The organism is Streptomyces sp. AC627_RSS907 (assembly GCF_019049165.1).
The window spans coordinates 1-57517 of sequence record NZ_JAGMUE010000017.1 but is presented as its reverse complement, the minus strand read 5'-3'; the positions used below and the strand labels follow the sequence as shown (position 1 = coordinate 57517).

General features: G+C 71.2%; 52 protein-coding genes. 34 read left to right on the top strand and 18 right to left on the bottom strand.

Annotation, left to right across the window (positions count from 1 at the left end; all coding sequences use genetic code 11):
* Nucleotides 1-40: 40 nt before the first annotated feature.
* Together KUM32_RS05445 and KUM32_RS05440 are read right to left on the bottom strand one after the other, a co-directional pair.
* The gene (locus KUM32_RS05445; protein WP_217140644.1) at nucleotides 41-793 is read right to left on the bottom strand and encodes a hypothetical protein; all 753 of its coding nucleotides are present in this window, start codon (nucleotides 791-793) and stop codon (nucleotides 41-43) included.
* Nucleotides 794-865: 72 nt separating this feature from the next.
* Nucleotides 866-1852 (bottom strand): hypothetical protein, encoded by a 987-nt coding sequence (locus KUM32_RS05440; protein ID WP_217140643.1) that lies wholly within the window; start codon nucleotides 1850-1852, stop codon nucleotides 866-868.
* Nucleotides 1853-2353: 501 nt separating this feature from the next.
* Here KUM32_RS05440 and KUM32_RS05435 point away from each other — a divergent pair.
* From KUM32_RS05435 to KUM32_RS05385, 11 genes are all read left to right on the top strand, one after another.
* The gene (locus tag KUM32_RS05435) at nucleotides 2354-3073 is read left to right on the top strand and encodes a hypothetical protein (protein ID WP_217140642.1); all 720 of its coding nucleotides are present in this window, start codon (nucleotides 2354-2356) and stop codon (nucleotides 3071-3073) included.
* A gap of 18 nt (nucleotides 3074-3091) precedes the next feature.
* A complete protein-coding gene (locus KUM32_RS05430; protein ID WP_217140641.1) occupies nucleotides 3092-3949 on the top strand; it encodes a hypothetical protein in 858 nt (285 codons plus the stop codon).
* Nucleotides 3946-5253 (top strand): CpaF family protein, encoded by a 1308-nt coding sequence (locus KUM32_RS05425; RefSeq protein ID WP_217140640.1) that lies wholly within the window; start codon nucleotides 3946-3948, stop codon nucleotides 5251-5253. The genes KUM32_RS05430 and KUM32_RS05425 overlap by 4 nt, the downstream gene beginning before the upstream one ends.
* A gap of 4 nt (nucleotides 5254-5257) precedes the next feature.
* Nucleotides 5258-6298, top strand: a complete 1041-nt coding sequence (locus KUM32_RS05420) for a type II secretion system F family protein (protein WP_254405065.1) — start codon at nucleotides 5258-5260, stop codon at nucleotides 6296-6298.
* Complete coding sequence (locus tag KUM32_RS05415; RefSeq protein WP_217140639.1) at nucleotides 6295-7218, top strand: type II secretion system F family protein; 924 nt, start codon at nucleotides 6295-6297, stop codon at nucleotides 7216-7218. The genes KUM32_RS05420 and KUM32_RS05415 overlap by 4 nt, the downstream gene beginning before the upstream one ends.
* 57 nt (nucleotides 7219-7275) lie before the next feature.
* Nucleotides 7276-7536 carry a hypothetical protein gene (locus KUM32_RS05410; protein WP_217140638.1) on the top strand — a complete coding sequence of 87 codons (261 nt, stop codon included), beginning with the start codon at nucleotides 7276-7278 and terminating at the stop codon, nucleotides 7534-7536.
* Between the two features lie 49 nt (nucleotides 7537-7585).
* Nucleotides 7586-8047, top strand: coding sequence for a TadE family protein (locus KUM32_RS05405; protein ID WP_374227484.1), 462 nt, complete (start codon nucleotides 7586-7588; stop codon nucleotides 8045-8047).
* The gene (locus KUM32_RS05400; RefSeq protein ID WP_217140636.1) at nucleotides 8048-8488 is read left to right on the top strand and encodes a TadE/TadG family type IV pilus assembly protein; all 441 of its coding nucleotides are present in this window, start codon (nucleotides 8048-8050) and stop codon (nucleotides 8486-8488) included.
* Nucleotides 8485-8946, top strand: a complete 462-nt coding sequence (locus tag KUM32_RS05395; RefSeq protein ID WP_217140635.1) for a pilus assembly protein TadG-related protein — start codon at nucleotides 8485-8487, stop codon at nucleotides 8944-8946. The genes KUM32_RS05400 and KUM32_RS05395 overlap by 4 nt, the downstream gene beginning before the upstream one ends.
* 63 nt (nucleotides 8947-9009) lie before the next feature.
* Complete coding sequence (locus KUM32_RS05390) at nucleotides 9010-9672, top strand: hypothetical protein (protein WP_217140634.1); 663 nt, start codon at nucleotides 9010-9012, stop codon at nucleotides 9670-9672.
* On the top strand, nucleotides 9672-10721 hold the full coding sequence (locus KUM32_RS05385) for a hypothetical protein (protein ID WP_217140633.1): 1050 nt from the start codon (nucleotides 9672-9674) through the stop codon (nucleotides 10719-10721). Before KUM32_RS05390 ends, KUM32_RS05385 begins: the two co-directional genes overlap by 1 nt.
* Before the next feature lie 55 nt (nucleotides 10722-10776).
* Here KUM32_RS05385 and KUM32_RS05380 read toward each other — a convergent pair whose 3' ends face one another.
* From KUM32_RS05380 to KUM32_RS05365, 4 genes are all read right to left on the bottom strand, one after another.
* Nucleotides 10777-11118 (bottom strand): hypothetical protein, encoded by a 342-nt coding sequence (locus KUM32_RS05380; RefSeq protein ID WP_217140632.1) that lies wholly within the window; start codon nucleotides 11116-11118, stop codon nucleotides 10777-10779.
* 20 nt (nucleotides 11119-11138) lie between these two features.
* Nucleotides 11139-11597, bottom strand: coding sequence for a hypothetical protein (locus KUM32_RS05375; RefSeq protein ID WP_254405086.1), 459 nt, complete (start codon nucleotides 11595-11597; stop codon nucleotides 11139-11141).
* Nucleotides 11598-11961: 364 nt separating this feature from the next.
* Nucleotides 11962-13077: a hypothetical protein gene (locus tag KUM32_RS05370; protein ID WP_217140631.1), complete on the bottom strand. Its 1116-nt coding sequence runs from the start codon at nucleotides 13075-13077 to the stop codon at nucleotides 11962-11964.
* Entirely contained in the window at nucleotides 13065-13739 is a 675-nt protein-coding gene (locus tag KUM32_RS05365; protein WP_217140630.1) for a hypothetical protein, read from the bottom strand. Before KUM32_RS05365 ends, KUM32_RS05370 begins: the two co-directional genes overlap by 13 nt.
* A 300-nt stretch (nucleotides 13740-14039) precedes the next feature.
* Between KUM32_RS05365 and KUM32_RS05360 the strand changes: the two genes are divergently transcribed.
* From KUM32_RS05360 to KUM32_RS05340, 5 genes are all read left to right on the top strand, one after another.
* Nucleotides 14040-17009 (top strand): BTAD domain-containing putative transcriptional regulator, encoded by a 2970-nt coding sequence (locus KUM32_RS05360; RefSeq protein ID WP_217140629.1) that lies wholly within the window; start codon nucleotides 14040-14042, stop codon nucleotides 17007-17009.
* Entirely contained in the window at nucleotides 17006-17767 is a 762-nt protein-coding gene (locus KUM32_RS05355; RefSeq protein ID WP_217140628.1) for an A24 family peptidase, read from the top strand. Before KUM32_RS05360 ends, KUM32_RS05355 begins: the two co-directional genes overlap by 4 nt.
* A gap of 78 nt (nucleotides 17768-17845) precedes the next feature.
* The gene (gene mqnC, locus KUM32_RS05350; RefSeq protein ID WP_217140627.1) at nucleotides 17846-19045 is read left to right on the top strand and encodes a cyclic dehypoxanthinyl futalosine synthase; all 1200 of its coding nucleotides are present in this window, start codon (nucleotides 17846-17848) and stop codon (nucleotides 19043-19045) included.
* A 17-nt stretch (nucleotides 19046-19062) separates the two neighbouring features.
* On the top strand, nucleotides 19063-19521 hold the full coding sequence (locus tag KUM32_RS05345) for a hypothetical protein (RefSeq protein WP_217140626.1): 459 nt from the start codon (nucleotides 19063-19065) through the stop codon (nucleotides 19519-19521).
* Nucleotides 19522-19657: 136 nt separating this feature from the next.
* On the top strand, nucleotides 19658-20353 hold the full coding sequence (locus tag KUM32_RS05340; protein ID WP_217140625.1) for a demethylmenaquinone methyltransferase: 696 nt from the start codon (nucleotides 19658-19660) through the stop codon (nucleotides 20351-20353).
* Between the two features lie 191 nt (nucleotides 20354-20544).
* On the opposite strand, the gene KUM32_RS05335 is transcribed toward KUM32_RS05340, so the two are convergent.
* Nucleotides 20545-21051 carry a GNAT family N-acetyltransferase gene (locus KUM32_RS05335; RefSeq protein ID WP_217140624.1) on the bottom strand — a complete coding sequence of 169 codons (507 nt, stop codon included), beginning with the start codon at nucleotides 21049-21051 and terminating at the stop codon, nucleotides 20545-20547.
* 97 nt (nucleotides 21052-21148) lie between these two features.
* On the opposite strand from KUM32_RS05335, the gene KUM32_RS05330 reads away from it, so the two are divergent.
* Nucleotides 21149-22432, top strand: a complete 1284-nt coding sequence (locus KUM32_RS05330; protein ID WP_217140623.1) for a geranylgeranyl reductase family protein — start codon at nucleotides 21149-21151, stop codon at nucleotides 22430-22432.
* Here KUM32_RS05330 and def read toward each other — a convergent pair whose 3' ends face one another.
* Nucleotides 22433-23098: a peptide deformylase gene (def, locus tag KUM32_RS05325; protein WP_217140622.1), complete on the bottom strand. Its 666-nt coding sequence runs from the start codon at nucleotides 23096-23098 to the stop codon at nucleotides 22433-22435.
* 142 nt (nucleotides 23099-23240) lie between these two features.
* Entirely contained in the window at nucleotides 23241-24101 is an 861-nt protein-coding gene (locus tag KUM32_RS05320) for a C40 family peptidase (protein WP_217140621.1), read from the bottom strand.
* 765 nt (nucleotides 24102-24866) lie between these two features.
* Here KUM32_RS05320 and KUM32_RS05315 point away from each other — a divergent pair.
* From KUM32_RS05315 to nuoN, 14 genes are read left to right on the top strand one after another with little or no spacing between them, the layout of a single operon-like run.
* Complete coding sequence (locus KUM32_RS05315; protein WP_003974383.1) at nucleotides 24867-25226, top strand: NADH-quinone oxidoreductase subunit A; 360 nt, start codon at nucleotides 24867-24869, stop codon at nucleotides 25224-25226.
* Nucleotides 25227-25238: 12 nt separating this feature from the next.
* Nucleotides 25239-25793 carry an NADH-quinone oxidoreductase subunit B family protein gene (locus tag KUM32_RS05310; protein WP_018528252.1) on the top strand — a complete coding sequence of 185 codons (555 nt, stop codon included), beginning with the start codon at nucleotides 25239-25241 and terminating at the stop codon, nucleotides 25791-25793.
* The gene (locus KUM32_RS05305) at nucleotides 25790-26569 is read left to right on the top strand and encodes an NADH-quinone oxidoreductase subunit C (protein ID WP_217140620.1); all 780 of its coding nucleotides are present in this window, start codon (nucleotides 25790-25792) and stop codon (nucleotides 26567-26569) included. The genes KUM32_RS05310 and KUM32_RS05305 overlap by 4 nt, the downstream gene beginning before the upstream one ends.
* Nucleotides 26566-27900: an NADH-quinone oxidoreductase subunit D gene (locus KUM32_RS05300; RefSeq protein ID WP_217140619.1), complete on the top strand. Its 1335-nt coding sequence runs from the start codon at nucleotides 26566-26568 to the stop codon at nucleotides 27898-27900. The genes KUM32_RS05305 and KUM32_RS05300 overlap by 4 nt, the downstream gene beginning before the upstream one ends.
* On the top strand, nucleotides 27897-28769 hold the full coding sequence (gene nuoE, locus KUM32_RS05295; RefSeq protein ID WP_217140618.1) for an NADH-quinone oxidoreductase subunit NuoE: 873 nt from the start codon (nucleotides 27897-27899) through the stop codon (nucleotides 28767-28769). The genes KUM32_RS05300 and nuoE overlap by 4 nt, the downstream gene beginning before the upstream one ends.
* A complete protein-coding gene (gene nuoF, locus KUM32_RS05290) occupies nucleotides 28766-30115 on the top strand; it encodes an NADH-quinone oxidoreductase subunit NuoF (RefSeq protein WP_217140617.1) in 1350 nt (449 codons plus the stop codon). The genes nuoE and nuoF overlap by 4 nt, the downstream gene beginning before the upstream one ends.
* Entirely contained in the window at nucleotides 30112-32616 is a 2505-nt protein-coding gene (locus tag KUM32_RS05285) for an NADH-quinone oxidoreductase subunit G (RefSeq protein WP_217140616.1), read from the top strand. Before nuoF ends, KUM32_RS05285 begins: the two co-directional genes overlap by 4 nt.
* Nucleotides 32613-33986, top strand: coding sequence for an NADH-quinone oxidoreductase subunit NuoH (gene nuoH / locus KUM32_RS05280; RefSeq protein ID WP_217140615.1), 1374 nt, complete (start codon nucleotides 32613-32615; stop codon nucleotides 33984-33986). Before KUM32_RS05285 ends, nuoH begins: the two co-directional genes overlap by 4 nt.
* Nucleotides 33979-34620, top strand: a complete 642-nt coding sequence (gene nuoI, locus KUM32_RS05275) for an NADH-quinone oxidoreductase subunit NuoI (RefSeq protein ID WP_217140614.1) — start codon at nucleotides 33979-33981, stop codon at nucleotides 34618-34620. The genes nuoH and nuoI overlap by 8 nt, the downstream gene beginning before the upstream one ends.
* On the top strand, nucleotides 34617-35474 hold the full coding sequence (locus KUM32_RS05270) for an NADH-quinone oxidoreductase subunit J (protein ID WP_217140613.1): 858 nt from the start codon (nucleotides 34617-34619) through the stop codon (nucleotides 35472-35474). Before nuoI ends, KUM32_RS05270 begins: the two co-directional genes overlap by 4 nt.
* Complete coding sequence (gene nuoK / locus KUM32_RS05265) at nucleotides 35471-35770, top strand: NADH-quinone oxidoreductase subunit NuoK (protein ID WP_003974374.1); 300 nt, start codon at nucleotides 35471-35473, stop codon at nucleotides 35768-35770. The genes KUM32_RS05270 and nuoK overlap by 4 nt, the downstream gene beginning before the upstream one ends.
* A gap of 11 nt (nucleotides 35771-35781) precedes the next feature.
* A complete protein-coding gene (gene nuoL, locus KUM32_RS05260; RefSeq protein ID WP_217140612.1) occupies nucleotides 35782-37755 on the top strand; it encodes an NADH-quinone oxidoreductase subunit L in 1974 nt (657 codons plus the stop codon).
* Nucleotides 37756-37760: 5 nt separating this feature from the next.
* The gene (locus KUM32_RS05255) at nucleotides 37761-39332 is read left to right on the top strand and encodes an NADH-quinone oxidoreductase subunit M (RefSeq protein WP_217140611.1); all 1572 of its coding nucleotides are present in this window, start codon (nucleotides 37761-37763) and stop codon (nucleotides 39330-39332) included.
* A complete protein-coding gene (gene nuoN / locus KUM32_RS05250) occupies nucleotides 39329-40987 on the top strand; it encodes an NADH-quinone oxidoreductase subunit NuoN (RefSeq protein ID WP_217140610.1) in 1659 nt (552 codons plus the stop codon). The genes KUM32_RS05255 and nuoN overlap by 4 nt, the downstream gene beginning before the upstream one ends.
* A 75-nt stretch (nucleotides 40988-41062) precedes the next feature.
* Here nuoN and KUM32_RS05245 read toward each other — a convergent pair whose 3' ends face one another.
* On the bottom strand, nucleotides 41063-41662 hold the full coding sequence (locus tag KUM32_RS05245; RefSeq protein ID WP_217140609.1) for a Uma2 family endonuclease: 600 nt from the start codon (nucleotides 41660-41662) through the stop codon (nucleotides 41063-41065).
* Nucleotides 41663-41893: 231 nt separating this feature from the next.
* On the opposite strand from KUM32_RS05245, the gene recQ reads away from it, so the two are divergent.
* Nucleotides 41894-43882 (top strand): DNA helicase RecQ, encoded by a 1989-nt coding sequence (gene recQ / locus KUM32_RS05240; protein WP_217140608.1) that lies wholly within the window; start codon nucleotides 41894-41896, stop codon nucleotides 43880-43882.
* 73 nt (nucleotides 43883-43955) lie between these two features.
* Here the strand turns inward: recQ and KUM32_RS05235 are convergent, their stop codons facing one another.
* From KUM32_RS05235 to fahA, 8 genes are all read right to left on the bottom strand, one after another.
* Nucleotides 43956-46688, bottom strand: a complete 2733-nt coding sequence (locus KUM32_RS05235; protein ID WP_217140607.1) for a fumarate reductase/succinate dehydrogenase flavoprotein subunit — start codon at nucleotides 46686-46688, stop codon at nucleotides 43956-43958.
* Between the two features lie 11 nt (nucleotides 46689-46699).
* Nucleotides 46700-47566: an ABC transporter ATP-binding protein gene (locus KUM32_RS05230; protein ID WP_217140606.1), complete on the bottom strand. Its 867-nt coding sequence runs from the start codon at nucleotides 47564-47566 to the stop codon at nucleotides 46700-46702.
* Complete coding sequence (locus tag KUM32_RS05225; RefSeq protein WP_217140605.1) at nucleotides 47544-48422, bottom strand: ABC transporter permease; 879 nt, start codon at nucleotides 48420-48422, stop codon at nucleotides 47544-47546. The genes KUM32_RS05230 and KUM32_RS05225 overlap by 23 nt, the downstream gene beginning before the upstream one ends.
* Complete coding sequence (locus tag KUM32_RS05220) at nucleotides 48419-49780, bottom strand: ABC transporter substrate-binding protein (RefSeq protein WP_217140604.1); 1362 nt, start codon at nucleotides 49778-49780, stop codon at nucleotides 48419-48421. The genes KUM32_RS05225 and KUM32_RS05220 overlap by 4 nt, the downstream gene beginning before the upstream one ends.
* A 14-nt stretch (nucleotides 49781-49794) precedes the next feature.
* Nucleotides 49795-50022, bottom strand: a complete 228-nt coding sequence (locus tag KUM32_RS05215; protein ID WP_217140603.1) for a ferredoxin family protein — start codon at nucleotides 50020-50022, stop codon at nucleotides 49795-49797.
* Between the two features lie 37 nt (nucleotides 50023-50059).
* Nucleotides 50060-50848, bottom strand: coding sequence for a GntR family transcriptional regulator (locus KUM32_RS05210; RefSeq protein ID WP_217140602.1), 789 nt, complete (start codon nucleotides 50846-50848; stop codon nucleotides 50060-50062).
* A gap of 317 nt (nucleotides 50849-51165) precedes the next feature.
* The gene (locus KUM32_RS05205; RefSeq protein ID WP_217140601.1) at nucleotides 51166-52104 is read right to left on the bottom strand and encodes a M56 family metallopeptidase; all 939 of its coding nucleotides are present in this window, start codon (nucleotides 52102-52104) and stop codon (nucleotides 51166-51168) included.
* Between the two features lie 356 nt (nucleotides 52105-52460).
* Complete coding sequence (gene fahA / locus KUM32_RS05200) at nucleotides 52461-53693, bottom strand: fumarylacetoacetase (protein ID WP_217140600.1); 1233 nt, start codon at nucleotides 53691-53693, stop codon at nucleotides 52461-52463.
* Nucleotides 53694-54095: 402 nt separating this feature from the next.
* On the opposite strand from fahA, the gene KUM32_RS05195 reads away from it, so the two are divergent.
* Both KUM32_RS05195 and KUM32_RS05190 read left to right on the top strand, forming a co-directional pair.
* Entirely contained in the window at nucleotides 54096-55352 is a 1257-nt protein-coding gene (locus KUM32_RS05195; protein ID WP_217140599.1) for a DegT/DnrJ/EryC1/StrS family aminotransferase, read from the top strand.
* Nucleotides 55345-57517 (top strand): lipopolysaccharide biosynthesis protein (locus tag KUM32_RS05190; protein WP_217140598.1); only part of this gene is annotated, 2173 nt, incomplete at its 3' end. The genes KUM32_RS05195 and KUM32_RS05190, both read left to right, overlap by 8 nt.

Below are 57517 nucleotides of genomic sequence, written 5' to 3'. Positions count from 1 at the left end.
CACTCTACTGACGGCTTCGACGCTGCGAGAAAGTGCTCCCTCAACCCAGCTTGGTGTTCTGCGCCTTCACCACTGCCGAGGACAGCTTCGCGTCGCTCGGCCTCGCGTTGGCGATGGCCAGGCCGTCGACGGAGAAGTACACGGCGACGACTTCGCCGCTGCGAACGGCCTGGGTGTGCACGGTGTGCGTGGCGCCCCGGAAGGTCAGCGTCGAACGGAAGGCGAGCGACTCGTCGCCGGCCGCAGCCACGGGCTTCTCGGCGGTCACGGAGTCGTACGCGCTCGTGTTGCCGTTGGCCTTGGCCGTGAAGCCGCCGGTGCAGGCGTCCACGGCCTCGGAGAGGCCGGCCAGGGCGGAGGCGGCCTTGCCGGGCTCGTACGCCGTGAGCATCACGTAGGTGAAGGGCTCGTTGAGAGCCGAGGTGACCGAACGCGTGAGGTCGGCCTGCGGCTCGCCGACGGGAAGTTGGTTCATGGCGTAGGCGAGTGGGGCGCAGACGGGCTTGTCGACCTTCACCTCCTGCTGGGACTTGGCGAAGGCGAACTCGCTGTTGTCGGAACTCGCCACGTCCGCGTCGTCCACGCTCATGCCGGAGACGTCCGCCTTGGTGATCACGAGCTGCTTCAGCCGCTCTTCCGGCGTCTTCTCCTGCTTCTCCTTCTTCTGCTTTTCCTGTGAGGCGGTCGCTGCCGGGTTCTCCGCCGCGTCCGTGTCCGAGCCCGAGTCGCCGCCGCAGGCGGTGAGCGTGGCGAGGGAGAGTGCGGCGAGGACGGCCGGGGCGGCGCGCTTCATGGGGGGCTCCTTGGTGGTGGGCGGGCGACGACGCGCGGGTGCGGGGTGGTACGGGGGGTGGGAAACGCTCGGTCAGTCGTGCGGAATCTCGGCCAGTCTGCGCAGTTCGGGGGAGAGCTCGGGCACCTTGGCCCCGGCTGCCTGCGCTGCCGCGACCTCGCGGACGTAGGCCAGCGCCGCCTCCCGCAACCGCTCCTTCTCCCGGCCCTGCCGACGGCCGACCATCCAGACGTACAGGGCGAGGGGGACGAGGACGAGGGCGCCGTAGCCGACGGGTTCGGCCGAGGTGGCCGCCCACATCGCGCCGCCCGCGCCCGCGAGGATGAGCAGCCAGCCCGTCTCGTCGTGCCAGCCGCCGACGTCGGCCATCGTCTCGTACGACCTGACGGCTTCGGGTTTCGGCGGCACGGCGACCGGCTCGGCGGAGTACGCGGCGACCGGTCCGGTGGAGTACGCGGCGACCGGTCCGGTGGAGTACGCGGCGACCGGTGCGGTGGAGTACGCGGCGACCGGTGCGGTGGTGGGGGCGTCCGCCGCGTGGGGCGGGGCCGCACCCGGCAGCGGCTCGACCGGCGCGTACGTCGGAACGGGCGCCGCGCCCTTCCCGCCCCCGGTCGACGACCGGCCCTCCAGCCACGCCGGTACGTGCGTCAGCGGAACGCCGTGCGCGCGGGCCACGCCGAGAACCTCGCGGTAGCCGGCGAGCGGGCCGTGCGTCAGCGCACGCTTCCAGCGGACTCGCGCGTGCACGACCAGTGCCACACCGACGACGAGCAGGCATCCGGCGGCGCCGAGCGCGGCGAAGAGGCGGTCGGTCAGCGCCGGGACCATCGGAACGACGCACGGCAGGAGCAGACCCGCCGTCAGTGCCAGCATCCCGAGCCATGCCGCCGGTTGTCGCTGCTCCGCCGTCACGGTCTTGCGCCGCTCGGCGAGAAGCGCGGTCACCGCCGCGTCGTCGGTGTAGTCGAAGCCGTGCCGCAGGCCGATGGCGCGGACCGCCTCCAGGGCCCGTGGGTCGACGGCCAGCGCCGCCCCGTTCACCGGAAGCAGGTCCATCGTCTTCCTCCTGTGCCGTCGTGCCGTGCCGGTCCTTCATCAGTCCGAGCGAAGATCATGGCACGGGCTGTCCGCGCCTTCGTGAGTGAATCGTGCAGGCATCATGGGCGCGCCGTGACGAACAGCACGCGGAGGGTGACCCCTCGTACCGGTTCTGGATTCGCACGCGCACAGTTGGACTGCCTGGTCATGGAGCTGGGCTCAAAAGGGAAGCCCGGACGGGAAGTTGCAGCCGAGTAATGGTGGGTGGGCCGGGATTCAAGGGGGCGGGTACGCCTTGAGGGGCTTATGTGCGGCTGATACGGTGCGATGGCTTGACACTCGCCTCACTGCTGGCTATTCGCCCAGGTCGGGCGGGTGCGTCGGGGGATGTCCCCGGACGACGTAGGTCGGGCGGGCGCGGGCCGTGTGCCCGGATGTGCAAGTGGTTCCGCGTACTTGAGCAGGAGCGCTCGAGCAGTACGCGGCAGACGATTTCTTGGGTGTACGGGGAGCGGTTGCGTGAAGATCCAGGAGCGTACGGGGGCGGGCGCGGGGCGTTCCGCGGCTCCGGTTCAGCCGGCGGTCGGTGACCGGCTTCCCAGCCCTCCTCGCGAGCGCAAGCCGGCGCTGGCCGCGTTGGCGGTGCTGTTGATCCTGGTGGGCGCCCTGGGGGCGACGATGCTGGTGCTGCGGGCCGGGGACCGGGTCGAGGCCATCCAGCTGACGGCCGACATCAAGGCCGGCGAGTCCATCACCGACAACAACATCAAGTCCGTCATGGTGAACGACGACTCGGGCGCCGACTTCGTGCCGTGGGCCCAGCGCGAAACCCTGAAGAAGCTCCAGGCCAAGTCCACGATCTACAAGGGCACCGTCGTCGTCGGCCAGATGTTCGCCGGGAAGTCCGCCATGGAGCAGGGCAAGGCCACGGTCGGCGTCTCCCTCAAGGAGGGCCAGTTCCCGGCGGGCCTGGACTCCGGTGACAACGTCGCCGTCTACCACGTCGGCAGCAAGTCCTCCGGCAGCAGCGGACAGGGCGGCTCCTCCGGTTCGTCCGGTGGCGACAGCTCCCTGCTGGTCGAGCGCGCGGTGGTCGTGTCCGCCGACCGGGCGGCCGGTGACACCTTCAACAGCACCAACCTGCCCGTCACACTGACCGTCGACGCCGCCGACGCCCCGGCGCTGGCGCAGGCCGCGGCCCTCGGCGAGGTCGCCGTCGTTCTGATCCCCGGCAAGTAGAAGGCGACCGAAGCAGCCATGGCTCTCATCGCCCTCGCCGCCGACAAGGGTTCCCCCGGCGTCACCACCGCGGCCGTCGCCCTCGCGGCGGTCTGGCCGCGCCGGGTCCTGCTCGCCGAGACCGACCCGGCGGGCGGCGACCTGGTGTACCGGTCCGCCGCCGCGCACGGTGGGCCGCTGAACCCGAACACCGGCATGCTGTCGATCGCCGCCACCGCGCGGCGCGGCCTCGTGCCCGACCAGCTGTGGGACCACGTCCAGCCCCTGAGCGGCGGCCTCGAGGTCATCGTCGGACTCGGCATCTCCGAGCAGGCCGCCGGACTCGCCGGCCTGTGGCCCACCCTCGGGCGGGCCTTCGCCTCGCTCGCCGACTCCCCGAACGCGCCCGCCGACGTCATCGCCGACTGCGGCCGCGTCAGCGGCGACTCCCCGGCCACGGAGCTGTTCCCGCACGCCTCCCTGGTGCTGCTGGTCTCGCGTACCGAGCCGGAGGCCATCGCCCGCGTCCGTGACCGGGCCGCAGCCCTGACCGCGAAGCTGCACGGCGGTCCACGCGGTGCCGGGAGCCTCGGCATGCCGGTGATCGGTGTCGTCCTCGTCGCCGACACGAACAACGCCGGCAAGCTCGCGAGCCAGGTCAACGACATGCTCGTACACGCCCAGACCGGCGCCCGCGTCCTCGGCACCATCGCCGACGACCCCTCCGGCGCCGACCAGTTGGCGGGACGCAGGCGCGGCCGGCTGGAGAAGTCCCTGCTCATCCGGTCCACCCGCAAGGTCACCTCGGACCTGTACCAGCAGTTCGGCGCCGCCTGGTCCGTACCGACCGGACCCGCCGGCACCGACCTGAACGGCCACGCGGGGGCCGGCCGATGACCGCTGTCGACCACTCGTTGGTCAAGCGGTTCCGTCAGGACGCCGGCGACCGCATCGCTGAGCAGCGCCGTCAGGACCAGGTCAGCGGCGTCACGCCGATGTCGACCGAGGACGAGCGGCAGTACGCGCGCGCCGTCATCGCGCAGATCCTGGAGGAGTACGCCCGCGCCGAGATCAACGCCGGGCGCACCCCGCTGGACGCGGAGACGGAGGAGGCGTACGCCGCCGCCGTGCACGCCGCCCTGTTCGGCGTCGGGCGGCTCCAGCCCCTCCTCGACGACCCCGAGGTCGAGAACATCGACATCAACGGCTGCGACCACGTCTTCGTCGGCTACTCCGACGGCCGCGAGGTGCGCGGCGAGCCGGTCGCCGAGACCGACGAGGAGCTCATCGAGCTGATCCAGATCCTCGGCGCCTACTCGGGCCTGTCCTCGCGCCCCTTCGACTCCGCCAACCCGCAGCTGGACCTGAGGCTGCCGGACGGTTCGCGTCTGTCGGCGGTGATGGACGTCGCCCGGCGCCCGGCGCTGTCCATCCGCCGCGCCCGCATGGGCAAGGTCTTCATCTCCGACCTGGTCGGCAACGGCACCCTCACCCCCGAGCTCGGGCACTTCCTGGCCTGCGCGGTCCGCGCCCGCAAGAACATCATGATCGCGGGTGCCACCAACGCCGGTAAGACCACGCTGTTGCGCGCCCTCGCCAACGAGATCCCGCCGCACGAGCGGCTGATCACGGTCGAACGGGCGCTGGAGCTCGGTCTCGACTCCTTCCCCGAACTCCATCCCAATGTAGTGGCGTTCGAGGAGCGGCTGCCCAACTCCGAGGGACAGGGCGCCATCAGCATGGCGGAACTGGTCCGCCGTTCCCTCCGTATGAACCCCTCCCGCGTCATCGTCGGTGAGGTGCTCGGCGACGAGATCGTGACCATGCTCAACGCGATGTCCCAGGGCAACGACGGCTCGCTCTCCACGATCCACGCCAACAGCTCGCACGAGGTCTTCAACCGCATCTCGACGTACGCCCTGCAGGCGTCGGAGCGGCTGCCGATCGAGGCCAGCCAGATGCTGGTGGCCGGCGCCGTCAACTTCGTCGTCTTCATCCAGCGGCGCAACGACTACCAGAGCGGGGGACGTCTCCAGCGCATGGTCACCTCCGTCCGCGAGGTGAATGGCGTCGACGGCCGTGTGCTGTCCAGCGAGGTGTTCGCCGAGACGCCCGACGGCCGTGTCGTACCGCACGCCCCCATCGCCTGCCTGGAGGAACTCATCGCCTACGGCTACCGGCCCAACGGAACGTGGGGGTGACCCGATGACGACCGAACCGACCCGGCTCGCCGCACTCGACTCGCTCGGCTCCATGGGCGGCCTGTTCTCCACCACCGTCCTGTACGCGCTCGGCTGCGGCGTCGCCGTCGGCGGCGGCCTCGCCCTGCTCCTCGTCGCCGTACGCGGCCTGCCCGCCAAGCCCGAGCACGAGAAGCGGCAGGCGACCGAGCGGGCCAACGAACTGATCCGCTGGGTGGGCCGGCGCGGCTCGCTCGCGGCCATCGTCGGTCTCGTGGTGCTGCTCCTCACCCGCTGGGCGGTGCTCGGCATCGCGGCCGGCGTCCTCGTCTTCTTCTGGGACCGCCTCTTCGGCGGCGCCGCCGAAGAGCGTGCCGCCATGAAACGCGTGGAGGCCCTCGCCTCCTGGACGGAGTCGCTGCGCGACACCATCGCGGGCGCGGTCGGCCTGGAGCAGGCCATCCCGGCCTCGGCCCGCGCCGCCGCCCCGGTGCTGCGTCCGCACCTGGACGCCCTGGTGGACCGGCTGCGTTCCCGCACCCCGCTGCCCGACGCGCTCCAGCACCTCGCCGACGAGATCGACGACGCGTCGGCCGACATCATCGTCGCGGCGCTGATCCTCAACGCGCGGCTGCGCGGACCGGGTCTGCGCCAGGTCCTCGGCGCGCTCGCCAAGTCGGCCCGCGAGGAGGTCGACATGCGCCAGCGGGTGATGGCGCAGCGCGCCTCGACCCGCCGGTCGGTGCAGATCGTCGTGGCGGTGTCCGTGCTGTTCGTCCTCGGCCTGTCCCTCTTCAACCGGGACTTCGTGGAGCCGTACGGCTCGCCCGTCGGCCAGCTCGTCCTGGCCTGCGTGTGCGGCCTGTTCGCGCTGGGCTTCTGGTGGCTGCGCAAGCTGTCGACCATCGAGACGCCGGAACGCTTCCTGGTGCGGGACGGTTCCGACGTCCAGTTCGTGCGTCCCCGTACGTCGGACCGGACGGGCCGGCAGGGCCAGCCCGCGCAGCGGCTGCCGCAACCGTCACAGCCGTCGCGGGCGTCTGGTGACGAGGGGGTACGACGATGAACCTGACCATGCCGGTCCTGGTCGGTGCCGTCATCGGCCTGGGCGTCTACGCCCTGATCCGCGCCCTGATGCCGAGCAGACGGAGCCCGATCCAGCAGGTCGCCCGCATCGACGCGATGCGGGCGCGCGGAGCGGCGTACGAGTCGTCGTCGCGTACGGCGCAGGACACCGGCCGCCTCGGCACGCTGCGCGCCCAGGTCGGCGCGCGCGTCGCCGAGCTGTACCTCCAGCAGGGCTGGGAGCAGCGCTCGCTGCGCGCCGACCTGGCGGTGCTGGACCGCAGCTGGGAGAAGTTCCTGGCGACCAAGGTGCTGCTGGCCGTGGGCGGGCTGTTCTTCGGCCCGTTCCTGTTCGCGATCGTCTGGACGCTGGGCTTCAACGACAGCCCGATCATCCCGGTCTGGCTGGCCCTGCTCTGTGCGGCGATCTTCTTCTTCCTGCCCGACCTGGAGGTACGCCGGGACGCGGCCGACAAGCGGCGTGACCTGCGCCGCGTGATCGGTGCCTACCTGGACCTGGTGTCCATGAGCCTGGCCGGCGGCCGTGGTCTGCCCGAGGCCCTGATGGCCGCGGCGGAGGTGTCGGACGGCTGGGCGACCCATCGCATCCGCAACGCACTGGCCGACGCGCGCATCACCGGCATCAGCCAGTGGCAGGCGCTGGGCCAGCTCGGCGAGGACCTGGGCGTCGAGGAGCTGAAGGACCTCTCCGCCTCCCTGGCCCTGGTGGCCGACGACGGCGCCAAGGTCCGCGAGTCCCTCGCCTCCCGCGCCGAGACCATGCGGCACCGCGAGCTCGCCGAGATCGAGGGCAGCGCGGGTGAGAAGTCGCAGTCGATGCTCGTGGCCCAGCTCCTGCTGTGCGCCGGGTTCCTGGTGTTCCTGATCTATCCGGCGGCGATGCGGGTGTTTCAGGTGTGACGCTGCTCTTCCCACTCCGAGCCGCTTCCAGAATCTGATTCGAGAGGACAACTCACCATGAGCGTACGGAACGTCCGCACCGGCACCACGGGCATCGTGCCCGTCGACTTCCTGATCACCTTCCTGCGGGCCCGCGTGGACCGCGCCCGCTCCGGCGAGCTGGACCGCGGAGCGTCCGCGGTCGAGTGGGTCATCATCTCCGCGGTCGTCGTGGCGATCGTCGGCGTGGTGGCCGCCATCATCAACGCCGCGCTCAGCGAGGGCGCCAACAAGGTCGGCGACTGCATCAAGGGCGCGGACGCGGGCAGCACCTGCTGATCCGCCGATCTGCTGATCGCACCAGGCGCGACGAACGGGGTTGACGGGGATGCCGGGCACCATGCTGAGACGGGTGCGCCGCAGGGTGGAGACCGCACGTGAGGCGGCGGTCACCCGCGGCGACTCCGGCATGACCGCGATCGAGTTCGTCCTGCTCACGCCGGTCCTGTTCTTCATGATCTTCGCGACGGTGCAGTTCGGGCTGTACTTCTTCGCCGATCACGTGGCCCAGGCGGCGGCCCAGGCGGGCGCGCGCAAGGCCCGCGCGACGGCGCACGACCAGCCCGGCGGCTGGCGGGGCGAGGCGCGGGACGTGGTCGACAGCTACATCAGCCAGCTCGGCCCGCAACTGGTCCTCTCCCCGGACGTGAAGACGCTCCAGCCGGAGCAGGACACGGTCGGCGTGGAGATCACGGCCCGCATCCCGACGGTCTTCCCGGGCCTGGACCTGACGGTGCACGCGCAGTCGATGGGCCCGGTGGAACGGTTCGTGCAGGAGGGGGAGAACTAGATGGGCCTCTCCCGCGCCCGGGCCTGCCTCCCAGCCCGCCTACGGCGGGACGGCGACTCCGGCCTGTCCACCATCGAGGTGGTGATCCTCGCCCCGGTGATGATCCTTTTCATCCTGGTCCTGGTGGCCTTCGGCCAGCTGGTCGACGGCCGCGGCGCGCTCGACGGCGCGGCGCGGGACGCGGCCCGCGCGGGCTCGATCCAGAAGGACCACGGCACGGCCGTCGCGGAGGCGAGGAAGGCAGCCGAAGCTAACCTGGAGGACGTCTGCTCAGGCCCGGTGTCGGTGGTCCAGAAGAGCGCGGGATTCGAGCCGGACACGCTCTTCACGGTCGAGGTGAGCTGCGAGGTGCGTGGCCTGGCGATGATCGGCCTCGACATCCCCACCACCCTCTCGGCGAGCTTCAGCTCCCCGCTGGACCCGTACCGGAGGACGGCGTGAGGTCTGTCGTACGCACGTGGCTCACGGACCGGCGCACCCGCCTGGACGACCGCGGCTCCGGCGCCGGCGCGGTCATCGTCTTCGCCCTGGTCTTCCTCTCCCTCACGGCCTTCGTCATCGACGGCGGCATGTCCATCTCCAAGCGCGAACGCGCCGCCGACATCGCCGAACAGGCCGCCCGCTACGCCGCCCAGGACATCGACCGCGAGGCCCTCTACGACGACGTGGGCGGCCCCGCACCCATCAACTACGAGAACTGCGACGCGAGGGTCAAGGCCTTCGCCGCGGAGATGGACATGGCCGGCCAAGACATCGCCGCGACCCACTGCGTGACGGCCGACGCCGCCCAGGTGCAGGTCGAGGTCCAGCTCACCTACTCCCCGGTCTTCACGGGCGTGTTCTACGGCGGCGACGTGGTCGTCCACGGGCAGGCGGTGGCGGAGAACGAGGTGGGGTGACCGATGCCGCCACTCTCCCTCCCTTCCTGTCCCCCCACCCTCACCAACGGAGGTACGACTCCCATGCGCACACGCACGACCACTGCCACCACGGCCGCCGCCCTGACGACGGCGGTCGCCCTCCTGCTGTCCGGCTGCGGCGGCTCCGAGACCGAGGACTCGGGGAAGGACAAGATCGCGGGGGCGGACACGGGGGCTTCGGCGTCCGCTTCTCCGTCCGCCTCGTCCTCGGCCGACACCGTCGAGCGGCCGGAGATCAAGCTGCCGAAGGACATCGAGAACGTCTTCGAGGGCGGCTCGACGGGCGACGTGAAGAAGGACGCGGTCCTGGCGGACAACGAGAGGCGGGTCAACTCGATCGACGAGGCGATCGTCGTCGACGCGGCAGAACACCCGGCGCTCGAGTTCTACTCGAAGGGCGATGCCCTCATGTCAGCGGCGACCTACGTCAAGTCCTTCTACGACAACGACCGCAGCTTCACGGGCAAGACCCGCTACTACGACCGTGAGGTCACGTTCGCGAAGGACGGATCGGCGACGGTCACGTACTGCGTGGACGGGACAGCTACGTACCCGAAGGACCGTAAGACGGGCAAGGTGGACAGGTCGGTGAAGGCGTCGCCGAGCGACTACGTCTTCTACAACACCAGGCTGGAACAGAACGCCGAAGGCGTTTGGCAGACCACGAGCGTGTCATCGACCGAGGCGGCGAAGAGGTGCATGTGATGCGTCCTACGGCCTCCCGGCGTTTCCTCCTCGTCCCCGTCCTGGCCCTCGCGGTGAGCGCCGTGCCGTCCGTCGCGGTCGCTGGTGGTGGCCGCGATGCCGGAGGTGGTACGGAGGGCAGTTCCAGCGGGTCCGCCCAGGACGGGGTCATCAGGGCGGAGACCAAGGTCACGACCAGTGTGAACGGCAGTTCCCAGCGGACGACTACGGGGACACTCAGCCCGGAGAACAGCAACTGGACGCCGCCGGCCTGCTGGTACGAGCCCGCCTTCTCGCCCAAGGAGATCGAGAAGACCGTGAAGCTGTGGCGGAGCATCGACGGTCTGCCGTTCCTCAGTGGCATAGGGGACTTCGTCGGTGACTCGCTGGACGCTTACTACAAGGATGGCGACCCCTATAAGAACTACAACCTCGACAAAGAGGGCAAGGGGATGTTCTGGGCGGCGGTCAAGAACCCCAACCGCAAGGACGACCCGGCGGCCAACTCCTGCAACAAGCAGCCGTTCTGGGTGGACGAGGGCGCTGTCCCCGATGAGCCCCTCGCCCTGACCCCCAAGGTCCTCGCCGAGTACGCCTACGACGAACTCCCCGTCCCGGACACCGAGATCACGATGGCCCCCGCCGGGACCACGAAGGTGAACCTGCCCACCTGGGTCTGGCTCGACAAGGCCAGGTTCAAGAAGATCTCGGTCACCGCCAGCCTCCCGGGTACGGGGCTGTCCGCGACCACCACCGCCGAACCGGTCTCCCTGCACATCGACCCGGGCACGAGCGACGCCCGGACGTACCCCGCCTCGGGCGAATGCGGGATCAACGCCGACGGCAGCATCGGCGAACCGTACGAGAAGGGCAGGGCGAACGACACCCCGCCCTGCGGCGTCACCTATCTGCGTGCGTCCGGCTCGGACGGCTCGTACCCCCTGCAGGCCACCGTCACATGGCAGATCACCTGGACGAGCACCACCGGCGAGGGCGGCGACCTCCCCGACGGCACGTTCGGCGCCACGCAGGACGTGACGGTGCAGGAGATCCAGTCGGTGAACCGCTGAGCCGGGCGGCCGGGACGCCGGGGGAAGGTGAAACCCAGCCCTGCCCGTGACGTGCCTACTTCTCGCCGCTGCCCTTCCCGTCCCGCCTGTCCTCCGTCTTCACAGCGTCGTTGACCTTCTTGGTGAGGTCGTCGTCCAGCTTCTTGAACTCCCGGACCACGGCGTCCGACATGTCGGCGAGGGCGTCGAGCTGCTGGGAGATGTCCTCGCGGCCGTCCTCCCAGTTCGACTCGAAGTCACCGAGGGCGTCGTTGACGCTGCCGTCGCCGATGGCGTCCTTGTACGACTCGAAGAGCTTCTTGGTGTGGTTCAGCCGTGTCTTCAGCGACCGGAGCCGGCGCCCGTAGTCCTCCATCTCCGACAGCGGCAGCGCGAGGTCGCTCTTGCCCTGGCCCATGGCCTGAAGCCCCCAACCTGTCAGGCCAAACGGAAGGTACTGGTCACGGCGTCGAAGATGTCGTGGAAGGCCTCGGCGAGGTCCAGTACCGGGCTGGCCCCGGAGACGAGGACCACCTGGTCGGTGGTTCCCGGGACGGGGATGTACGTCTGGGTCAGCACCATGCGCAGCGTACGGCTGTCGCCCAGCGCGACGGGTACATCCTCGATGCCGTAGGTCCGCGCGGCCGTGCCCACGTCCGGGATGTCCACGGTCGTGACCTTGCGCCAGGCGTCCCCGTCACGGCGAGGGGTGATCGTACGCAGGCTCTCGGCGATGGCACGGGGGTCGGTGGACAGGGCGACGCCCTGCTTGTTCCTGGCGCCGAGGACGGACACGGTGACGGTCGCGGAGAGCGGGACGCCGTCGAAGTTCTCGGCCATGCAGCCCAGGTAGATCGCGCCGGAGTCATGGGCGTCCTTCGCCATCTTGCGAAGCATGGCCGTCACTTCGGCGCGGTACGGGGCGAGGTCGGAGAACTCACGGACGCGCTCGTCGACGAGGCCACGGATGGTCGCCTCGCGGCCTTCCGGACGGATGTCGAACTCCCACCACGAGTCGGGGACCGCCAGCGACACACCGACGGGCGCCGGCGCCGTCGGGGGGCTCGGTTCCTCCTCGGGGTCCTGCGCGGAAGCGCGGTGAGAACCGTCGGCCGCGGGCAGCCAGTCCCACGCGTCCTCGGAGCGTTCGGAGGGGACCGCGCTGGTGGTGAAGGACAGGGGAAGGGCCAGCGCCGCCACACGCGACAGACTGTGCGGTGAGACGGGGACGCGGGCGCGCCCGTCCACCTGACCACTCAGATCAGCGGTTGATGGACTGGATCTCCTGGACTTCCATGTCCTGGGTCGTCTCGAAGGTGCCGTCCGGCAGGTCGCCCTGGGCCCCGCCCGTACCCTCCCAGGAGATTTCCCAGGTGATCGAGGCCTTCAGCTGGTACGGCTCGCCGCTGGAGGCGCGGAGGTAGCGGATGCCGCAGGGCGGGGTCTCGTCGGCCTTGCCCTGCGTGTACGGCGTACCGATCGAGCCGTCGGCGTTGATCTCGCAGTCGCCGGAGGCGGGGAAGGTCTCCGCGTCGGCCGTGCCGGGCTCCAGGTGGAGGGCGACGGGTTTCGCGGTCGTCTCCGCCCACAGGCCGGTGTTGGGGAGCTCGGCGCGGACCTTGACCTCCTTGAAGGTGCCCTTGTCCAGCCAGACCCAGGTCGGGAGATTGACGGTGGACTTGGCCTCGGGCTTCAGCTCCACCTCGGTCTTGGGTACGTCGATCTGGTCGTACGCGTAGGCGGCGAGCGTCTCGGGAGTGGGGGCGTGTTCGTCGTCCGGGATCGTGCCGGCGTCCTGCCAGAACATGATGCGGCCGCAGCCCCAGGCCTTCGGGTCGTGCTCGTGGCCCTTGCGGACCACGCTGCGCCAGAACATCCCGTCCTTGCCGACGTTGTAGTCCTTGTAGCCCTTGGCCATGGTGTTCTTGGACGAGTTGATGTCGAAGTTGTCCTGCTCCTCGCCCTCCTCGTAGTGGTCCACGAAGATTCCCGAGGTCCAGAACTCATGGGCGTTCACGGCGCCCAGGCCGCCGTTCTTCTTCAGGTCCGCGACCGCGGCCTTCAGCTGTTCCGGGGTGAACACCGGCTCGTACCAGCAGACGGGCGGTTCCCAGTTGGGGTCGACGGAGGTCAGGTCCTCCATGGAGCCGCTGCCTGTTCGACCGTCTGGATAGGTGACCTGAATCCTGGACTGGGAGACCGAGGCCAGCAGGGTGCGGCCGTTCGTCCCACCCTGTTGCTCGTCGCTGCCGCCCGCCGGCGGCGTGGTGCCACCCACGGGTTTGTCGGCATGGGCCACGCCCGCGGTCCACAGCACGGAGCTCGCGGCCAGTGCTACCACCCAACCTGCACGGCCGGGAGCGATCAGCTGCGGCATTCTGCGGCTTTCCCCTCGACGGTGATCTGCTGGGCCCGCCACACCGGAGAGTCCTGCTGGGAGGCCATGAGGATGCTGAACTTCTGGTAACTGGCGAGGCTCTCCTCGGTTCGATGGACCTTTCCGGTCTTCACCTCCTTGCCAAAGGCCTTGGACTGGTCCTCGCAGAACGTGACGAGGATCGACTTGGCCTTCTGCGCCTCGCCGACCGAGCTGGTCTCCGCCTGGTAGTAGCGGTCCTCACCGGTGAGGGTCCAGCCGCCGTCCACGTACTCCTTGATCTGAGACTCGGCGTACCGAGCGGCCCCGGCCGCCGAGTAGAAGCCGTAAGCCGGATCCTTCGCGTCCTGCTCGGTGATGCCGTGGTTCAGCGCTCTGATGTAGTTGGCGGCGTCTTCCAGTGCTGCGGCCTGGTCCGCGTCCGACGGCTTCTCGAAGTCGAAGACCAGCTTCAGGTCCGCGGGAAGGCTCACGTCCGGCCGGTTCGCGACGGCCGCTTCCGACGCCGAAGCCGATGCCGAAGGGCTGCTCGCCCCCGTCTCCGCCCCCTTGATGTCGTCCGGCGAGGAGTCGTCGCTGCTTCCGCCGCAGGCGGTCAGGAGGAGGGTCGCCGCCGCGGTGAGGGTGGCGGCGGTGATGGTGAGGGCGCTGCTGCGGGCCACTTGTGTTCCCCCCGGGTACGACGCGTGTGACAGGGAACGAAGTTATCAGGGGGGCGGTGCAGGGGCCCTGGTCGGTTTCGGGGGATTGTGTGGGGGCGGAGGGGCGGCCGACGTAACCGGGCGAAGGGTGCAGAGCGGACGGAAGCCGCGATGTGGGGTTCCGCTGGTCCTTCAGCGCTGTCAGCGGTAGTCCATAAGATCTCTGTAGGCTCAGCACACCCCTCATATCGGATGCCCCAGCCATCCTGGCAGTCCCAGCCGACCTTCGTACACGCCCACACACGACCCAGGACTCCGCCCATGCCGCGACGCCGCACCTCAAGCTCCTCAAGCTCGACGGCTCCCTCGGCTCCCCGGAACCGGACGCCTCAACCGGTGCGGGTGCGGCGGCGGTCGTTCGGGGACTTCGTCAAGGCGTTCCTCGCCTTCGTCGTGCTGCTCGTGCTCGTGGCCGGGGTGCCCCTCGCGCTGGCCACGCAGATCGGCTGGCCGCTGCCGGACGGTGCGCCCGGCCTGGACTGGCTGCAGCGTGAGATCACCGTCCAGACCTTCCTGCACATCCTGACCGTCGTGGTCTGGTTCGCGTGGGCCCAGTTCACCGCCTGCGTGCTCATCGAGGTCAAGGCCGCGCTGTCCGGCGTCGGGGTGCCGGGGCGGGTGCCGGGGGCCGGGCCCAGTCAGTTGCTGGCCCGGCAGCTCGTCGCCGCCCTGCTGCTCGTCGGCGCCACCGCGGCCAGCCTCACGCCGGGGCTGTCGCAGCTCGGGCAGAGCCTGGAGGGCAACCAGAGGCCGTCCGTCGCCGCGGCCCAGCAGACGCCGGGACTCTTCACCCAGCAGCAGGAGTCGGCCGCCGGCGCCGCGAGCGCCCTCGCCGAGCAGGCCGGACAGGCGGCGGCCCGCGCCGACGGTGGCTCCGCCGCGCACGGCGACACGAAGTACTACCGGATCCAGCCGCCGGAGGGGCGCCACCACGACTCCCTCTGGGAGATCGCCGACCGGCACCTCGGTGACGGGCGCCGGTACAAGGAGATATTCGAGCTCAACAAGGACCGTGTGCAGCCGGACGGGTCCAAGCTGTCCGAGGCCAGCCTCATCCGGCCCGGGTGGATCATGGAGATGCCCGGTGACGCGCGCGGCGGCGAGCTCGTCGAGATGCCCGACGAGGCGCCGAAGGTGTCCGAGCAGGTGCGGCAGCAGATCCACGACTACGCGCGGACGGGCGACCAGGCGCAGGGTGGCGGCGGAGCCGCAGGCGGCGACGCTCGCGTGTCCCTTCCCGAGCAGCGGCCCGCCCCCGTCACGCCCGCGCGGCCGGCCCCCGCTCCCAGCACCGGGCAGGAACACTCCGCCACCCCCGCCGAGGCCGGGCACTCCTTCGGGCTGCCCGAGGCCCTGCTCACCGCTCCTCTCCTCGCCGCCGGTCTCCTCGGTGCCCTCGGCCGTCGGCGCCGCCAGGCGCTGTGGCAGTCGGCGCTCGGCAGCGTCGGCGGGCGGCGCGGCATGGAGCCGCCCACGCCGACCGGTGACGCCCAGGACGTGCAGGACGCGCTGCTCGTCGGCGCCGACCCCGAGGGCGTACGCCTGCTGGACCGGTCGCTGCGCGGGCTGTCCGCCGCCCTCGCCGCCGAGTCGCGCCCGCTGCCCGTCGTCTACGCGGCCTGGATGAGCGGCGACGGCGACCTGCACCTCCAGCTCGCGCAGCCGGCCGGGAAGCCGCCGGCGCCCTGGCAGTCCGGGCAGAACCAGACCTTCTGGCTGCTGGCCCGCGCCGACGCCGAGCGGTACGACGACGCCGACACGGCCGCGCCGTACCCCGGGCTCGTCAGCCTCGGCACCATGGACGACTCCCGGCTGCTGCTCAACCTGGAGGCGGTGCCCGGCCTCGTCTCGCTCAGCGGCGCGGAGGCCGACCGGGCCGCCGTGTTCGCGTCGGTCGCCGCCGAGCTGGCCACCAACGGCTGGTCGGACCGTATGACCATCACTCTGGTCGGGTTCGGGGAGGACCTCACGCCCCTCGCGCCCAACCGGATCCGCCACCTCGACGGGTTCGAGGACCTCTTCGAGACCATGTCCGCCGAGACCCGGCAGCGGCGCGGCGCGCTCGGCGCCGCCGGGCACGACTCCGTCCTCACCGGCCGCACCGGGCCCGCCCAGCACACGCGGTGGGCGCCGCACCTCGTCCTGCTGGCCGCCCAGCCGTCCGACGAGGACGCCCTGCGGCTCGCCGAACTCGCCTCCGACGCCGGCCGCCTCGGCATCGGGTACCTCGTCGGCACCGCAGGCGGCGAGCTGCCCGGCGCCGCCTGGGAGATGGAGATCACCGGCGAGGGCAAGCTGCTCGCCCCGCTCCTCGGGCTGGAGCTGGAGGCCCAGTTGCTGCCGGCCGCGCAGCAGCGGGCCGTCGTCGAGTTGTTCACCGACGCCGACCCCGGGCACGGACCCGGCGGGCCCGGCGGACCGGCCAACACCCCTCCGTTCCTCGTGGACATCAGCGAACAGGGGCGGCCCGCGGTCTACGCGCGCCTCGTCGGGTCGTACGAGATCATCGGCCTGGACGCCCCCGACGACGACCGCAGCGCCCAGCTCCACGAGGCGCTCGCGCTGCTCCTGCTGCACCGTGAGGGCGTCCACCCGCGCGTGCTGTCCTCCGCGCTGTGGCCGCGCGGTGTGACGGCGGACGTGCGCGACGCGCTGCTGGAGCGGCTGCGGGTCTGGCTGGGCACCGATCCCGACGGCACGCCGAGGCTCGGCACCGACGCCACCGGGCGGCTCACCCTCGCCAAGTCCGTCGTCTCCGACCTGGACGTACTGCGCTCCCTCTACTACGAGGCCACGCAGGGCCGGGGCGTCGACAGCCGCCAGGTACGCGGTCGGCTGCTCACCGACGCGCTGGTGCTGGTGCGCGGGCCGCTGCTCGCCGACCGGCCCGAGGGCCGCTACCGCTGGCTCACCCACGAGATCGTCGACGCCCAGCTCCCGCTGCTGGTCGCGGACACCGGGCTGGCGCTCTCCGAGTTCCACCTGGAGAAGAACCGCGCGGAGAAGGCCATCGAGGCGCTGAACGCGGCCCTGCGCACGGCGCCCGCCGACGAGCGCCTGTGGCACGAGCTGCTGCGCGCCACGCACGCCACCGGCGACACCGACCGGCTCAGCGCCCTCGCCGCCGACCTCATCGACCGCAGCGGGGCGCGCGGCCTCCCGCCGCGCACCGAGGCCCTGCTCGACGAGCTGCTGCCGACCTGGCGCGACGGCGTCGCGGCCGCCGGATGAGTCCCGCTCCCGACCTCGGCCTCGACCTCGACCTCCTCGCCGTCGCCGTCGCCGTGGCGTGGGGCGCGGCGGCGGGGGCGCTGCTGCCGCGGGCCGCCTACCGCTTCTCCGCCCCCGCGGGGGAGGCGTGGCACGAGCGTTGCCCGCGAACGCACCCCGTCCGGGGCTGGCTCGGGCGGGCACGGTGCGGGCGGTGTCCGGCCGACGAGGCGCCGTACGGCCCCCGCTCCGCCGTGCTCGCCACCGTCACCGCCCTCGTCTGCGCCGCCCTCGCCGCCGCCACCGGCACCCGGCCCGAGCTGGCCGTCTGGCTGCTGCTCGCGCCGGCCGGCGTGCTCCTGGCCGTCGTCGACCTGCGGGTACGGCGGCTGCCCGACCCCCTCACCCTGCCGCTCGCCGGCGCCGCACTCGCCCTCCTCGGCCTCACCGCCCTCGTGCCCGAGCACGCCGGGGAGTGGACCACCGCCGTGCTGGGCGCCCTCGCCCTCGGCGGCGGCTACTGCGTGCTGTTCCTCGTCAACCCCGCCGGCATGGGCTTCGGCGACGTCAAGCTCGCGCTGAGCGCCGGTGCCGTCCTCGGCTGGTACGGCTGGCCGACGGTGATGCTCGGCACCTTCGCCGGGTTCCTGCTCGGCGCGCTCTACGGCGGAGCCCTCGTCGTCGCCCGGCGGGCGGGGCGCAGGACGGCCATCCCGTTCGGTCCGTTCCTGATCGCGGGCGCCTTCCTCGGCGTCCTCGCGGGGGCCTACGCGGCCTGACGGCGACCTGGGAATACGGCTGGCGTACGCTGGTCGCGTCCGTCCACAACCCTTACGAACCTTGCGAAAGGGACGCCGGTGACCGAGAAGGCCGACCTTCAGCCCATCCTCGACCGCGCCGCCGCCGGTGGGCGGATCACCCCCGAAGAGGCGCTCGCCCTCTACCGCGACGCCCCGCTGCACGCGCTGGGCGCCGCCGCCGACGCCGTACGCAGGCGGCGGTACGCCGGTACGGAGCACATCGCGACGTACATCATCGAGCGCAACATCAACTACACGAACGTGTGCGTCACGGCGTGCCGGTTCTGCGCCTTCTACGCCGCGCCCAAGGACACCGCCAAGGGATGGACCCGCGACCTCGACGACATCCTGCGCCGCTGCGCGGAGACCGTCGAGCTGGGCGGCACGCAGATCATGTTCCAGGGCGGTCACCACCCGGACTACGGCGTCGAGTACTACGAGAAGCACTTCGCCGCCATCAAGAAGGAGTTCCCCCAGCTCGTCATCCACAGCCTGGGGGCGAGCGAGGTCGAGCACATGGCCCGGATCTCGAAGGTGTCGGTCGAGGAGGCCATCACCCGGATCCACGCGGCCGGGCTCGACTCCTTCGCCGGTGCCGGCGCCGAGCTGCTGCCCGAGCGTCCGCGCAAGGCCATCGCGCCGCTGAAGGAGTCCGGCGAGCGCTGGCTGGAGATCATGGAGATCGCGCACGGCCTGGGCGTCGAGTCGACCTCCACCATGCTGATGGGCACCGGCGAGACCAACGCCGAACGCATCGAGCACCTGCGGATGATCCGGGACGTGCAGGACCGCACCGGCGGCTTCCGCGCCTTCATCCCGTACACCTACCAGCCCGAGAACAACCACCTGAAGGGCCGCACCCAGGCCACGCTCTTCGAGTACCTGCGGATGATCGCCATCGCCCGCCTCTTCCTCGACAACGTCGCCCACATCCAGGGCTCGTGGCTGACCACGGGCAAGGAGGTCGGCCAGCTCTCCCTGCACTACGGCGCCGACGACCTCGGCTCGATCATGCTGGAGGAGAACGTCGTGTCGTCGGCCGGTGCCAGGCACCGCTCCAACCGGCTGGAGATCATCGACCTGATCCGCAAGGCGGGACGCGTCCCGGCGCAGCGCGCCACGACGTACGAGCACCTCGTCGTGCACGACGACCCGGCGAACGACCCCGTCGACGAGCGGGTCGTCTCCCACATCTCGTCCACGGCGATCGAGGGCGGTACGGCTCACCCCGAGCTGAAGCTGCTCGCCTCCAACTGAACCGGTAGCGAGCCGAGTTGGAGACCATTCACGCGGCGGAAGAGGTCCGGCTCAGCTGGAGCTCGGAGCCGATCAGGGACGGTGCCGTCGTGGTGGGACGGGACCGGATCGGGGACGTCGGGACCCTCGCGGAGCTGCGCGAGCGGTTCCCGGGGGCGCGCGTACGCAGATGGCCGGGCGTTCTCGGCCCCGCCCGCGTCCACGAGGGCCCGCTGCCGGACGCGCCCACGCCTCGCGAGCGCGTCCACGAGGTGCTGAAGCTGGGTGCCGTGGTGGTGCTGGAGGAACACGCCGGCACACCCGAACTCCGCGCGGCAGCCGAGCGCAACGGCGTCGTGGTGTGGCCCGAGGCGCCGTCGCCGCCCTGGGAGCCCGCGATCCGCCGGACCGGCCGTGCCGACCTCGCCGTCCTCGACGAGACCGGCGCGTGCATCGCGACCGTCTGCGCGGGACGCCTGGTGCACCGGCGACGCTGAGCGCGCGTCCTGCCGAGTGGCGGGAGTGACGGGCGGGGTGGTCGGCTGTCGGTCGTGCTCCGGTCGCGGAAGAGGCCGCGGCCCGTGCCGTGAGCCCGTCCGCGGCGACGGGGGCACGGGCTGCAACAATGGGCCCGTGACCCGCGCTTCCCTGAACAAGCAGCCGCACGAAGTCGCCTCGATGTTCGACCACGTCGCGGAACGGTACGACCTGACGAACGCCGTGCTGTCGCTCGGCCAGGACCGGGCGTGGCGCAAGGCGGTCGCCCGGGCCGTCGACGCCCGTCCCGCGCAGAAGGTCCTGGACCTCGCGGCCGGCACGGCGACCTCCTCGATGCCCTTCGCCCGCACCGGCGCCTACGTCGTGCCCTGCGACTTCTCCCTCGGCATGCTCCAGGTCGGCAAGGAGCGGCACGCCTGGCTGCCGTTCACCGCGGGCGACGCGACGCGGCTGCCGTTCAAGGACGACGTCTTCGACGCCGTCACCATCTCCTTCGGGCTGCGCAACGTGCAGGACACGGACGCGGCGCTGCGCGAGATGTACCGGGTGACGCGGCCCGGCGGCCGGGTCGTCATCTGCGAGTTCTCGCACCCGACCTGGGCGCCGTTCCGCACCGTCTACACCGAGTACCTGATGCGCGCCCTGCCGCCGGTGGCCCGCGCGGTGTCGTCCAACCCCGACGCGTACGTCTACCTCGCCGAGTCCATCCGCGCCTGGCCGGACCAGCGGGCGCTCGCGGAGCGGCTGCGCAAGGCCGGCTGGTCGAGGGTGGCCCACCGGAACCTGACGGGCGGCGTGGTGGCGCTGCACCGGGGCTTCAAGGAGAGCTGAGCCCGACGCCGGGGCGGGCGCGGCGGCGCCCCGCCCCGGCGAGCTCCCGCCGGACTCCACCCGCACTCCGCCCGGATCGAGGACGGCCCTCGCCGTCCTCGTCCTCGTCCTCCTCGCCCTCCCCGAAGCCGGACCGCCCGGACTCCGCCCGAAGCGTCGGGCGGCCTACGGCGACGGACGCCCGCTCTCCGTCACAGCGCGAGCCGGTAGCAGTGCCCCTCCTGGCTGGACGTCGGGATGGTGAAGACCTCGGCGAGCCGCATGCCCAGCCGCTCGGCGACCGCTATGGACCGCGCGTTGCGGGCGTTGACCATCGCGACCACCTCCGCGACGCCGGCCGCGCGCACCCGCTCCAGCGTCTGCCGGGCCGCCGCCGTGGCGTACCCCTTGCCCCAGTACGCCCGGCCGAGTCGCCAGCCGATCTCGATCTCGCCCCTGGGCCCCCAGTCCCGCGGCCACGGCTGGGCGCCGGTGAAGCCCATGACCCGGTCGTCCTCGTCCACCATGGTCCACAGGCAGAAGCCGTGCTCGGCGTCGTGCCGGCGCTGGCGGGCGGTGAGCTCCTCGTAGACGGACAGCTCCGCGGACCTCCCGCCATGGAACTCCATCACGTCCGGGTCGTCGAAGACCCGGTGCCAGGCGACGGCGTCCTCATCGGTGGGGACGCGCAGCCTTACTACAGGCAGAGCTCGGTTCACTGGGCAGCCCTTCAGCCGGGTGATCGGTGACGCTGAATAGACTGCCCGTGTCCAGTGCCCGTCGGCACCACATTTCGAACTCTGGGGAGATCCCGCCGTGACCGAGCCCCTCTCCGACAACACCGCCGATGTGATCGTCGTGGGCGCGGGGCCAGCCGGCTCCACCACCGCCTACCACCTGGCCAAGGCAGGGCTCGACGTCCTCCTGCTGGAGAAGACCGCCTTCCCCCGGGAGAAGGTCTGCGGTGACGGCCTCACCCCGCGCGCGGTCAAGCAGCTCGTGGCCATGGGCATCGACATCTCCGAGGAGGCCGGCTGGCTGCGCAACAAGGGCCTGCGCATCATCGGCGGCGGCACCCGGCTCCAGCTGGACTGGCCGGATCTGGCCTCCTTCCCCGACTACGGACTCGTCCGCAAGCGCGACGACTTCGACGAGCAGCTCGCCCGGCAGGCCCAGAAGGCCGGTGCCCGGCTGTACGAGCGCTGCAACGTCGGCGCCCCCGTCGTGGACGACCGCACGGGCCGCATCACCGGTGTGCACGCCAAGCTGGGCGAGGAGAAGCGGGAGGTCACCTTCCACGCCCCGCTGGTCGTGGCCGCCGACGGCAACTCCACCCGCCTCTCCCTCGCGATGGGCCTGCACCGCCGCGAGGACCGTCCGATGGGCGTCGCGGTCCGCACGTACTTCACCTCGCCCCGCCACGATGACGACTACCTCGAGTCCTGGCTGGAACTGTGGGACCGCCGCGGCCCCCAGGACCGCCTCCTGCCGGGTTACGGCTGGATCTTCGGCATGGGCGACGGGACGTCGAACGTCGGCCTGGGCGTGCTGAACACCTCCGCCTCCTTCAAGGAGCTCGACTGGCGCGAGATCCTCAAGGCCTGGTGCGCCTCCATGCCGGAGGACTGGGGTTACACCCCGGACAACATGACCGGCCCGATCCGCGGCGCGGCCCTGCCCATGGCCTTCAACCGCCAGCCCCACTACACGAGGGGCCTGCTGCTGGTCGGCGACGCCGGCGGTCTGGTGAACCCCTTCAACGGCGAGGGCATCGCCTACGCCATGGAGTCCGGCCAGATCGCCGCCGACGTCATCGTCCAGGCGCACGCGCGGGCCACGCCGGCCCAGCGCGAGGTCGCCCTGCAGCGCTACCCGCGCGTCCTGAAGGACACCTACGGCGGCTACTACACGCTGGGCCGCGCCTTCGTGAAGCTCATCGGTAACCCGAAGGTCATGCAGATCGCGGCCCAGCGCGGCCTGACCCACCCCGTCCTGATGAAGTTCACCCTGAAGATGCTCGCCAACCTGACGGACCCGACGGGCGGCGACGCGATGGACCGCATCATCAACGGACTGAGCAAGGTCGCGCCGAAGGCCTGATCAGTCGAGTGCCGCGGCGTTCCGGTCGAGTGCCGCGGTATTCCGGTCGAGTGCCGCGGCGTTGGCGGCCCGGCGCGCGAGGACCTCGTCCCGCCGGTCCGCCGACTGCCGCAGCGCCGCCTTCCGTTCCCGACGGGAGAGCCGGTCCAGGTAGACGTGCCCGTTCACGTGGTCGGTCTCGTGGGCGAGACAGCGCGCGAAGTAGCCGGTGCCCTCGACGACGAGCGGACCGCCGTCCTTGTCCAGGCCTCGCACGACGGCTCGGTCGGGCCGCGGTACGGGCATCGTGGCGCCCGGCACCGACAGGCACCCCTCGCCCTCGTCGAGCAGCCGCCGCGCGGTGGGCTCGAGGGGTTCCAGCACGGGATTGACCACGTGCCCGACATGGCGGACGCCGTGGTCGTCGGGGCAGTCGTACACGAACAGGCGCAGGCCGACGCCCACCTGATTCGCCGCCAGCCCGGCGCCCTCCGCGACGTACATCGTGCGGAACATGTCGTCGATGAGCGCGGCGAGGTCGGGTCCGAACTCGGTCACGTCCCGGCACGGCTTGTGCAGCACCTCTTCACCGACCTCGGTGACCCGGCGTACCACCCCGCGCCGGGCCTCCGGAGCCAGCGGCGGATACGAGGCGGTGGGCCGCCCCTGTACGAACACACTCGGCATGACGTTCTCTCCCTCGGCTCGTGGACGGGCCGGTGGGAACCGGCCCGCGCCGAGCTTGCCAGGAGACGCCGGAGTGGCGCGAGAGCGCGAAGGGCCGCAGCCCCCGAGCGGCTGCGGCCCTTCGTACGGATGTACCCGCGCTCTACAGCACGCGCACCGCGCCGCTCGGCGGGTCGTACGACAGCGGCTTCATGACGACGCCGGTGGCCGAGTTCTGCGCGCCGACGAACATACCGTCGCCGACGTAGACGCCCACGTGGTACGCGCTGCCCGCGCCGCCCCAGTACAGGATGTCGCCCGGCTGGAGGTTGCTCAGCGAGACCTGGGTGCCGGCGGTCGACTGGGCCTGGGAGACGCGCGGCAGGTCGATGTTGACCTGCTTGAAGGCGGCCTGCACCAGACCGGAGCAGTCCCAGGAGTTGGGGCCGGTGCCGCCGGAGACGTAGGCGTCGCCGATCTGGGCCTGCACGAAGGAGACGACCGCGGCGGCCGAACCGGTGGCCGTGGAGGTGCTGGTGCTGACGCTGCTGCCCGTGCTGCCGGTGCTGCGCGAGTTGTCCGTGCTGTCGGAGGAGCCGGTGTCCACCGAGGCGCTGAGGGTGGCGCGCTGGGCGCTGCGCGCGGCACGCTCGGCGGCCTTCTCGCGCGCGGCCTCCTGGGCCTTCTTCTTCGCCTCCTCGGCCTTCTTCTTGGCCTCGGCGAGGTCGGCCTTGGCCTTCTTGGCCGCCTGGGCGGCGGCGGCGTCGCGCTCGGCCTGCAGCTCGTAGCTGGCGGCGGCCTGCTGCGTGACGTCCGCGGACTGGGCCACCTGAGCGGCCAGGTCGGCCGTCAGGGTCGGCAGTTCGAGCGTCTGCGTCACCGGCTCGGCCGCGTTGGCCGAACCCGACGCCCCGGCCACTGCCAGGGTGCTGAGGACGCCACCGGCAACTCCGGCCCGCATCGCGATGGTCGACGCGCTGCGGCGGGGCTTCCGGTGGCTGCGTATGTGAGCGGTGTGGGACATAGGGACAACCGGTATCAGGACCTCCTGCATACCTTCAAGAAACGTGTGCTCCGCCACAGTTGTTCAGTGGGCCTTCGAATCCCGGGCGTGTCGCCTCTTATTGACGCCCTAACGGACATTGTGGACGGGCCGTAACCGGCCTGTGATCACGGCCTTTGATCGTTACGCCCGAATTGCCCTGCGCTTACCACTTGTTGGCACAGATGGCCAAGCCCGGTTTTGGGACGCCTCTCGCGAATGTGGCGCAGGTCACGGAACGGTCGGCCCGACGGGCGCGTCCCCCGCGCGAAGGCCGGCCCGGCCGGTGTTCCGTGGCGCTCGTGAACGCGTGCACGTGTCCACATCGCACCCTCGCGTCCCTCCGAGGTGTGAACGGGGTCCTCTACCAAGGGATCCCGTCCAGCACCAATTTGCATGCAAGGGAAGCATCTTGATATGGAGACGCCCGCCGGACATGCCCCCTGGCCAGCGGTGATGAACGAAAATGTCACCTCTGGTGATCAGCTGAACGCTTCTTGTGTGAAGATCACCGCTCATCCGACTTCATGATCCTTCGTCAGGTGGTGGAGATCACAAAGCTTGTGCAATACCCCGTGTCGCAGATCACAGAGTCACGGGCATAAGATGCGGAGCAGTTGGGCTTGTGACCTGCTTCACATGTTCGCGATCTTCGCCGGGACGAGCGGGGCTCGTGGTGCTGCTGGGGCGGTTGCAGGTCCGATGCAACCGCCAGCAGTCAGTGCCGACTGAGAGGAGCGAGGAGCGGTGAACGCGTATGCGCCCATCCTCGTACTGGGAGCCCTCGGGGCAGGCTTTGCGATCTTCTCCGTGGTCATGGCCACGCTGATCGGTCCGAAGCGGTACAACCGGGCGAAGCTCGAGGCCTACGAGTGCGGCATCGAGCCGACCCCCACGCCGGCCGGTGGCGGGCGCTTCCCCATCAAGTACTACCTGACGGCGATGCTCTTCATCATCTTCGATATCGAGATCGTCTTCCTCTACCCCTGGGCCGTCACCTTCGACGCCCTGGGGATTTTCGGGCTCGTGGAGATGCTGCTCTTCGTGCTCACCGTCTTCGTCGCGTACGCGTACGTATGGCGGCGCGGCGGCCTGGAATGGGACTGAGGGGCCTTTGACATGGGACTCGAAGAAAAACTGCCGAGCGGCTTCCTGCTCACCACCGTCGAGCAGGCCGCGGGCTGGGTGCGCAAGTCGTCCGTCTTCCCCGCCACCTTCGGCCTCGCCTGCTGCGCCATCGAGATGATGACCACCGGCGCCGGCCGCTACGACCTGGCGCGCTTCGGCATGGAGGTCTTCCGCGGCTCACCGCGGCAGGCGGACCTGATGATCGTGGCGGGCCGGGTCAGCCAGAAGATGGCGCCGGTGCTGCGGCAGGTCTACGACCAGATGCCGAACCCGAAATGGGTGATCTCCATGGGGGTCTGCGCCTCCTCGGGCGGCATGTTCAACAACTACGCGATCGTCCAGGGCGTCGACCACATCGTGCCGGTCGACATCTATCTCCCCGGCTGTCCGCCCCGGCCCGAGATGCTGATGGACGCCATCCTCAAGCTCCACCAGAAGATCCAGAGCTCCAAGCTCGGTGTGAACGCGGAGGAAGCGGCCCGCGAGGCGGAGGAGGCGGCGCTCAAGGCCCTGCCCACCATCGAGATGAAGGGGCTGCTGCGGTGAGCGACGCCGACAACACCAAGGGTGACGCGAACGGGGTGAACCCCGAGAAGGACCTGTCCGCGGAGAACCTCCCGGGCCAGCGCGGCCAGGGCGGTGAGGAGATCCGCGTCCAGCGCGGGATGTTCGGCGCCAACAACGGCGGCGACACCTCCGGCTACGGCGGACTGGTCCGCTCCGTCCGGCTGCCCGGGCCGGCGAGCAGGCCCTACGGCGGTCCGGGCGGCGCGGACGGGTACGGAGACTTCGACGAACTCGCCGACGAGCTCGAGGGCGCGCTGGAGGAGCAGGGACTCCTGCCGGACAACGCCATCGAGAAGACGGTCGTCGACCGCGGCGAGCTGACCTTCCACATCGAGCGCGAGCACCTGGTCCGCGTCGCCCGCACCCTGCGCGACGACCCGGCGCTGCGCTTCGAGCTGTGCACCGGCGTCAGCGGCGTCCACTACCCGAACGACAAGGGCCGCGAGCTGCACGCCGTCTACCACCTGCGCTCGATCACCCACAACCGGCTGATCCGCCTCGAAGTCAGCGCCCCCGACAGCGACCCGCACATCCCGTCGCTGGTCTCCGTCTACCCGACGAACGACTGGCACGAGCGCGAGACGTACGACTTCTTCGGCATCGTCTTCGACGGTCACCCGGCCCTGACGCGGATCATGATGCCGGACGACTGGCAGGGCTTTCCGCAGCGCAAGGACTACCCCCTCGGCGGCATCCCCGTCGAGTACAAGGGCGCCCAGATCCCGGCTCCGGACCAGCGGAGGTCGTACTCGTGAGCAGCACACAGTCAGCGTCCGCGGCATCGGCGCGCGAGACCACCGAGGGCACCGTCTACACGGTCACCGGCGGCGACTGGGACGAGGTCGTGCAGCAGGCGGCCCGCTCCGACGACGAGCGCATCGTCGTCAACATGGGCCCCCAGCACCCCTCCACCCACGGCGTGCTCCGCCTCATCCTGGAGATCGACGGCGAGACGGTCACCGAGGCCCGCTGCGGCATCGGCTACCTGCACACCGGCATCGAGAAGAACCTCGAGTACCGGACCTGGACGCAGGGCACCACGTTCGTGACGCGCATGGACTACCTGACGCCGTTCTTCAACGAGGCGGCGTACTGCCTGAGCGTCGAGAAACTCCTCGGCATCGAGGACCAGATCCCGGACCGGGCCTCGGTCATCCGGGTCCTCCTGATGGAGCTGAACCGGCTCTCCTCGCACCTGGTGTGCATCGCCACCGGCGGCATGGAACTCGGCGCCACCACGATCATGATCTACGGCTTCCGCGATCGTGAACTGATTCTCGACATCTACGAGCTGATCACCGGCCTCAGGATGAACCACGCGTACATCCGCCCGGGCGGACTCGCCCAGGACCTGCCGCCCGGCGCGGTGGACCAGATCCGCGCCTTCGTCAAGAAGATGAAGAAGAACCTCCCGGAGTACGACAAGCTCGCCACCGGGAACCCCATCTTCAAGGCCCGGATGCAGGACGTCGGCTACCTCGACCTGGCCGGCTGCATGGCCCTCGGTGTCACCGGTCCCGTCCTCAGGTCGACCGGCCTGCCGCACGACCTGCGCAAGACCCAGCCGTACTGCGGCTACGAGACGTACGACTTCGACATCCCGACCGCCGACACCTGCGACTCCTACGGTCGCTTCCTGATCCGGCTGGAGGAGATGCGCCAGTCGCTCCGGATCGTCGAGCAGTGCCTGGACCGGCTCCAGCCCGGCCCGGTCATGGTCGCCGACAAGAAGATCGCCTGGCCGGCCCAGCTCGCCCTGGGACCGGACGGACTGGGCAACTCCCTCGACCACATCAAGAAGATCATGGGCACCTCCATGGAGGCCCTGATCCACCACTTCAAGCTGGTCACCGAGGGCTTCCGCGTGCCGCCGGGACAGGCGTACACGGCGGTCGAGTCTCCCAAGGGCGAGCTAGGGGTGCACGTCGTGTCGGACGGCGGCACCCGCCCCTTCCGGGTCCACTACCGCGACCCGTCCTTCACCAACCTGCAGGCCATGGCGGCGATGTGCGAGGGCGGCCAGGTCGCCGACGTCATCGTCGCCGTGGCCTCCATCGATCCCGTGATGGGAGGCGTCGACCGGTGACCACCTCTTCTTCCGAGCGGGGCGTCAGCCTGGGCATGCCGGAACTGCCCGCGCCCGCCTACCCGGACGACGTCCGGGCCCGCCTGGAGACCGACGCGCGCGAGGTCATCGCCCGCTACCCGGACTCCCGGTCCGCCCTCCTGCCGCTGCTGCACCTCGTGCAGTCCGAGGAGGGGCACGTCACGCGCACCGGGATGCGGTTCTGCGCGGACATGCTGGGCCTGACCACGGCCGAGGTCACCGCGGTCGCGACCTTCTACACCATGTACCGGCGCAGGCCGAGCGGTGACTACCAGGTCGGGGTCTGCACCAACACGCTGTGCGCGGTCATGGGCGGCGACGCGATCTTCGAGTCCCTCCAGGAGCACCTGGGTGTCGGCAACGGCGAGACCACCGAGGACGGAAAGGTCACGCTGGAGCACATCGAGTGCAACGCGGCCTGCGACTTCGCGCCGGTGGTGATGGTCAACTGGGAGTTCTTCGACAACCAGACCCCGGCGAGCGTCAGGCGCCTCGTCGACGACCTGCGCGCGGGACGGCCGGTGACGCCCACGCGCGGTGCGCCGCTGTGCACCTTCAAGGAGACCGCCCGCATCCTGGCGGGCTTCCCCGACGAGCGGGACGGCGCCGTCGCGGCCGGCGGCAGCGCGGGACCCGCCTCCCTGGCCGGCCTGAAGCTGGCCAAGGGCGAGGCGCCCGCCGCGCGCGTGGTGCACCCGCGGGACGGCGGGCCGCACGACACGCCACAGGACCGGGCCGTGCACGACCCGTCACCGACGGAACACCTGAGCTCGCACGACGCGCCGCAGGACACATCGGCCTCCGACCCGGCCAACCCGGCAGGGCCCACCGCCGAGGAGGGGGAGTGATGACTGTGGCAGCCGAGATCAAGGACACCAGTCCGGAGAAGCTGCTCGCACCCGTGCTGTCGGCCTTCTGGGACGAGGACGAGTCCTGGACTCTCGACGTCTACCGGAGGCACGAGGGCTACGAGGGGCTCCGCAAGGCGCTGGCGATGTCGCCGGACGACCTGATCGCATACGTCAAGGACTCGGGCCTGCGCGGACGCGGCGGCGCCGGGTTCCCCACGGGGATGAAGTGGCAGTTCATTCCCCAGGGGGACGGCAAGCCTCACTATCTGGTTGTCAACGCCGACGAATCGGAGCCGGGGACCTGCAAGGACATCCCGCTCCTCTTCGCGAACCCGCACAGCCTCATCGAGGGCATCGTCATCGCGTGTTACGCCATCAGGTCTTCGCATGCCTTCATCTATCTGCGGGGTGAAGTCGTCCCGGTGCTGCGGCGGCTGCACGAGGCCGTGCGCGAGGCCTACGCGGCCGGCTTCCTCGGCGAGAACATCCTGGGCAGCGGACTCGACCTCGAACTCACCGTGCACGCGGGCGCGGGCGCGTACATCTGCGGTGAGGAGACCGCACTGCTCGACTCGCTCGAAGGCCGCCGGGGCCAACCGCGGCTTCGTCCCCCCTTCCCTGCCGTCGCGGGCCTCTACGCGTGCCCCACTGTGGTGAACAACGTCGAGTCGATCGCATCGGTTCCCGCGATCCTGAACAAGGGCAAGGACTGGTTCAGGTCGATGGGCAGCGAGAAGTCCCCGGGCTTCACGCTGTACTCGCTCAGCGGTCACGTCGCGAGCCCCGGCCAGTACGAGGCCCCGCTCGGCATCACGCTGCGGCAGCTCCTCGACATGAGCGGAGGCATGCGCCCCGGCCACCGGCTGAAGTTCTGGACACCGGGTGGCTCCTCGACGCCGATGTTCACCGCCGAGCACCTCGACGTGCCGCTCGACTACGAAGGAGTGGGCGCAGCCGGTTCCATGCTCGGCACCAAGGCACTCCAGTGCTTCGACGAGACGACCTGCGTGGTGCGTGCCGTCACCCGCTGGACCGAGTTCTACGCGCACGAGTCCTGCGGCAAGTGCACCCCCTGCCGCGAAGGGACGTACTGGCTCGTGCAGTTGCTGCGCGACATCGAGGCCGGCAAGGGCTCGATGAGCGACCTCGACAAGCTCAACGACATCGCCGACAACATCAACGGCAAGTCCTTCTGCGCCCTCGGCGACGGTGCCGCCTCGCCGATCTTCTCCTCGCTCACGTACTTCCGCGAGGAGTACGAGCAGCACATCGCGGGCCGCGGCTGCCCCTTCGACCCGGCCAAGTCGACGGCCTGGGCCGACCGCACGGAGGTGAACGCATGACCGTGACCACCAGTGCTCCCTCAGGCGGGGGAGAGGCGGCGGTCCCGCCGGAGGACCTCGTGTCGCTGACGATCGACGGCGCCGAGATCAGCGTGCCCAAGGGCACCCTGGTCATCCGCGCCGCCGAACAGCTCGGCATCGAGGTCCCCCGGTTCTGCGACCACCCTCTCCTCGACCCGGTCGGCGCCTGCCGGCAGTGCATCGTCGAGGTCGAGGGCCAGCGCAAGCCGATGGCGTCCTGCACCATCACCTGCACCGACGGCATGGTGGTGAAGACCCACCTCACCTCGCCGGTCGCCGAGAAGGCCCAGCAGGGTGTGATGGAGCTGCTGCTCATCAACCACCCGCTGGACTGCCCGGTCTGCGACAAGGGCGGCGAGTGCCCGTTGCAGAACCAGGCGATGTCGCACGGCCAGGCCGATTCGCGCTTCGAGGGAAAGAAGCGGACCTACGAGAAGCCCGTGCCGATCTCCACGCAGGTGCTGCTCGACCGCGAGCGGTGCGTGCTGTGCGCCCGCTGCACCCGGTTCTCCAACCAGATCGCGGGCGACCCGATGATCGAGCTGGTCGAGCGGGGAGCGCTCCAGCAGGTCGGCACCGGCGAGGGCGACCCCTTCGAGTCGTACTTCTCCGGCAACACCATCCAGATCTGCCCGGTCGGCGCGCTCACCTCGGCGGCGTACCGGTTCCGCTCCCGCCCCTTCGACCTGATCTCCTCGCCGTCCGTGTGCGAGCACTGCTCCGGCGGCTGCGCGACCCGCACCGACCACCGGCGCGGCAAGGTCATGCGGCGGCTGGCGGCGAACGAGCCCGAGGTCAACGAGGAGTGGATCTGCGACAAGGGGCGCTTCGCGTTCCGGTACGCGCAGCAGCGGGACCGGCTGGAGACCCCACTGGTGCGCAACGCCGAGGGCGACCTGGAACCGGCCTCCTGGCCGGAGGCCCTGCAGATCGCCGCGCAGGGACTGCTCGCCTCGCGGGGCCGGACCGGTGTGCTGACCGGTGGCCGGCTCACCGTCGAGGACGCCTACGCGTACAGCAAGTTCGCGCGCGTGGCGCTCGACACCAACGACATCGACTTCCGCGCCCGCGTGCACAGCCCGGAGGAGGCGGACTTCCTCGCCTCCCGGATCGCCGGACGCGGCCGTGACCTCGACGGTACGGGGATCACGTACACCGCGCTGGAGAAGGCGCCCGCCGTCCTGCTGGTCGGGTTCGAGGCCGAGGAGGAGGCGCCCGGCGTCTTCCTGCGACTGCGCAAGGCCTGGCGCAAGCACGGACAGAGGGTCTTCTCGCTGGCCACGCACGCCACACGGGGCCTGCGCAAGGCCGGCGGCACCCTGCTGCCCGCCGCTCCCGGTACCGAGACCGAGTGGCTGGACGCGCTGGCGAGCGGCGTCGGCCTGGAGGACGACGGTGCCCGGGCCGCCGAGGCACTGCGCGCCGAGGGTGCCGTGATCGTCGTGGGCGAACGGCTGGCGTCCGTGGCCGGCGGCCTCACCTCCGCCGTACGGACCGCCACGGCGACCGGCGCCCGGCTGGCGTGGATCCCGCGCCGGGCCGGGGAGCGCGGCGCGATCGAGGCGGGGGCGCTGCCCTCGCTGCTTCCGGGCGGGCGCCCGGCGACCGACCCGCGCGCGCGTGCGGAGGTCGCCGCGGTCTGGGGCCTGGCCGACCTCCCGCATCGCTACGGCCGCGACACGGGCGAGATCGTCGAGGCGGCGGCCCGGGGCGAGCTCCAGGCACTGCTGGTGGCGGGCGTCGAGGTCGCCGACCTGCCCGACCCGGCACGCGCGCGGGCGGCGCTCGCCGAGGCCGGTTTCGTGGTGTCGCTGGAGCTGCGGCCCAGCGAGGTCACCGAACTCGCCGACGTCGTGCTGCCCGTCGCCGCGGTCGTCGAGAAGGCCGGAACCTTCCTCAACTGGGAAGGCAGGGTCCGCTTCTTCGAGGCCGCCCTCAAGCCCGACCAGATGACCCGCCGCCTGCCGCCCACCGACGCGCGCGTGCTCCAGATGCTGGCCGACGCCATGGACGTGCACCTGGGCCTGCCGGACCTGCGCACCACCCGCGCGGAGATCGACCGGCTCGGGCCCTGGGGCGGACCGCGGGCCGGTGAGCCGGTGCACACCGCGAGCGCGCTGCCGCGACCGGCCGCCGGAGAGGCCGTACTGGCCGGGCACCGGCTGCTGCTCGACCAGGGGGTGCTCCAGCAGGGCGACGAGGCACTCGCCGGCACCCGGCACGCCGCACACGCGCGCGTGTCGGCCGCCACGGCCGCCGAGGCGGGTGTCAAGGACGGCGACCTCCTGGCCGTGACCGGTCCCGCCGGTGCCGTCGAACTCCCGCTGCAGGTCACCGAGATGCCGGACCGGGTGGTCTGGCTCCCGCTGAACTCGGCCGGTACCGGGGTCGCCTCCGACGCCGGGGTGCTGCCCGGGTCCCTCGTCCGCATCGGCCCGGCGACGCCCGCGGGCGTCGCCCCCAAGGAGGTGGAGGCATGAGCCCGTCCCTCGCTGCTGAAGACCTCTCGATGTTCGGTACCGACCCCTGGTGGCTGGTCGTCATCAAGGCGGTGTTCTGCTTCGCCTTCCTGATGGTGACCGTGCTGTTCTCCATCGTGTGGGAGCGCAAGGTCGTCGCCTGGATGCAGCTGCGCATCGGACCGAACCGGCACGGCCCCTGGGGCATGCTCCAGTCGCTCGCCGACGGCATCAAGCTGATGCTCAAGGAAGACGTCGTCGTCAAGCGCGCCGACAAGGCGGTGTACATCCTGGCGCCGATCGTCGCGGCCATCCCGGCCTTCATGGCGATCGCGGTGATCCCCTTCGGGCCGGCCGACGAGGTCTCGGTCTTCGGCCACCGCACCGCCATGCAGCTGACCGACCTGCCGATCGCCATGCTGTTCATCCTGGCGGTCGCCTCGGTCGGCATCTACGGCATCGTGCTCGCGGGCTGGAGCTCCGGATCGACGTATCCGCTCCTCGGCGGCCTGCGGTCCTGCGCGCAGATGATCTCCTACGAGATCGCGATGGGCGCCGCGTTCGCCTCGGTGTTCCTCTACTCGGGTTCGATGTCGACGTCGGAGATCGTCGCGCAGCAGACCGACCGCTGGTACATCGTGCTGCTGCCGGTCTCCTTCATCCTCTACATCGTGACGATGGTCGGCGAGACCAACCGCGCCCCCTTCGACATGCCGGAGTCCGAGGGCGACCTGGTCGGCGGCTTCAACACCGAGTACTCGTCGATCAAGTTCGCGATGTTCATGCTCGCCGAGTACGTGAACATGGTGACGGTCTCGGCGGTCGCCACCACCCTCTTCCTCGGCGGCTGGCGGGCCCCGTGGCCGGTCAGCACCTTCTGGGAGGGCGCCAACCACGGCTGGTGGCCCCTGCTCTGGTTCGTGGTCAAGGTCCAGTTGCTGCTGTTCTTCTTCATCTGGCTGCGCGGCACGCTCCCGCGCGTCCGCTACGACCAGCTGATGAAGCTCGGCTGGAAGGTCCTCATCCCGGTCTCCCTGGTCTGGCTGATGCTGGTCGCGACCGTACGGGCCCTGCGGAACGAGAACTACGAGTTCACGGACATCGCCCTCTACATCGGCGGCGGCGTCCTGGTCCTGCTGGTGCTGTCCTTCGTCGTGGACATGTTCCGCGACAAGGGCCGGCAGGCCGAGGCCCCCGTCGAGGAGCCGGCCGCCTTCGACCCGATGGCCGGAGGGTTCCCCGTACCGCCGATGCCCGGACAGGAGCTGCCGCCGGTGCCGCGACGCCGTCGGCGCCGGGAGCCGGAGCTGATTGTCAGTGGTGGGCCCGATACTCAGAGTGACGGATCTCTGGGCGGATCTACGGATGGAAAGGAGGCGTCCGATGGCTGAGGAACCGAAGGAGACCAACCCCGGTTTCCTGAACCCCGTGGCCGGCTTCGGCGTGACCTTCAAGGCCATGTTCAAGAAGCGGCTCACGGAGCAGTACCCGGAGCAGCAGAAGACCACCGCTCCGCGTTTCCACGGACGGCACCAGCTCAACCGCCATCCGGACGGCTTGGAGAAGTGCGTCGGCTGTGAGCTGTGCGCCTGGGCGTGTCCCGCCGACGCGATCTACGTGGAAGGCGCGGACAACACCGACGAGGAGCGCTACTCGCCGGGTGAGCGGTACGGCCGCGTCTACCAGATCAACTACGCCCGCTGCATCCTGTGCGGCCTGTGCATCGAGGCGTGCCCGACGCGCGCGCTGACGATGACCAACGAGTTCGAGCTGGCCGACTCCAGTCGCGCCAACCTCATCTTCACCAAGGACCAGCTGCTGGCCGGCCTGGAGGAGGGGATGGTCGACTCACCCCACGCCATCTATCCGGGGGCCGACGAGCAGGACTACTACCGGGGCCTGGTGACCGGGGCGGCGCCCGGCACGGTGCAGCAGGTCGCCCACTCCGAGGGCGAGGTCGTCCAGGAGGCCGACTCGACCTTCGGGCCGGAGGAACCGGCGTCGGAGGAGGTGATCCGCCGATGAGCGCGCAGCTCGCCGCCGCAGCGGCTCTCTCCGCCGGCACCTCCACCGGAGAGGCCGTCCAGTTCTGGATCCTCGGCACGGTCGCGGTGATCGGCGCCCTGTGCACCGTCTTCATGAAGAAGGCCGTGCACAGCGCGCTGTGCCTCGCCGGAACCATGATCGTCCTGGCGGTGTTCTACCTCGCCAACGGTGCCTACTTCCTCGGCATCGTGCAGATCGTCGTCTACACCGGCGCCATCATGATGCTGTTCCTGTTCGTGGTGATGCTCGTCGGCGTCACCGCGGCGGACTCCCTGAAGGAGACCATCAGGGGCCAGCGCTGGCTGGCCCTGCTGTCCGGGCTCGGCTTCGGCATCCTGCTGGTCGCCGGTATCGGCAACGCGTCCGTCACGGAGTTCAGCGGCCTCGCCCAGGCCAACGCGAACGGCAACGTGGAGGGCATCGCGTCCCTCATCTTCACCAAGTACGTCTTCGCCTTCGAGATCACCGGCGCGCTGCTGATCACGGCCGCCGTCGGTGCCATGGTGCTCACCCATCGCGAGCGCACCGAGCGGGCCGCCACCCAGCGCGAAATGGCCGAGCGGCGCGTCCGTGAGGGCACGTACCTGCCGCCGCTGCCCGCGCCCGGCGTGTACGCCCGGCACAACGCGGTCGACATCGCGGGTCTGCTGCCCGACGGCACCCCGTCCGAGCTCACCGTCAGCAAGACGCTGCGCGAGCGGGGCCAGATCCGTGATGTGTCGATGGAGGCGCTGGGCGACCTCAAGGCCCTGGAGCAGCGGACCGAGGAGCGCCTGGAGCGCAAGGCGGTCGAGCCTCCGAACTTCAAGCGGTCCGAGGAGGCGTCGAAGTGAACCCCGTCAACTACCTCTATCTCGCAGCCCTGTTGTTCACGATCGGCGCCACCGGCGTGCTCATCCGGCGCAACGCGATCGTGGTGTTCATGTGCATCGAGCTCATGCTCAACGCCTGCAACCTCGCGTTCGTCGCCTTCTCCCGGATGCACGGCAACCTCGACGGCCAGATCATCGCCTTCTTCACGATGGTCGTCGCCGCCGCGGAGGTCGTGGTCGGGCTCGCGATCATCGTGTCCCTGTTCCGTTCACGCCACTCGGCCTCGGTCGACGACGCCAGCCTGATGAAGCTGTGAGGGGCTGAACCGTGACAAACGCAGAGAACCTGATTGCGCTGCTGGTGGCGGCGCCACTGCTCGGAGCGGCGGTCCTGCTGTGCGGCGGTCGTCGGCTGGACGCCGTCGGTCACTGGATCGGCACGGCGCTGGCGGCCGCGTCGTTCGTGATCGGCGTCGTCCTCTTCACCGACATGCTCGGCGCCGGCGCCGAGGACCGCACCCTGACGCAGCACCTGTTCAGCTGGATCCCGGTGGAGGGGTTCCAGGCCGACGTCGCCTTCCGGCTCGACCAGTTGTCGATGACCTTCGTCCTGCTGATCACCGGCGTCGGCTCGCTCATCCACCTGTACTCGGTCGCGTACATGGAGCACGACGAGCGCCGCCGCCGCTTCTTCGGCTACCTGAACCTGTTCCTCGCGGCGATGCTGCTGCTCGTCCTCGCCGACAACTACCTGCTGCTGTACGTCGGCTGGGAGGGCGTCGGTCTCGCCTCCTACCTGCTGATCGGCTTCTGGCAGCACAAGCCCAGCGCCGCCACCGCCGCGAAGAAGGCCTTCCTGGTCAACCGCGTCGGCGACATGGGCCTGTCCATCGCGATCATGCTGATGTTCCTGTGGTTCGGCACCTTCGCCTTCGGGCCGGTGCTCGGCGGCCACGGGGAGCCGGGACTCGCGGGCTCGGCCGACGAGGGCAAGCTCACCGCGATCGCCCTGATGCTGCTCCTCGCCGCCTGCGGCAAGTCCGCCCAGGTGCCGCTGCAGTCCTGGCTCGGTGACGCGATGGAGGGCCCGACCCCCGTCTCGGCCCTCATCCACGCCGCGACCATGGTGACGGCGGGCGTGTACCTGATCGTCCGCTCCGGCGCCGTCTTCAACGGCGCGCCCGACGCGCAGCTGGTCGTCACCATCGTGGGCGCGGTCACCCTGCTGTTCGGTGCGATCGTCGGTTGCGCCAAGGACGACATCAAGAAGGCGCTGGCCGGCTCGACCATGTCGCAGATCGGCTACATGGTGCTCGCCGCGGGCCTCGGCCCCATCGGCTACGTCTTCGCGATCATGCACCTGGTGACGCACGGCTTCTTCAAGGCCGGGCTGTTCCTCGGCGCCGGTTCCGTCATGCACGGCATGAACGACGAGGTCGACATGCGCCGCTACGGCGGACTGCGCACGTACATGCCGGTCACCTTCGTCACCTTCGGCCTCGGCTACCTCGCCATCATCGGCTTCCCCGGCCTGTCCGGCTTCTTCTCCAAGGACAAGATCATCGAGGCGGCGTTCGCCAAGGGCGGCACCGAGGGCTGGATCCTCGGCGGCGCGGCCCTGCTGGGCGCGGCCATCACGGCGTACTACATGACGCGCGTGATGCTGATGACGTTCTTCGGCGAGGAACGCTGGCGCAAGGCTCCGACGCCGTCCCCGGCCGAGCCCGACGTCGAGCCCGCGGCCGAGACACGCGGCGAGTACACCCCGCCGCACCCGCACGAGTCCCCGAAGACCATGACGATCCCGATGATCGTGCTGGCCGTCGGCTCGGTGTTCGGCGGTGCGTTCTTCAGCATCGGCGACCGCTTCCTGCACTGGCTCGAGCCCATCACCGGGCACGACCACGGCGACGCGCCGATCAGCGCCGGCGTGGTCACCGGGGCGACCGTGGCCTGCATGGTCGTCGGCGTCGCGATCGCCTGGACGCAGTACGGACGGCGTCCGGTCCCGGCCGTCGCCCCGCGCGGGTCGCTGCTCACCCGGGCCGCCCGGCGCGACCTGCTCCAGGACGACTTCAACCACGTGGTCCTGGTCCGCGGCGGCGAGCACCTCACGCGCTCCCTGGTCTACGTCGACCACACCCTGGTCGACGGGGTCGTCAACGGCACGGCGGCCTCGGTCGGCGGCCTGTCCGGGCGGATGCGCAGGCTGCAGAACGGCTTCGCGCGCTCGTACGCGGTCTCGATGTTCGGCGGTGCGGCGGTCCTCGTCGCCGCGACCCTGCTGATGAGGGCGGTCTGATACCGATGTCCTTTCCCCTGCTGACAGTCACGGCGGTGCTCCCGGCCGTCGGGGCCATCGCCACGGCCGCCGTGCCGGCCGCGAAACGCACCGTGGCCAAATGGCTGGCGCTGCTGTTCTCGCTGGCCACCCTCGCGCTGGCGATCGCTGTCCTGGTCCGCTTCGATCCCGACGGCGACCGCTACCAACTCACCGAGTCGCACTCCTGGATCGCGGAGTTCGGCGTCCGGTACGAACTGGGCGTGGACGGCATCGCGGTGGCGCTGATCGCGCTGACCGCCCTGCTGATCCCGTTCATCGTCCTCGCGGGCTGGCACGACGCCGATCCGCTGGAGACCGGCAGCAGCCGGTGGCGTCCGACGCAGGGCTTCTTCGCCCTGATCCTGGCCGTCGAGGCGATGGTGATCATCTCCTTCGAGGCCACCGACGTCTTCCTCTTCTACATCTTCTTCGAAGCCATGCTGATCCCGTTGTACTTCCTGATCGGCGGCTTCGGGGACCGGGCGCACGAGCACGGAGAGAAGTCGGCGGCGACACAGCGGTCGTACGCGGCCGTGAAGTTCCTCCTCTACAACCTGGCCGGCGGACTGATCATGCTGGCCGCGGTGATCGGTCTCTACGTGGTCGCCGGGAACTTCTCGCTCACGGAGATCGCCCAGGCCCGGGCCGACGGCGAGCTGGACATGGCGACCAGCACCGAGCGCTGGCTGTTCCTCGGTTTCTTCTTCGCCTTCGCGGTGAAGGCGCCACTGTGGCCGCTGCACACCTGGCTGCCCAACGCCATGCAGGAGTCGACCGCCCCGGTCGCCGTCCTCATCACGGCGGTCGTCGACAAGGTCGGCACCTTCGCGATGCTCCGCTTCTGCCTCCAGCTGTTCCCGGAGGCGAGCAAGTGGGCGACGCCCGTCATCCTCGTCCTGGCGGTCATCAGCATCATCTACGGGGCGCTGCTCGCGGTCGGCCAGCGCGACATCAAGCGGCTGATCGCCTACGCGTCGATCTCGCACTTCGGCTTCATCATCATGGGCATCTTCGCGATGACCAGCCAGGGCCAGTCCGGCGCCACGCTGTACATGGTCAACCACGGCATCTCGACCGCGGTGCTGATGCTGATCGCCGGCTTCCTGATCTCGCGTCGTGGCTCCCGGCTCATCGCCGACTTCGGCGGTGTGCAGAAGGTCGCCCCGGTGCTCGCCGGCACCTTCCTGATCGGCGGTCTGGCGACCCTGTCGCTGCCGGGCCTGGCACCGTTCGTCAGCGAGTTCCTGGTGCTGGTCGGCACGTTCACGCGCTACCCGGTGATCGGCATCATCGCCACCTTCGGCATCGTCCTCGCCGCGCTCTACACCCTCGTCCTGTACCAGCGGACGATGACGGGCTCGGTGAAGCCCGAGGTGTCCGCGATGCCCGACCTGCGGGTGCGCGAGCTGGTGGTCGTGGCGCCCCTGGTGGCACTGCTGATCTTCCTGGGCGTCTACCCGAAGCCCGTGACGGACATCGTCAACCCCGCGGTGAAGCAGACCATGTCCGACGTACACAAGAAGGACCCCCAGCCTGAGGTGGAGGCGGCCAAGTGAGCGCAACAGCCGTCCACAGCCTGTGGACAACGGCGGCGACGGCGGCCGACCCGATCGCGAAGATCGACGCGCCGAAGATCGAGTACGGGCAGCTGTCGCCCACCCTGATCGTCATCGGCGCGGCGATCGTCGGCATCCTCGTCGAGGCCTTCGTTCCGCGCAGGTCCCGCTACTACGCGCAGATGTTCGTGTCCGTCGTCGCGCTGATCGCCGCCTTCGCCGCGGTCGTCGCGCTCGCGGCGGGCGGATACGGCACGACCAAGGCGGGCATCGTCGCGATGGGCGCCGTCGCCGTCGACGGACCCGCCCTGTTCCTGCAGGGCACCATTCTCCTGGCGAGCCTGGTCGGCCTGTTCACCTTCGCCGAGCGACGGCTCGACCCGGCGGCCCACGGCAACCGTGTCGACTCCTTCGCCGCACAGGCCGCGGCCGTACCGGGCAGCGAGAGTGAGCAGAAGGCGGTGAAGGCCGGGTTCACCACCACCGAGGTGTTCCCACTGCTGCTCTTCGCCGTGGCCGGCATGCTGGTCTTCCCGGCGGCCAACGACCTGCTGACGCTCTTCGTGGCGCTGGAGGTCTTCTCCCTGCCGCTCTACCTGCTGTGCGCGCTGGCCCGCCGCAAGCGGCTCATGTCGCAGGAGGCGGCGGTCAAGTACTTCCTGCTCGGAGCGTTCGCCTCCGCGTTCACCCTGTTCGGCATCGCCCTGCTCTACGGCTACGCGGGCTCGATGTCGTACGGCACGATCGCGCAGGTCGTCGACGGCACCGTCCAGAACGTCACCCCGGCGCTCGCCGACACCATGGGCAACGACGCGCTGCTGCTCGTGGGGTCCGCGCTGGTCGTCATGGGCCTGCTGTTCAAGGTGGGCGCGGTGCCGTTCCACATGTGGACGCCGGACGTGTACCAGGGCGCGCCGACGCCGGTGACCGGCTTCATGGCGGCGGCGACCAAGGTCGCGGCCTTCGGCGCCCTGCTCCGCATCCTCTACGTCGTCCTGCCCGGCCTGCGCTGGGACTGGCGGCCGGTGATGTGGGCCGTGGCGATCGTCACCATGCTGGCCGGCGCGATCGTCGCGATCACGCAGACCGACATCAAGCGGCTGCTGGCGTACTCGTCGATCGCGCACGCGGGCTTCATCCTCGCGGGTGTCATCGCGACCACGCCGGACGGCATCTCGTCCGTCCTCTTCTACCTGGCCGCGTACTCCTTCGTGACCATCGGCGCCTTCGCGGTGGTGACGCTGGTGCGCGACGCGGGCGGTGAGGCGACGCACTTGTCGAAGTGGGCCGGGCTCGGCCGCAGGTCGCCGTTGGTGGCGGCCGTGTTCGCGGTGTTCCTGCTCGCCTTCGCGGGCATCCCGCTGACCTCCGGGTTCTCGGGCAAGTTCGCCGTGTTCAAGGCGGCGGCGGAGGGCGGCGCGGCCCCGCTGGTCGTGATCGGCGTGATCTCGTCGGCGATCGCGGCGTTCTTCTACATCCGGGTGATCGTGCTGATGTTCTTCAGCGAGCCCCGGCCGGAGGGCCCGACCGTCGCGGTGCCGTCACCCCTGACGATGACGGCGATCGGCGTGGGCGTGGCGGTCACGGTGGTGCTCGGTGTGGCGCCGCAGTACTTCCTGGACCTGGCGGGACAGGCGGGGGTGTTCGTGCGCTGACGCGGCGCTCAACGCTCGGGAGACGGCGGCCCGGCACCCTTCTGCGGGTGCCGGGCCGCCGTCGTGGGCGCGTGGCTACTCGCCGCCGCGTCGTGCCTTGATGGCGGTCAGGTCCAGGTCCATCGGGAAGGGTGCGCTCACCTTCATGCGCTCGCGGAAGATGCCGACGCTGGTGTATGCGCCGGTGGTGGGCTCCAGCTCGAAGGCGTGCACCACGGCGAGCCCCCTTTCGTTCTCCACCCGCCAGTAGTGGGCGATGCCGGCACGGGCGTACTTCAGTGGCCTGGTCTCGCGGTCGCGGGAGACGGACTCGGCGGAGACGACCTCAATGGCCAGGGTGACGGCCTCGGCGGGGTAGCGGGTCTGCTCCGGGTCGTCGACCACGTCGCCCCGCACGACGATCACGTCCGGCTCGGGCCGGTTCTGCCGGTCGATGTCGATGGGGAACTCGCGGATGACCTCGCACTCCGCCGGAGCGAGGGAGTGAAGCTGCCATTCGAAGAAGCTCACAGCGCGTGAGTGGAAAAGGGTCTGCGGACGCACGAAGACCAGGCTCCCGTCGATCAGCTCCGTATGCGGAGGCAGGTCCGGAAGCCGGTCCAGGTCGTCCGCGGTCCAGCCGCCCTCCGGCGGGATCGGCCAGGCGGGCGTGGACGCCTTCGGCGCGACGCTCATCGGTGCTCCCATGGGACGCCGTCTCGCGGGTGCAATCAGATATCCGCCGGAAACGGACGGGTCTCCCTCGAACGTGTGAACGACGATCGTGTCTTTGACGTGGGCGGCGTCAGGCGGCCTGTGGATAACTCCGGGGCTGTCCGTGCGGACCCCTATCGTTGAGGCAGTGGTCGGGACAGGACGGACCAGACGGACCGGACGGGCGAGGCAGGACGTACGGGGGACGCGACGATGGGCGGGACGGGTGTGATCGGCGAGATGGCAGAGGCGGCACAGGCCAGGGGCACGGAGAGTGAGGCGCTGGCCACGCTGCACCGGGTCTTCGGGTACGAGGCCTTCCGCGGCGAGCAGGAGGCGGTCGTCGAGCATGTGGTGGCGGGCGGCGACGCCGTCGTGCTCATGCCGACCGGCGGCGGGAAGTCGCTGTGCTACCAGGTCCCGGCCCTGGTCCGGCCCGGCACGGGCGTCGTGGTCTCGCCGCTCATCGCGCTGATGCAGGACCAGGTGGACGCGCTGCGGGCACTCGGTGTGCGGGCCGGGTTCATGAACTCGACGCAGGACTTCGACGAGCGGCGCGTGGTGGAGGCCGAGTTCCTCGCCGGCGAGCTCGACCTGCTGTACCTGGCGCCCGAGCGGCTCCGCCTGGAGGGCACCCTCGACCTCCTCTCCCGGGGCAAGATCTCCCTCTTCGCGATCGACGAGGCGCACTGTGTCTCGCAGTGGGGCCACGACTTCCGGCCCGACTACCTCGCGCTGGCGCTGCTCGGCGAGCGCTGGCCGGACGTACCCCGGCTCGCGCTCACGGCGACGGCCACGCACGCGACGCACCGCGAGATCACCGAGCGGCTGAACATGCCGACGGCCCGGCACTTCGTGGCGAGCTTCGACCGGCCCAACATCCAGTACCGGATCGTGCCGAAGTCCGACCCGAAGAAGCAGCTGCTGAGCTTCCTGCGCGAGGAGCATCCGGGGGACGCGGGCATCGTGTACTGCCTCTCGCGCAACTCCGTCGAGAAGACCGCCGAGTTCCTCTCGCGCAACGGCGTCGAGGCGGTGCCCTACCACGCCGGCCTGGACGCGGGCACCCGCGCGGCGCACCAGTCCCGCTTCCTGCGCGAGGAGGGCCTGGTCGTGGTGGCGACCATCGCCTTCGGCATGGGCATCGACAAGCCGGACGTGCGGTTCGTCGCCCACCTGGACCTGCCCAAGTCGGTCGAGGGCTACTACCAGGAGACCGGCCGCGCCGGGCGGGACGGGCTGCCGTCGACCGCCTGGATGGCGTACGGCCTCAACGACGTCATACAGCAGCGCAAGCTGATCCAGTCGGGGGAGGGCGACGAGGCGTTCCGCCGCCGGGCCCAGTCCCATCTGGACGCGATGCTCGCCCTGTGCGAGACCGCCCGGTGCCGCCGGGGCCAGCTCCTCGCCTACTTCGGTCAGGAGCCGGAACCGGGCGGCTGCGGCAACTGCGACACCTGCCTCACCCCGCCCGAGACCTGGGACGGCACCGTCGCGGCGCAGAAGGTGCTGTCGACCGTGGTGCGGCTGAAGCGGGAGCGCGGGCAGAAGTTCGGCGCCGGCCAGATCATCGACATCCTGCTGGGCAAGCGCACGGCCAAGGTGATCCAGTTCGACCACGACCAGCTCTCCGTGTTCGGCATCGGCGAGGAGCTGTCCGAGGGCGAGTGGCGGGGCGTCGCCCGGCAGATGCTGGCGCAGGGGCTGCTCGCGGTCGAGGGGGAGTACGGCACGCTCGTGCTGACCGAGGCCAGCGGGGCGGTGCTGCGGCGGGAGCGCGAGGTGCCGCTGCGCAAGGAACCCAAGAAGCCGGCCGCGGCCCGGGCGACAGGCGGTGGACGAGGAGACCGCAAGTCCAAGGCCGCCGCGGCCGAGCTACCCGCGGAGCTGCTCCCCGCCTTCGAGGCGCTGCGCGCCTGGCGTGCGGAGCAGGCCCGCGAGCAGGGCGTCCCGGCGTACGTCATCTTCCACGACGCCACACTCCGGGAGATCGCGACCGTCTGGCCCACCTCGGTCGGGCAGCTCGGAGGCATCAGCGGCGTCGGTGAGAAGAAGCTGGCGACCTATGGGGAAGGCGTGCTGGCGGTGCTGGCGGAGCAGGGTGGACCGGTCGGCACGACGGCGCCGAACCAGGGTCCGCCGACCGACTCCGACCCCGGCACGGAGGACTGGCCGGAGCCGGAGCCCGACGACTGGATATAGAGACCGGCTGAATCCAGGGACCGGCTGGGTGGGGAGGCCGGACGGAGCCGGCCGGTCGCGGGCGCCGTCGGCGTCACAGCGCCCGGGTCGCGTACGCCCTGACGTCGGCGTCGGTGTCGGTGGTGGCCGTAGCGAGCGCCGACCGGGCGTCCGGGGTGCCGTCGGTGTGCTGGGTCAGGGCCAGGACGGCTGCCTTGCGGACGTCGGCGTTCGGATCGCCGAGGGCCTTGGCGAGGACGGGGACCGCGCGCTCGGAGGCGGCGGCCGCCAGCGCAGTGGCCGCACCGGCCCGGACCTGCCAGGCGGGATCGGCCAGCGCGGTGACCGCCTGTGACGCCAACGGTGCCGGGCAGCCCGTCTCCGCCAGGGCGGCGAAGGCGGCGGCGCGGACCAGGGCGTCGGAGTCCTCGGTCAGTCGGGCGAGGGCACTGCCGGTGAGGGGAGCTGCCCTCAGCGTCCCCAGCGCCTTGGCCACGGCGACGCGGACTTCGCGGGACGGATCCGCCGAGGCAGGGGAAAGGGCCTCCGCGGCGTCCAGGGAGACCAGCCCGCGTACGGCCTCGATACGCACGGCGGTGTCCGGGTCGGCGAGGGCCGGGGTGAAGGTGCCGGTGGTGCCCAGCCGCAGGACGCGCAGCAAACCGAGGGCGGTGGCGCGGACGACGGGGTCGGACTGGGCCAGCGCCTGGACGAGCGGCTCGCCCAGCGCCGGTTCCGGCGTCAGTGTCTCGACCAGTTCCCGCAGGGAAGCAGCCGCTGCGGTCCGCACCTCGACGTCGGTGTCGGACAGGGCGGCGGCGAGCACCGGTCCGGTGCCGGAAGGCACGGTCTCGGTGAGCACGGTGACCGCAGTACGCCGGACGGCGGGCTCGGGGTCGGACAGGTACGGCCGGAGGGCGGAGAGGTCGGGCTCGTTCTCGGCCAGGGTGAGGAGCTCCAGCAGCCGTGGCGAGGCCGTGGCGGTCGGTACGGCGGCGTCGTGGCCGCCGTCGGCCCACGCGGAGGCAGCGGGTCGAAGGCCCGTGGCGACCGGCGCGACATCGCGTGCGCCGGCCGTCGCCACCTGCTCCGGGTGCACCTCGCCAAGGTGTCGGGAAGGGCCGCCGACCGGTGTGAACCCGTCGATCGGAACCAGATAGGGAGCCACGGGGCGGGCCGTGAACTCCATCGCACCGGAAGGGGACTTGTGCAGATCGAGGTGATGGAGCCAGGAGGCGTCGTCGCGCTCGGGGAGGTCGACGCGCTCGTGGTAGAGGCCCCAGCGGGACTCCGTACGGGCCAGGGAGGCCCGGGCGGCCATCTCCGCGCAGTCGCGGATGAAGGTGACCTCGGCGCAGCGCATCAGCTCGTGCGGGGTGCGCGCGCCCATCGCCGCGATGTCGGCGCGCATCCGCTCGAACGATTCCAGGGCGAGCGACAGCCGGGCGCCGGACTTCGGCGGGGCCACGTAGTCGTTCACGAAGCGGCGCAACTTGTACTCGACCTGGGTCTGCGGGGGGCCGTCCGGGTTGCGCAGCGGGCGGTAGACCAGCTCGTGCGCCTCACGCAACTGGTCGGCCGGAAGAACGCCCGCGTACGCGGAGTACTGGGACGCGTCCGCACCGGCCAGGTCACCGAAGACGAACGCGCCGATCATGTAGTTGTGCGGCACGCAGGCCAGGTCCCCGGCGGCGTAGAGGCGGGGGACGGTGGTGCGGGCGTGGTCGTCGACGCGGACGCCGGAGGCGGAGTGGCCGCCGCACAGACCGATCTCGGAGATGTGCATCTCGACGTCGTGGGTGCGGTAGTCGTGGCCGCGGCCCGCGTGGAAGGTGCCGCGGGTCGGGCGCTCGGTGGAGTGCAGGATGGACTCCAGGGCGGAGACGGACTCCTCCGGGAGATGACTGAGCTTCAGGTAGACCGGGCCGCGGTCACTGGCGACCTCCGCCGCGAACTCGGCCATCATCTGCCCCGACCAGTAATCCGAGTCGACGAAGCGCTCGCCGTGCCGGTTGACCTGGTAGCCGCCGAAGGGGTTGGCGACGTAGGCGCAGGCCGGGCCGTTGTAATCCTTGATCAGTGGGTTGATCTGGAAGCACTCGATGCCGGTCAGTTCGGCGCCCGCGTGGTAGGCCATCGCGTAGCCGTCACCCGCGTTGGTGGGGTTCTCGTAGGTGCCGTAGAGGTAACCGGAGGCGGGCAGGCCGAGCCGGCCGGCGGCGCCGGTGGCCAGGATCACGGCGCCCGCGCGGACGGTCACAAACCGTCCCGTGCGGGTGTTGAAGCCCGCCGCGCCCACGGCTCGGCCTTCCGCGGTCAGGACCCGCACCGGCATCACGCGGTTCTCGATGCGGATCCGCTCCCGCATCTCACGCCGCCGCAGTTGCCGGTACAGGACCTTCTTGACGTCCTTGCCCTCCGGCATCGGCAGCACGTAGGAGCCGGAGCGGTGCACCTGGCGGACCGCGTACTCGCCGTGCTCGTCCTTCTCGAACTTCACCCCGTACGACTCCAGCCGCCGCACCATCGCGAAACCGCGGGTGGCGGTCTGCCGGACGGTGGACTGGTCGACGATGCCGTCGTTGGCGCGGGTGATCTCGGCGATGTAGTCATCGGGTTCGGCGCGGCCGGGGATGACGGCGTTGTTGACGCCGTCCATGCCCATGGCGAGGGCACCGGAATGCCGGACGTGGGCCTTCTCCAGCAGGAGTACGTTCGCCCCGTGCTCGGCGGCGGTCAGCGCGGCCATGGTGCCGGCTGTGCCGCCGCCGATGACGAGGACGTCGCAGGAGAGTTCTTCGGCGTCGGTGAGGGCGGGGATCTCCACCAGAGTGCCTTTCAGGAGCCGAGGGATGTCAGGACGTCGCGCCGCAGTGCCACGCTTGCCGGGTCGTCGCGCGCCGTGCGGTCCCGGGGCCGGGGGACATCGCGTACGGCGATGAGGCGGCCGGCGCCGAGCAGCGCGACGCGGTCGCCGAGGAACAGGGCCTCGTCCACGTCGTGGGTGACGAAGACGACGGTCGCGCCCGTGCCGTGCAGGACCTCCACCAGCAGGTCCTGCATGCCGGCCCGGGTCTGGGCGTCGAGGGCGCCGAAGGGTTCGTCCATCAGGACGGCGCGGGGGCGTCCCGCCAGGGCGCGTGCCAGCTGTGCGCGCTGGCGCTGTCCGCCGGATACGCGGTGCGGCAACTGCCCGGCCTGTTCGGCGAGTCCGACCCGCCCCAGCCAGGCCGCCGCCTGTGTGCGGCGTTCGGTGCGGGGCAGCCCCTGGACGGCCAGGGGGAGTTCGACGTTGGCACGCAGCGTGCGCCAGGGCAGCAGGGCGTCCTCCTGGAAGACCAGGGCGCGGTCCGCAGCCGGGCCGTCGATTCGGTGCCCGTCCTGTTCGGCGGTCCCGGCGAGCGGGGGCAGCAGCCCGGCGAGCGTGCGCAGCAGCGTCGATTTGCCGCAGCCCGACGGGCCGACCACGGCGAGGATTTCGCCGGGGGACACCACGATGTCCACGCCGGTCAGCGCGGGGGTGTCCGGGCGGCCGAGGGTGGCGTCGCGCAGGGCCAGCCCGGTGCCGCGCGGGGATGCCGGCGCGTCGGCCGACGGGCGGGTCCCGCTCCCGGGGGCAGCCGCGGTCCCGGTCACGGTGTCACTGCCGGTCCCGGTTCCGGCCGAGGTCCCGGGTCCGGTCTCAGTCTCGGACGAGGTGCTCATCGCGTGCCTCCTTGGGGTGGAGCCCCTGGGGAACGGCGGTGCCGACGGGCGGGGCCGTTCTCGTCCGGACGGGCTTCGGACGGGTGGCGGGGACGTGCGACGTGCGCGGCAGCCAGCGGGTCAGGCGGCGGCCCAGCAGTTCCACGGCCGTGGAGGTGAGCCAGCCGAGCACGCCGATGGTGACCATGCCGACGAAGACGCCCGGGTAGTCGACGACCGTGTAGTCCTGCCAGGTGCGGTAACCGACGCCGTACTGCCCGGAGATCATCTCGGCGGAGATCACGCAGATCCACGAGACGCCGATGCCGACCGACAGGCCGCCGAAGACACCGGGCAGGGCGCCCGGCAGGATCACCGAGGCGAGTACACGCCATCGACCGCCGCCCATGGTGCGTACCGCCTCCTCCCACACGGGGGTGAGTGCGCGCACGGAGTGCCGGGTGGAGACGAGGACGGGGAAGAAGGCGGCGGTGCAGGTGATGAAGACGATGCCCTGTTCATTGGAGGGGAAGAGGAGGATCGCCACGGGGACCAGAGCGATCGCCGGGATGGGGCGGATCACCTCCAGCACCGGGCCGAGCAGGTCCTCGGCGAGGCGCGAGCGGGCCACGAGCACGCCGGTGGCCACACCCAGGACGGCGGCGAGCAGGAACCCGGTGAGGATGCGGGTGAGGCTGTCGGTGAGGTCGGTCCAGTAGTGGGGGCCGGCCAGCCGGTCCGCGAAGGCGTGGGCCACGTCGGTGACGGTGGGGAACTGCGAGAAGCGCAGCCACAGGTCGATGTCCCGGCTGGTCAGCAGCTGCCAGAGGCCAAGGGCGGCGGCGAGCGAGGTGACGCGCAGTGCGTACCGGGTCACGACGCCCGCTCCAGTGCCTCGGCGTATGTGACGACACGCGCTCCGCCGTGCCCGGCGACGTACGCCTCGGCGGTTTCCGGTGCCACGAAGGGCAGCAGCTGGTGGCCGTCGGCGACCCAGACGGCCTGGTCGGAGAACCAGAGGGTGCCGGTGGTGGTGTCGGGGACGTAGGCGGCCCGGACGTCGGCGCGATGCTCGGCCACGTACCGCAGCAGCGCGGTGGGGGAGGTGAAGGTGACGGTCTTCTGCGCGCCCTCGGGCCAGACCTCGCCGGCCGGCGCCGGGGGCGTGGCGGAGAGCCGGTCGGCGTACTCCGTCGGGCCGAGCGCCCTCTTCACGTACTGGTCGTCGACGAAGGCGTCCACGTCCACGTCGCCGGTGAGGTCGGCGTCCTTGAGGATCGACACGTCCTTCTTCAGGGCGGCGACGAGCTGCGGTTTGATCGCCGGGTCGAAGGTGGCGATGCCCTGGGCGCCGTTGTAGAGGTAGACGGCCTCGGCGGGCAGGCCGGTGGCCTTCGCGACCTTCTCGGCGGCGGCCACCGGGTGGTCGTCGAGGTAGTCGGTCGCCTGGGCCTGTGCCTTCAGAAAGGCCTCCAGCACGGCCGGGCGTTTCTTCGCGAAGTCCTCGCGGGCGGTGACTCCGTGGAAGGTGGGCAGGTTCAGACGCGCCCCGTCGTACAGAGCCCTCGCCTTGCCCTGGTGGGCGAGCAGCCCGGGCCAGGCGACGAACTGCGAAAGGGCGTCCACGCTGCCCGAGGAGAGGGCAGAAGCCCCCACCGCGGGTTGCTGGTTGAGCTTTTCGATGTCCTCGCCGGGGTCGAGACCGGCGCGTTGCAGGGCACGGACGAGTGTGCCGTCGGCGGCCGAGCCGACGCTCGTCGAGACCTTCTTGCCCTTCAGGTCCTTCAGGGAGGTGAGTGAGGAACCGGGTGCGGTGACGATGGTGTTGAGGCCGCCGCGGAGGTTGTAGCCGGTGACCGAGACCAGGCGGGTCGGTTTGCCGAGCTGCTTGCCACGGGCCGCGTTGATGAGCAGGGGGAAGTCACCCATCGAGCCGATGTCGGTCTTCCCCGCGGTCATCTGGGCGGTGATGGGGGCGCCGGTGGCGTAGTCCTGCCAGTTCACCTTGTAGGTGACGCCGCCGCCGAGGGCGTTGAGCTGTTTCTCGAAGTAGCCGAGGGAGCGCAGGAGGGTGCCGGCCGTGACGGTGTTGATCGTCCTGGACTGGTAGCCGACGGTGACGGTGACCGTGGATCCGTCCCCGTCGGCCGACGCGTCGCCGCCGCAGGCGGTGAGGGAAAGGAGCAGGGCGGCGACGGCGGCGGCGGAGGAGAGCGCGGTGCGTTCGGGCTTCATGGGCGTCGGGCCTCTCACCGGAGCAGGTAGGGCATGTTGACCGTCACGGCCCCGGTGGGGCAGCGGGCGGCGCACGGGCCGCAGTACCAGCACTCGTCGACGTGCATGTACGCCTTGCCGCTGCGCTCGTCGATGGCGAGGGAGTCCAGCGGGCACATGTCGACGCAGAGCGTGCAGCCTTCGATGCACTTCGACTCGTCGATGGTCACGGGCACGTCGGCCCGCTGGGGTGCCAAGGACATGGCTGTCTCCAGGGAGGGGGCGCGAGAGGGAGGGTGATTACAGGGAACGGTGCAGGAGACCGCTCATCGTGATGCGGTCGCCGCGGAAGCGGATGAACTCCAGGTCCACGGGCCGGCCATCCGAGAGGTGGGTGAGCCGTTCGAGCATCAGGACCGCCGCGCCGCGCGGGGCCTCCAGTACGGCAGCGGAGTGCGCGTCCGCGGTGACGGCCTCCAGCGTGATCTCAGCGTGGCCGAGGGGCCGGCCGGTGACGGACTCCAGGAGGCGGAAGACGTCCGTGTTCTCGAGGTCGGCGCCGAGCAGCTCGGTGCCGATATCGAGGGGGAGGTACGTGAGGTCCAGGGACAGCGGGACGCCGCCCAGGCGGCGCAGGCGTTCGATGTAGAGGACGTCGGCGCCGGGGGCGACGTGGAGGCGTTCGGCGACCGGAGCCGGGGCCGGGACGGGGACCGTCGTCCGGACCTCGTTGGTGATTGTGCCGTGGTCGTGGAGTGTTTCCGCGAGGCCCATCAGACGGTCCAGTCCGTGGGCGTACTTACGCGCCACGATCACGGTGCCGACGCCGGGCTGGCGGGCCACGAGTCCTTCGGCACGCAGGAGGTCGAGAGCCTGGCGAACGGTGTTGCGGGAGGCGTCGTACTCGGTGGCGAGGGCGTCCTCGTGGGGGAGTACGCCGTTCGCGAAGGCGTCGGTGCGGAGTTGGCGGCGGAGCAGGTCGGCGAGTTGGCGGGCCCGGTCGGCGCGCAGCCGGCGCCGCGTGCGGTGGGCGGCGACGGTGGTCGCACCCTGGCCGGCGTGGTCTCGGATGCGGTCGGTGGCGGGCATGGCTGGAACCATACCGATCTGGTCGGGTTAGTGGTGTTGCTGGATTGTTGCGCCACCGGGAGGTTCGCCGATCGGGCGGGTGAGCTGGGGATCTGTGGCGCGGTGGGGGAGTTCTGCCACCTGGGCTCCGCCGCCTGGGCTCTGATACCGGGGGCACCTGGGCTCTGGCACCCGGGCTCCGCCACCTGACTTCTGGCACCTGGGTTCTTGCACCGGTGTCCGCGGGATCACCGGTGCGGGTGCCCGCAGCTGGGACGGCACGAGTGCCCGTGGCCGGTGCGGTCGTCGGTCACGCCAGGGGGGTCAGGCCAGGGCGGTCAGGCCAGGGCGGTCAGGCCCGGGGCGAAGGTGATCAGCAGGGGGAGGAAGGGGACCAGCGCGGCTGTCGCCGTGGTCAGGGCGCGGTGGCGTGGGGCCAGGCGGGGCGGAGGCTCCAGGAGGCGGTCGACCCGTTCGCCGAGGAGGCGGTGGCTGGAGGAACAGGACAGGACGCCGCGGTGCTGGTTGAGCTCGATCAGGGCCAGCGCCGTGGTCAGGTGGCCGCAGCGGCGGGAGGCGGTGTCGTCGGCGGAGAGTTCGACCAGGCGGTGGGTCTGGTCGCAGAAGTGGGCGAAGAGCGGGACCCGTGGGAAGCCGGTGGCCAGGGCGGTGGACAGGTGCAGCAGCCAGTCGTGGCGGGCCCGTGCGTGGCCGCGCTCGTGGGTGAGGACGGCGTCGAGCTGGTGATCGGTGAGGCGGTGCAGGGCGCCCGTGGTGACGACCAGTTGGGGCGGGCTGCCGGGCATCCACCAGGCGTCCGGGTACTCGTCCTCCAGGACCAGCAGCGGGCCGCGGGCGGCGGGGAGCCCGGCGGGCAGGTCCGGGGCGCGTTCGCGCAGGTGGGCACGGGACCGGGCGCGGCGGCGACGGGCCTCGACGAGCTCGCGGGCGAGCATGGCGGTCGTCCAGGCGGCGCCGCCGGCAAGCAGCAGGGTGAGCGCGGCGGCCCAGGGCGGGCCGGCGGAGAGGTTGTAGGCCGCGGTCACCGCCGGCGGCGCCGGTGCGAAGAGCTGGGCGCGCACCGTGCCGAAGACGGCCGCGGCGCCGAGGACGAGGGCCGTCAGACAGCACAGCAGCACCGTGGCGACCAGGCACTGCCACACCCACAGAGCGACCACGGGATCCCGTTCGGGCCACGTGGACCGGGTCAGCGCGCGCGGTGCCGGTACGGCGGCGGTCACGGCGACGACGAACAGCAGGAGCAGGCAGACGGTCATGCCACGGGCTCCGGATTCCTGGTCGGAAGGGCGGGCGGCTCTCGCTTGCGGGGCTGTGCGGGGCGGTGCTGGTGGTGCTGGGGCGGTGCTGGGCGGTGCGCCGGGCCGTGATCACTGCGCCGGGCCGTGACCACCGGGGATCACTGCGCCGGGCCGTGACCACTGCGCGGCGGTGCTGCGGCTCTGGTCGTGCGGTGCTCCGAGGCGTACCCGAGGCCCGCGTCGTGCACGGTCCCGGGGCGCTGCCCGAGAGGGCGGACGTGCCGCGCACACCGCCCGACGCCAGTATGACGGTGCCGGGCGGTGCGAGTCAGGTGCCGAGGGGCAACGGATTCGGGAGATCCGGGCGCGGGAGGCTACCGCTGCGCCGACCGTCCGACCACCCGGCCGGTCACCTCGCCCAGCCCCACCCGGGTGCCGCCCGGCCCCGGCGCCCAGGCTGACAGGGTCACCACGTCCCCGTCCTCCAGGAACGTCCGCTTGCCGTCGGGCAGGTCCAGCGGGTCGCGTCCGTTCCACGTCAGCTCCAGCAGCGACCCGCGCTCGCGCTCGGTCGGCCCGCTCACCGTGCCCGAACCGTAGAGGTCACCGGTGCGCAGCGAGGCGCCGTTGACGGTCATGTGGGCCAACTGCTGGGCGGCCGTCCAGTACATGGTGGAGAACGGGGGCTCGGAGACGACGTGACCGTTGACCGCGACGGAGATCCGCAGGTCGTAGCCGCCGGGGCCGTCCCCCTCCCCGTTCGTGTCGTCCAGGTAGGGCAGCAGTTCGTGCGTCCGCTCCGGCGGCGCCACCCGCGCCTCCTCCAGGGCGTCCAGCGGCGTGATCCAGGCCGACACCGACGTGGCGAAGGACTTGCCGAGGAACGGGCCGAGGGGGACGTACTCCCAGGCCTGGATGTCCCGCGCGGACCAGTCGTTGAGCAGGCACAGTCCGAAGACGTGCTCGCGGAAGTCACCGAGCGCCACCGGACTGCCCGGCTCGGACGGCACGCCCACCACGAAGCCGACCTCCGCCTCGATGTCGAGGCGGACGGACGGGCCGAAGACGGGAGCGGCGTCGGCCGGGGCCTTGCGCTGGCCGGACGGCCGCACGACGTCCGTGCCCGACACCACGACCGTTCCGGAGCGGCCGTGGTAGCCGATCGGGAGGTGCTTCCAGTTGGGAGTGAGGGAGTCGGCGGCGTCGGGGCGGAAGATCCGGCCGACGTTCCGGGCGTGGTTCTCGGAGGCGTAGAAGTCGACGTAGTCCGCCACCTCGAAGGGCAGGTGCAGGGTCACCGACGACAGCGGGTGGAGCAGTGGCTCCAGGGTCTCCCGGTGGGAGGGGACCGTCACCCAGGCCGTCAGCGCCCGCCGTACGTCCGACCAAGCGGTGCGGCCGGCCGCCAGCAGCGGGTTCAGGGTGGGGCGTGCGAGCAGGGAGGCGTACGGCGATCCGAGTGCGTGGGCCGCCGCGCCGGCGTCGAGGACGTGGTCGCCGAGCCGGACGCCCACCGTCCGCTCCTGTGTGCCGGGGACCGAGAACACGCCGTACGGAAGGTTGTGCGGGCCGAAGGGATCGCCCTCGGGGACATCGAAGGGGGGCATCGGGTGCTGCCTCGCTTTCGTGCTCGCCGTCTGCGCCGTGCGCGCCGTGTGCCACGTGTTCCGTGGCCGGGCCACACGTTACGGGGGACATACCGGTCTTGGGCAGTGTTCAGGGAGGTGGCTGCGCGTGGCGGGGAGGGCGCGTTCAGGCGGGCCGACGTGCGGGGAGTGATCCGGGCGCCGGGACGAGGGGCGCGGAGAGTGGCCGGTGGGGCGCCTGCTTCACCGCCCGCGTACGCCCGCGTGAACGGACGTGGCCGTGGCGCTCCGCTTTCGGTCGTGTGCGGGAAGTTGTCCACAGGCCGGTACGCAATCTTGACGGAGCGGTGCGAAGGGGGTGACTCTGGGCGGGTGCCGGAAGGCCTCGGGGAGGGGGCGTTCGAAGGCACACCAGGGGGGCGGATGGCCATCGGGGAGGCCGGTCCGGGATCGCGGCGGGATGGTTCGCAGCCGAGCAGACGGCTGGAAGAGACCATGCGCGGCCGACTCGGCCGGGAATGCGTGTACGTACCGTCATGCCGTTTCGCGCTGTACGTGGCACTGCGCCACTGGTGCCCGCCGGGCGGCCGGGTGCTGATGTCGCCGGTCAACGACGACGTCATCTTCTTCGTCGTGCTCGCGGCCGGACTGCGGCCGGTGCAGGCGCCGCTGAAACCGTCGGACGCCTCCATCGACATCGATGCCGTGCCCGGTGAGGTGTGGGGCTCGTTGTCCGCCGTGCTGACGACGAACCTGTACGGAAACCCGGACCCCGCGCCGGAACTGCGCGCCCGCTGCGACGCCCTGGGCATCCCGCTGCTCGAGGACGCGGCGCACGCCATCGGCAGCGAGGTGGGCGGACGGCCGGTCGGCGCCTGGGGCGACGCCTCCGTCTTCAGCCTGTCCAAGCATGTCGGCGCCAAGGCCGGGGGCATTCTCGCCCTCGCCGATCCGGGGCTGCGGGAGGCGCTGGAGAAGTCCTGCGACGATCTGCTGCTGCCGCGCCGTGCGACGGCCGAGCTCGCCTACGCCGTACGGCCGTACGCGGAGGCGGCGGTGCGAGGGCTGGGGCTGCGACGGGCCGCCTGGGCCACGATGCGGCTGCTGGGGCTGATGGAGCGGGAGGAGATCCGGATGCCGCTGCGTCCCCAGGAGCTGGCCCGCGCCGTCGCCGTCGCCCCCGATCTCGGTGCCCACGATCCATGGGTCCGCGTGGACATGCACGACTACCGCCTGCGGGCCGGCCGGTTCCGGCTCGGGCGTGTCGGGCGCGGACTCGACCGGCTGGACGGCGTACTCGCCGACTGCCGGGCGGGGACGGAGTCGCTGCTGTCGACGCGCTGGGCGGAGCCGGCCGTGTGGGGGGAGCCGGTGGGCCGGCCGTCGGACGTGGCGCAGCCGCTGTTCCGGGTGCCGTTGCTCGTGGCGGACCGGGGCGCGGCGGTCCGGGCGCTGGCCCGGCGCGGCATCGTCGTCGGCTACCTCTACGACCCGCCCCTGGACGACTACGCGGGCGCGGCCTTCACCGACCTGTCCCCGTCCCCCGAGGGAGCGCGCTGGTTCGCACGCCACGCGCTGCCCGTGGACCCGCGGCGGGCCGGTGCGGTCGTCGCGGCGCTGGAGGAGTCCGGGATACGGCCGGCCGAGGTGCCGGAAGGGCTGGGTCCGTCCGGTGGCTGAGACCCGGGTGCAGGACACGGCCGCGGCACCCGCGGGTGGCGGCCCGGAACCGTCCGAGGGAGGGCACGGCGGCGACTCGCTCTTCAAGAACGCCTACTTCCTCATGCTCAGCACCGGCGTCTCCGCCGTGCTCGGGCTCGGTTTCTGGCTGGTGGCCGCCCGCTACTACTCGGAGGAGGCCGTCGGGCAGGGCTCGGCCGCCATCGCCGCCATGCGGCTGCTCGCCAGCATCACGGCGACCACGATGATCGGCGCCGTGGTCCGCTTCGTGCCGCGGGCCGGCCGCGCCACCGGACCGCTGGTGTGGCGTGCGTACGTGGCGAGTTCGCTGGTCGTCGCCCTGGCCGCCGTCGTCTTCCTGCTCACCCTCGACCTGTGGGGGGCGTCGTACGCCCCGCTGGGCACCGCGCCGGCGGGGGCGCTGTTCGTCGCGGCGTGCGTGGCCTGGGCGCTGCTCACCCTCCAAGACGGGGTGCTGACCGGGCTGCGCAGGGCCGAGTGGGTGCCGGCCGGGAACGCGGTGTTCTCGGTCGGGAAGCTGGTCCTCCTGGCCGTCTTCGCCAGCACGCTCCCGGTGCTCGGCATCTTCGTGTCGTGGGCCATGGCCATCGCCTTCTCCACGCTGCCGCTGGGCTGGCTGATCTTCCGCAGACTCATCCCGCGCCAGGCCGCCGCCGACCACGACGTGGAGCCGCCGGGGGCCCGTGAGATGGGCCGTTTCCTGGCCGGGGACTCGCTGGGCGCGCTGTTCAGTCTGGCGATGATCAACCTGCTGCCGGTGATGGTCGCGGTCCGTTTCAGCGCCGCGGAGAACGGCTACTTCTACGTCGCCTACACCGTCGGCGGCACGATGGAGTTCATGGCCATCAACATGGCCTCCTCCCTCACCGCGCACGCCTCGCACGACCCCCGCCGCCTCGCCGACGGCGTCCGCGGAGCGCTGCGCCGCATGACGCTGCTGCTGGTGCCGGTGGTGCTCTTCCTGGTCGTCTTCGCCCCGCAGATCCTCGCGCCCTTCGACGCGGACTACTCCGAGCACGGCTCCACGGTGCTACGGCTGCTGGCCATCGGCGCGCTGCCCCGCGTCGTCGTCGAGCTGTACATCGGCGTGCTGCGCGTCCAGGGGCGCACCGGCGTGCTCGCCGCCGTGCAGGGCACCATGTGCGTCCTCGTCCTGGGCAGCGCGGCGATGCTGTTCACGCCGGCCGGGATCGCGGGCGCCGGCTGGGCGGTGCTGCTGAGCATGACGGTGGTCGCCGCCGGTTGCGCGCCCGGCCTGCGCGCCACCCTCCGCGGTATCGAGGGCGCCGGTGTCAAGGAGCCGCGCGCGGGCAGGAGGCGGCGCCGGGGCAGGGGCCCGGCCGCTCCCGGGCGGGACCACGGCACCCCGGACCACGGCACCCCGGACCACGGCACCCCGGACTACGGCACCCGATGGGCGCGGCTGAACGCGACCGCCGGCTACGGCACCAGCTGGGCGCGCCGGGCGGCCTACGAGCACAAGGGCGCCGACGAGGACACGGCCAGCCTGTTCATCGGCCGGCCCGGATACGAGCGCGAGGCACTCCACGCGGACACGCTGGCGCTGGTCGTACGCCCGCACCACCCCGGCGCAGGGGCAGACGCCGAAGCGCGGGCCGGAGGTCCCATCGCCGACGCCGACGCCGACGCCGACGCCGACGCCGACGCCGACGCCGACGCCGCCATCCACGCCGCCGCCGACGCGGAAGCGCGGGCCGACGGCCCCGACGGGCGGGCGCCCACCGTGCCGGACGGTCCCGGTGATGCCCGGGAGCGGTGGCTGAGGGGAGCCCTGTGGTCCCTGCTCGCCGCTGCCACCGCGGTCTTCTGGGCGGCGCTGCGCGGCCTGCCGTGGCTGGACGGTGCGTCCGGCACGGCAGGGAACGCCGACGGTGGACCGACCGGGCGGCAGCTGCTGGAGGGGCTGCCGCTGCCGGCGCTCGTCGCCGGAGGCCTGCTGCTGGTGGTGTTCGTGGCGTCGGTGACGCTGTGCGCGGCGCGTGACGTGTGGCTGCCCGGGACCGCTCTGGGGTCCGCACTGCTCGCCCTGCACCTCGCGCCCGTGGCCCTCGGGTGGGAGCCCCGGGCGGTGGGCGGGACGTTGTACGAGCGGGCGGCCGGTGCCCTCGCGGAGGGGGTGGGTC

Coding starts and splice junctions, on each gene's coding strand:
- KUM32_RS05445 (WP_217140644.1), bottom strand. CDS start 793: ATGAAGCGCGCCGCCCCGGCCGTCCTCGCCGCACTCTCCCTCGCCACG.
- KUM32_RS05440 (WP_217140643.1), bottom strand. CDS start 1,852: ATGGACCTGCTTCCGGTGAACGGGGCGGCGCTGGCCGTCGACCCACGG.
- KUM32_RS05430 (WP_217140641.1), top strand. CDS start 3,092: ATGGCTCTCATCGCCCTCGCCGCCGACAAGGGTTCCCCCGGCGTCACC.
- KUM32_RS05425 (WP_217140640.1), top strand. CDS start 3,946: ATGACCGCTGTCGACCACTCGTTGGTCAAGCGGTTCCGTCAGGACGCC.
- KUM32_RS05420 (WP_254405065.1), top strand. CDS start 5,258: ATGACGACCGAACCGACCCGGCTCGCCGCACTCGACTCGCTCGGCTCC.
- KUM32_RS05415 (WP_217140639.1), top strand. CDS start 6,295: ATGAACCTGACCATGCCGGTCCTGGTCGGTGCCGTCATCGGCCTGGGC.
- KUM32_RS05410 (WP_217140638.1), top strand. CDS start 7,276: ATGAGCGTACGGAACGTCCGCACCGGCACCACGGGCATCGTGCCCGTC.
- KUM32_RS05405 (WP_374227484.1), top strand. CDS start 7,586: ATGCCGGGCACCATGCTGAGACGGGTGCGCCGCAGGGTGGAGACCGCA.
- KUM32_RS05400 (WP_217140636.1), top strand. CDS start 8,048: ATGGGCCTCTCCCGCGCCCGGGCCTGCCTCCCAGCCCGCCTACGGCGG.
- KUM32_RS05390 (WP_217140634.1), top strand. CDS start 9,010: ATGCGCACACGCACGACCACTGCCACCACGGCCGCCGCCCTGACGACG.
- KUM32_RS05385 (WP_217140633.1), top strand. CDS start 9,672: ATGCGTCCTACGGCCTCCCGGCGTTTCCTCCTCGTCCCCGTCCTGGCC.
- KUM32_RS05380 (WP_217140632.1), bottom strand. CDS start 11,118: ATGGGCCAGGGCAAGAGCGACCTCGCGCTGCCGCTGTCGGAGATGGAG.
- KUM32_RS05375 (WP_254405086.1), bottom strand. CDS start 11,597: ATGCTTCGCAAGATGGCGAAGGACGCCCATGACTCCGGCGCGATCTAC.
- KUM32_RS05370 (WP_217140631.1), bottom strand. CDS start 13,077: ATGCCGCAGCTGATCGCTCCCGGCCGTGCAGGTTGGGTGGTAGCACTG.
- KUM32_RS05360 (WP_217140629.1), top strand. CDS start 14,040: ATGCCGCGACGCCGCACCTCAAGCTCCTCAAGCTCGACGGCTCCCTCG.
- KUM32_RS05355 (WP_217140628.1), top strand. CDS start 17,006: ATGAGTCCCGCTCCCGACCTCGGCCTCGACCTCGACCTCCTCGCCGTC.
- def (WP_217140622.1), bottom strand. CDS start 23,098: ATGCCGAGTGTGTTCGTACAGGGGCGGCCCACCGCCTCGTATCCGCCG.
- KUM32_RS05320 (WP_217140621.1), bottom strand. CDS start 24,101: ATGTCCCACACCGCTCACATACGCAGCCACCGGAAGCCCCGCCGCAGC.
- KUM32_RS05310 (WP_018528252.1), top strand. CDS start 25,239: ATGGGACTCGAAGAAAAACTGCCGAGCGGCTTCCTGCTCACCACCGTC.
- KUM32_RS05285 (WP_217140616.1), top strand. CDS start 30,112: ATGACCGTGACCACCAGTGCTCCCTCAGGCGGGGGAGAGGCGGCGGTC.
- nuoH (WP_217140615.1), top strand. CDS start 32,613: ATGAGCCCGTCCCTCGCTGCTGAAGACCTCTCGATGTTCGGTACCGAC.
- nuoI (WP_217140614.1), top strand. CDS start 33,979: ATGGCTGAGGAACCGAAGGAGACCAACCCCGGTTTCCTGAACCCCGTG.
- KUM32_RS05270 (WP_217140613.1), top strand. CDS start 34,617: ATGAGCGCGCAGCTCGCCGCCGCAGCGGCTCTCTCCGCCGGCACCTCC.
- KUM32_RS05255 (WP_217140611.1), top strand. CDS start 37,761: ATGTCCTTTCCCCTGCTGACAGTCACGGCGGTGCTCCCGGCCGTCGGG.
- KUM32_RS05245 (WP_217140609.1), bottom strand. CDS start 41,662: ATGAGCGTCGCGCCGAAGGCGTCCACGCCCGCCTGGCCGATCCCGCCG.
- recQ (WP_217140608.1), top strand. CDS start 41,894: ATGGGCGGGACGGGTGTGATCGGCGAGATGGCAGAGGCGGCACAGGCC.
- KUM32_RS05230 (WP_217140606.1), bottom strand. CDS start 47,566: ATGAGCACCTCGTCCGAGACTGAGACCGGACCCGGGACCTCGGCCGGA.
- KUM32_RS05220 (WP_217140604.1), bottom strand. CDS start 49,780: ATGAAGCCCGAACGCACCGCGCTCTCCTCCGCCGCCGCCGTCGCCGCC.
- KUM32_RS05215 (WP_217140603.1), bottom strand. CDS start 50,022: ATGTCCTTGGCACCCCAGCGGGCCGACGTGCCCGTGACCATCGACGAG.
- KUM32_RS05210 (WP_217140602.1), bottom strand. CDS start 50,848: ATGCCCGCCACCGACCGCATCCGAGACCACGCCGGCCAGGGTGCGACC.
- KUM32_RS05205 (WP_217140601.1), bottom strand. CDS start 52,104: ATGACCGTCTGCCTGCTCCTGCTGTTCGTCGTCGCCGTGACCGCCGCC.
- fahA (WP_217140600.1), bottom strand. CDS start 53,693: ATGCCCCCCTTCGATGTCCCCGAGGGCGATCCCTTCGGCCCGCACAAC.
- KUM32_RS05195 (WP_217140599.1), top strand. CDS start 54,096: ATGGCCATCGGGGAGGCCGGTCCGGGATCGCGGCGGGATGGTTCGCAG.